48 protein-coding genes and 1 pseudogene (2 of these 49 cut by a window edge) are annotated in these 57671 nt (G+C 48.0%); 46 read left to right on the top strand and 3 right to left on the bottom strand.

What is annotated here, in order from left to right:
* The 3 genes from NSB25_RS16040 to NSB25_RS16030 all read left to right on the top strand — a co-directional run.
* On the top strand, positions 1–595 hold the final stretch of the coding sequence (locus NSB25_RS16040) for a DUF4340 domain-containing protein (RefSeq protein ID WP_103237683.1). 824 nt of this gene lie to the left of the window's left edge; the window shows 595 of its 1419 coding nt (coding positions 825–1419); its start codon lies off the left edge, out of view; its stop codon occupies positions 593–595.
* On the top strand, positions 588–845 hold the full coding sequence (locus tag NSB25_RS16035) for a hypothetical protein (protein WP_103237682.1): 258 nt from the start codon (positions 588–590) through the stop codon (positions 843–845). The genes NSB25_RS16040 and NSB25_RS16035 overlap by 8 nt, the downstream gene beginning before the upstream one ends.
* 103 nt (positions 846–948) lie before the next feature.
* The gene (locus tag NSB25_RS16030) at positions 949–2355 is read left to right on the top strand and encodes a nuclease-related domain-containing protein (RefSeq protein WP_172454914.1); all 1407 of its coding nucleotides are present in this window, start codon (positions 949–951) and stop codon (positions 2353–2355) included.
* Here NSB25_RS16030 and NSB25_RS29715 read toward each other — a convergent pair.
* On the bottom strand, positions 2339–2572 hold the full coding sequence (locus NSB25_RS29715) for a helix-turn-helix domain-containing protein (RefSeq protein ID WP_103237680.1): 234 nt from the start codon (positions 2570–2572) through the stop codon (positions 2339–2341). The two genes, NSB25_RS16030 and NSB25_RS29715, sit on opposite strands and share 17 nt — an antisense overlap.
* 292 nt (positions 2573–2864) lie before the next feature.
* Between NSB25_RS29715 and NSB25_RS16020 the strand changes: the two genes are divergently transcribed.
* From NSB25_RS16020 to NSB25_RS29710, 3 genes and pseudogenes are all read left to right on the top strand, one after another.
* Positions 2865–4355, top strand: coding sequence for an RNA polymerase sigma factor (locus tag NSB25_RS16020; protein ID WP_103237679.1), 1491 nt, complete (start codon positions 2865–2867; stop codon positions 4353–4355).
* A 261-nt stretch (positions 4356–4616) separates the two neighbouring features.
* Positions 4617–5252: a class I SAM-dependent methyltransferase gene (locus NSB25_RS16015; RefSeq protein WP_242982245.1), complete on the top strand. Its 636-nt coding sequence runs from the start codon at positions 4617–4619 to the stop codon at positions 5250–5252.
* A gap of 201 nt (positions 5253–5453) precedes the next feature.
* Positions 5454–5713, top strand: a pseudogene (locus NSB25_RS29710) (hypothetical protein).
* A gap of 57 nt (positions 5714–5770) precedes the next feature.
* Here the strand turns inward: NSB25_RS29710 and NSB25_RS16005 are convergent.
* Positions 5771–7981, bottom strand: a complete 2211-nt coding sequence (locus tag NSB25_RS16005) for a helix-turn-helix domain-containing protein (RefSeq protein WP_103237677.1) — start codon at positions 7979–7981, stop codon at positions 5771–5773.
* Between the two features lie 114 nt (positions 7982–8095).
* Positions 8096–8818, bottom strand: a complete 723-nt coding sequence (locus NSB25_RS16000) for a 6-phosphogluconolactonase (RefSeq protein ID WP_103237676.1) — start codon at positions 8816–8818, stop codon at positions 8096–8098.
* A gap of 339 nt (positions 8819–9157) precedes the next feature.
* On the opposite strand from NSB25_RS16000, the gene NSB25_RS15995 reads away from it, so the two are divergent.
* The 40 genes from NSB25_RS15995 to NSB25_RS15800 all read left to right on the top strand — a co-directional run.
* Positions 9158–10864 (top strand): extracellular solute-binding protein, encoded by a 1707-nt coding sequence (locus tag NSB25_RS15995; RefSeq protein ID WP_103237675.1) that lies wholly within the window; start codon positions 9158–9160, stop codon positions 10862–10864.
* 132 nt (positions 10865–10996) lie between these two features.
* Complete coding sequence (locus tag NSB25_RS15990; RefSeq protein ID WP_242982244.1) at positions 10997–11962, top strand: ABC transporter permease; 966 nt, start codon at positions 10997–10999, stop codon at positions 11960–11962.
* Positions 11956–12873: a carbohydrate ABC transporter permease gene (locus NSB25_RS15985; protein WP_207656123.1), complete on the top strand. Its 918-nt coding sequence runs from the start codon at positions 11956–11958 to the stop codon at positions 12871–12873. Before NSB25_RS15990 ends, NSB25_RS15985 begins: the two co-directional genes overlap by 7 nt.
* A 285-nt stretch (positions 12874–13158) precedes the next feature.
* Positions 13159–14214, top strand: a complete 1056-nt coding sequence (locus tag NSB25_RS15980; protein ID WP_103237673.1) for an alpha/beta hydrolase — start codon at positions 13159–13161, stop codon at positions 14212–14214.
* A gap of 185 nt (positions 14215–14399) precedes the next feature.
* Positions 14400–15650, top strand: coding sequence for a Gfo/Idh/MocA family protein (locus tag NSB25_RS15975; protein WP_172454913.1), 1251 nt, complete (start codon positions 14400–14402; stop codon positions 15648–15650).
* A complete protein-coding gene (locus tag NSB25_RS15970; RefSeq protein ID WP_103237733.1) occupies positions 15641–16921 on the top strand; it encodes a Gfo/Idh/MocA family oxidoreductase in 1281 nt (426 codons plus the stop codon). Before NSB25_RS15975 ends, NSB25_RS15970 begins: the two co-directional genes overlap by 10 nt.
* 81 nt (positions 16922–17002) lie before the next feature.
* The gene (locus NSB25_RS15965) at positions 17003–18286 is read left to right on the top strand and encodes an MFS transporter (RefSeq protein WP_103237671.1); all 1284 of its coding nucleotides are present in this window, start codon (positions 17003–17005) and stop codon (positions 18284–18286) included.
* Between the two features lie 106 nt (positions 18287–18392).
* Positions 18393–19577 carry an N-acetylglucosamine-6-phosphate deacetylase gene (gene nagA, locus NSB25_RS15960; protein ID WP_146039944.1) on the top strand — a complete coding sequence of 395 codons (1185 nt, stop codon included), beginning with the start codon at positions 18393–18395 and terminating at the stop codon, positions 19575–19577.
* Positions 19578–19631: 54 nt separating this feature from the next.
* Positions 19632–20138 (top strand): GNAT family N-acetyltransferase, encoded by a 507-nt coding sequence (locus NSB25_RS15955; protein WP_103237732.1) that lies wholly within the window; start codon positions 19632–19634, stop codon positions 20136–20138.
* A gap of 152 nt (positions 20139–20290) precedes the next feature.
* On the top strand, positions 20291–21553 hold the full coding sequence (locus tag NSB25_RS15950) for an AAA family ATPase (protein WP_103237731.1): 1263 nt from the start codon (positions 20291–20293) through the stop codon (positions 21551–21553).
* 11 nt (positions 21554–21564) lie between these two features.
* On the top strand, positions 21565–22263 hold the full coding sequence (locus NSB25_RS15945) for a HEPN domain-containing protein (RefSeq protein WP_103237669.1): 699 nt from the start codon (positions 21565–21567) through the stop codon (positions 22261–22263).
* 37 nt (positions 22264–22300) lie between these two features.
* Positions 22301–22954, top strand: a complete 654-nt coding sequence (locus NSB25_RS15940; protein ID WP_103237730.1) for a thiamine diphosphokinase — start codon at positions 22301–22303, stop codon at positions 22952–22954.
* A 118-nt stretch (positions 22955–23072) separates the two neighbouring features.
* The gene (locus NSB25_RS15935) at positions 23073–24119 is read left to right on the top strand and encodes a hypothetical protein (RefSeq protein WP_103237668.1); all 1047 of its coding nucleotides are present in this window, start codon (positions 23073–23075) and stop codon (positions 24117–24119) included.
* A gap of 64 nt (positions 24120–24183) precedes the next feature.
* Positions 24184–24885, top strand: coding sequence for an FAD-dependent thymidylate synthase (locus tag NSB25_RS15930; RefSeq protein WP_103237667.1), 702 nt, complete (start codon positions 24184–24186; stop codon positions 24883–24885).
* A gap of 94 nt (positions 24886–24979) precedes the next feature.
* Positions 24980–25255, top strand: a complete 276-nt coding sequence (gene flgM / locus NSB25_RS15925; RefSeq protein WP_103237666.1) for a flagellar biosynthesis anti-sigma factor FlgM — start codon at positions 24980–24982, stop codon at positions 25253–25255.
* An 8-nt stretch (positions 25256–25263) separates the two neighbouring features.
* Positions 25264–25782: a flagellar protein FlgN gene (locus NSB25_RS15920; protein WP_242982243.1), complete on the top strand. Its 519-nt coding sequence runs from the start codon at positions 25264–25266 to the stop codon at positions 25780–25782.
* A 42-nt stretch (positions 25783–25824) separates the two neighbouring features.
* The gene (flgK, locus tag NSB25_RS15915) at positions 25825–27612 is read left to right on the top strand and encodes a flagellar hook-associated protein FlgK (protein WP_103237664.1); all 1788 of its coding nucleotides are present in this window, start codon (positions 25825–25827) and stop codon (positions 27610–27612) included.
* A 12-nt stretch (positions 27613–27624) separates the two neighbouring features.
* Complete coding sequence (gene flgK / locus NSB25_RS15910; protein ID WP_103237663.1) at positions 27625–29745, top strand: flagellar hook-associated protein FlgK; 2121 nt, start codon at positions 27625–27627, stop codon at positions 29743–29745.
* A gap of 91 nt (positions 29746–29836) precedes the next feature.
* Complete coding sequence (locus NSB25_RS15905) at positions 29837–31849, top strand: flagellin N-terminal helical domain-containing protein (RefSeq protein ID WP_103237662.1); 2013 nt, start codon at positions 29837–29839, stop codon at positions 31847–31849.
* An 83-nt stretch (positions 31850–31932) separates the two neighbouring features.
* Positions 31933–32391, top strand: a complete 459-nt coding sequence (fliW, locus tag NSB25_RS15900; protein WP_103237661.1) for a flagellar assembly protein FliW — start codon at positions 31933–31935, stop codon at positions 32389–32391.
* A gap of 1 nt (position 32392) precedes the next feature.
* A complete protein-coding gene (gene csrA / locus NSB25_RS15895; protein WP_103237660.1) occupies positions 32393–32611 on the top strand; it encodes a carbon storage regulator CsrA in 219 nt (72 codons plus the stop codon).
* Between the two features lie 125 nt (positions 32612–32736).
* Entirely contained in the window at positions 32737–33168 is a 432-nt protein-coding gene (locus NSB25_RS15890) for a flagellar protein FlaG (protein ID WP_242982242.1), read from the top strand.
* A gap of 115 nt (positions 33169–33283) precedes the next feature.
* Positions 33284–35179, top strand: a complete 1896-nt coding sequence (gene fliD / locus NSB25_RS15885; protein WP_103237659.1) for a flagellar filament capping protein FliD — start codon at positions 33284–33286, stop codon at positions 35177–35179.
* 59 nt (positions 35180–35238) lie between these two features.
* Positions 35239–35622 carry a flagellar export chaperone FliS gene (fliS, locus tag NSB25_RS15880; protein ID WP_103237658.1) on the top strand — a complete coding sequence of 128 codons (384 nt, stop codon included), beginning with the start codon at positions 35239–35241 and terminating at the stop codon, positions 35620–35622.
* A complete protein-coding gene (locus tag NSB25_RS15875) occupies positions 35619–36095 on the top strand; it encodes a flagellin biosynthesis protein FlgN (RefSeq protein WP_103237657.1) in 477 nt (158 codons plus the stop codon). Before fliS ends, NSB25_RS15875 begins: the two co-directional genes overlap by 4 nt.
* 146 nt (positions 36096–36241) lie before the next feature.
* Positions 36242–36502 carry a hypothetical protein gene (locus NSB25_RS15870; protein ID WP_103237656.1) on the top strand — a complete coding sequence of 87 codons (261 nt, stop codon included), beginning with the start codon at positions 36242–36244 and terminating at the stop codon, positions 36500–36502.
* A gap of 113 nt (positions 36503–36615) precedes the next feature.
* The gene (locus NSB25_RS15865; protein WP_103237728.1) at positions 36616–37926 is read left to right on the top strand and encodes a flagellin N-terminal helical domain-containing protein; all 1311 of its coding nucleotides are present in this window, start codon (positions 36616–36618) and stop codon (positions 37924–37926) included.
* A 557-nt stretch (positions 37927–38483) separates the two neighbouring features.
* Positions 38484–39791: a flagellin N-terminal helical domain-containing protein gene (locus tag NSB25_RS15860; RefSeq protein WP_103237727.1), complete on the top strand. Its 1308-nt coding sequence runs from the start codon at positions 38484–38486 to the stop codon at positions 39789–39791.
* A gap of 344 nt (positions 39792–40135) precedes the next feature.
* Entirely contained in the window at positions 40136–41425 is a 1290-nt protein-coding gene (locus NSB25_RS15855) for a flagellin N-terminal helical domain-containing protein (protein ID WP_103237655.1), read from the top strand.
* A gap of 352 nt (positions 41426–41777) precedes the next feature.
* On the top strand, positions 41778–43097 hold the full coding sequence (locus NSB25_RS15850; RefSeq protein WP_103237726.1) for a flagellin N-terminal helical domain-containing protein: 1320 nt from the start codon (positions 41778–41780) through the stop codon (positions 43095–43097).
* Between the two features lie 356 nt (positions 43098–43453).
* Positions 43454–43978 (top strand): Uma2 family endonuclease, encoded by a 525-nt coding sequence (locus NSB25_RS15845; RefSeq protein ID WP_242982241.1) that lies wholly within the window; start codon positions 43454–43456, stop codon positions 43976–43978.
* A 122-nt stretch (positions 43979–44100) separates the two neighbouring features.
* Positions 44101–46377, top strand: a complete 2277-nt coding sequence (locus NSB25_RS15840) for a glycosyltransferase (RefSeq protein WP_103237654.1) — start codon at positions 44101–44103, stop codon at positions 46375–46377.
* A 100-nt stretch (positions 46378–46477) separates the two neighbouring features.
* Positions 46478–47353: an alpha-1,2-fucosyltransferase gene (locus tag NSB25_RS15835; RefSeq protein ID WP_103237653.1), complete on the top strand. Its 876-nt coding sequence runs from the start codon at positions 46478–46480 to the stop codon at positions 47351–47353.
* Positions 47354–47453: 100 nt separating this feature from the next.
* On the top strand, positions 47454–50057 hold the full coding sequence (locus NSB25_RS15830; RefSeq protein ID WP_103237652.1) for a hypothetical protein: 2604 nt from the start codon (positions 47454–47456) through the stop codon (positions 50055–50057).
* A gap of 206 nt (positions 50058–50263) precedes the next feature.
* On the top strand, positions 50264–51595 hold the full coding sequence (locus tag NSB25_RS15825; protein WP_103237724.1) for a Gfo/Idh/MocA family oxidoreductase: 1332 nt from the start codon (positions 50264–50266) through the stop codon (positions 51593–51595).
* A 411-nt stretch (positions 51596–52006) separates the two neighbouring features.
* The gene (locus NSB25_RS15820; RefSeq protein ID WP_103237723.1) at positions 52007–52735 is read left to right on the top strand and encodes a glycerophosphodiester phosphodiesterase family protein; all 729 of its coding nucleotides are present in this window, start codon (positions 52007–52009) and stop codon (positions 52733–52735) included.
* Between the two features lie 59 nt (positions 52736–52794).
* Positions 52795–54564, top strand: coding sequence for an AAA family ATPase (locus tag NSB25_RS15815; RefSeq protein WP_103237651.1), 1770 nt, complete (start codon positions 52795–52797; stop codon positions 54562–54564).
* 103 nt (positions 54565–54667) lie between these two features.
* Positions 54668–55933 carry an ATP-binding protein gene (locus tag NSB25_RS15810; protein WP_103237650.1) on the top strand — a complete coding sequence of 422 codons (1266 nt, stop codon included), beginning with the start codon at positions 54668–54670 and terminating at the stop codon, positions 55931–55933.
* Between the two features lie 595 nt (positions 55934–56528).
* Positions 56529–57377 (top strand): LicD family protein, encoded by an 849-nt coding sequence (locus tag NSB25_RS15805; RefSeq protein ID WP_103237649.1) that lies wholly within the window; start codon positions 56529–56531, stop codon positions 57375–57377.
* Positions 57367–57671 carry the start of an aminotransferase class I/II-fold pyridoxal phosphate-dependent enzyme gene (locus NSB25_RS15800; RefSeq protein ID WP_103237722.1) on the top strand. Its footprint extends 1684 nt past the window's final position, so 305 of the gene's 1989 nt are visible here — the first part of the coding sequence; its start codon is at positions 57367–57369; its stop codon lies beyond the right edge, outside the window. Before NSB25_RS15805 ends, NSB25_RS15800 begins: the two co-directional genes overlap by 11 nt.

The following is a 57671-nucleotide window of genomic DNA, read 5'->3' as shown; positions in this document are numbered from 1 at the left end:
AATTTCAGATACATTTGTCATGAATATCAGTCGCAGCCCGGAAGAGAGAGCAGCTGACAGGGAGACGGAGGAAGAAGAGGGCAATTCGGAGGAGGAAGAAATTACCGCCTATGTAAGAGTGGGTGAGTCGCAGATTGTGTATCGGATTTCCGGAGACAGCTATGAGAACCTGATGGCAGCATCCTATGATTCCCTTCGGCATCAGGAGGTATTCTCCGCAGATACAATGGATATCCGTCAAATTGATATTACTCTGGAAGGTATGGAATATGCGATTACCTCCGAAGAAGATGAGGAGGAAGGCAAACGGATCTACTATTATCAGGGGAAAGAGGTGGACATGGCGAACTTTAAGAGCAGCCTGAAGAAGCTGAATGCTGTCAGCTTTACAAAAGAGCAGCCGGCAGAAAAAGAGGAAATCAGACTGGTAGTATATTTGGACAATGAAAATTTCCCGGCGGTTGAGATCGGGCTGTATCGGTATGACGGGAATGAATGCCTTGCAGTCGTGGACGGGGAACCGGTATCGTTTGTGCAGCGTTCCGAAGTGGTGGATGTAATAGAGGCGGTTCACAGGATTGTGTTGAATGAATGAGGAGATAAATAAGTCAATAGCAGGGAAATGCAGGGTTAGGCTGTTTGATAATGTATATGAGCAATCAGCCTTGGGGCATGGCGGTAAAAGCAGAAGGGTTGAATACATATATAATGTTACTAATAGTAAAAAATTGAATATATTATCCTTGAATTTCATGATTTCACATGATAATATATGTAATATATTGAACATATATTTGAAGCCGATAAGGAACTGCCTTGAAATAATTTGTACAGTTTTATGCTGATTTTTGAAATAGATACTGAGTTAAAAAAATGAAGTTGTACAAGCAATTTCTGAGAGTTCCTGACACAAAAACAATAAATAAAACACACTTTGAGGAGGAGACCATGAGTTTTGCATATGGATTATTACAAATCGTACCCACAATTGCGGAAAACAGGGAGGAAAAGCAGAAGAGGGCTATGCAGGCAGATTTCATGCAGGTCGTTGACCGGGAGATGGGAGCTTTCTGTGAGCGGAAAGCGGCAGAATATGGGATTACGCGGGGAATGAATCTGATAGAATTGCAGGTATCCATAACAAGAGACCAATGCTGTTGTGAAGAACTGCTCATGAAAAATGAAGAGGCGCTTCCTTTTCTGGAAAAAGAGAGAGAGGAACTGATGGCTCGCAGGGATGCTATGTTTGACAGGCTGCAGAGGCTTCCGGTAGAAGGAGAATTTGCTCTGGACAGAAGCGAAGTACGTATAGGCAGAAGAGAATGCAGAACATCAACCGCAGATGGCCGGAATGCCCTGCTGTCAAAGGCTGAAAAGTATCTGGAGAACAGTGTACTGGATTTCCCTACAGAGGAATATCTGCAGAGAGCTTACAATTCGATCTCCAATATAATCGGCGAAATGGATAAGGACATTGCCATTCAGCAGAAAGGCGTTTCCGGCGAAAAAGAGGTCAACGAGCAGCTGCGGCTGTATGAAGGAAAATACAGAATACTACAGAACATTGTTCTGGAATCCGCTGATTCTCAGGGGAACACATCGGAGGTGGATGTCTATATCATTACGGACAGGGGCCTTGTGGTGGTAGAGGTTAAAAATTATGGAAACGAGAACCAGAGGCTGCACATCACAAACGACGGCAGATGGGTGATGGAAGACATCCATAACGGAAATATTTTGAGAAGAATCGATTCTCCAGTGGAACAGAATACAAGACATTGCCTTGCGGTAGAAAGGCTGCTGGCGCAGGAACTGGGAGAGGACTGTCATATCCCCGTGATTCCGGTTATCTTTATTGCCAATAATAAAGTCAGTATCCACAATGAGAGCAGGAGCAGCGTGATTCGTGTATCTGAATTCTACACTTTTATTAACTCCGTACAGGGGACAGATACCTTATCTGGAGAAATGCAGGAGAAAATAGAGAACCTGCTGAAGGAGCACAATATTGGCGCCCGGGACTTCCCGGTGAAAAGCAGACGCCGCATGGTGGGGCTTTTGGAAGAAGTAGAAGCGGTATTTACGAACTATGTACTGTACAATAACGAAGTGGCTGAGGAATATCAGAAAGCAATTATCAGGAATACTCCTGTCTACGAAAAAAAGAAAAGAAAATGGAAAAAACCCAGCACAATGACCATTATCCTTTGTCTGCTTCCGTATTTGCCCATTCTCCTGTTTGACTGGACGCCGGAATTCAGAATGGTACTGCTGGCCGGCTATACCATGATGCTTTTCAATATACCGGTTGGATTGTTTGCGGCAGTGTTGTTGTTTTTTATCTTAATCCTCTGAAAATGTCTATTTCCTCTTTCCGCTGATTTATGGAGGCTGATTCTTCCTCTGTTGCGCTGAACTGCAGGACGTCCTGGACGCTGCAGTTCAGAATCAGGCATAATTCATTCAGGGTGTTGGAGCTGATGGGTTCTCCGTGCCCTATTCGCCTTAAAGTATTGCTGCTGATGCCACAGTGGTAAATAAGCTGATATTTGGTAATGCCGCGTTTCTTCATGGTAGACCATAATGATCATATGAAATCATATCCCAACCCTCCGGATAACAGGAATTTATATTCATTTTAGTAGCAATATAAAATATTGCACATATTTCTGCTGCGTCGTATAAAATTATGAAATATTGGAATGAGAATATGAGATTGTGCAGATCGCATATTCGATGTATAATGTGGAGACCATGGATGAGCAAGAGTTGTGGTTATGTGGGATATACCAGTACAGAAGCCGACAGGAATTCTTTTTCTGAAAAGGAAGAAATAAAATAAATATTTATGAGGGAGCGGATATATGGAACCGACAGCGGAATTAAAACTGGCAGTGAGAAGATACAGAGAAGGTGATACGGAGGCCTTCACCCGGCTCTATGAGGAATCCAGTAAATACATCTATACCTGTATCTATAATGCCATGAGAGGTAATGACAATGTGGAGGATGCGGTCTGTGATATTATGCAGGACACCTATGTGGAAATCAGCAGGAATATTACAAAGCTGGAGAATGAGGACAGCTTCCTTTCCTGGGCGGCGAAAACTGCCGTCAGAAAATGTTATGCATGGCTGAAAAAGAATAAAAAATACGTGCTTCTGCCGGAGGAAGATGACACCCTTGAAAACCTTGCGGAGGATGACAATATCATCCCGGAATCGGTCATGCAGGACAGAGAAAAGCAGCGCCTTGTCAGGGAGATTATTGAGACACGGCTCACGGAAATGCAGAAGCTCTGTATCATCGCATATTATTACAATGAGCAGAAGCAGTCGGAAATTGCACAGGAGCTGGGCATTCCGGAGAACACCGTCAAGACAAATCTGTCAAGGGCGAAAGCCAGGATAAAGACTGATGTGCTGGAACTGGAGGAGAAAGAGGGGACGAGACTCTACAGCGTCGCACCGTTCCTGCTTTTGCTTTTCAACGAGGACGTGCTGGCCTGTACGGTGCCAGCAACTGTCACGGCAGCGGTAAACAATTCTGTCACCGCGGCCATATCCGCCGCGGGCGGAGCCGGGACGAAGACACTGATGGCCAGGATTGCGGCAGCATCTGCGAAGGCGAAGATTACGGCAGGAATTATCGGAATAGGAGCGGCAGGCATTGTGGCGGGAAGCGTGTATATGGCAGCGCAGCCGGAAGAAGAGGCAGCTATCGAAGAAAGCGTGGAGAACATGCAGGAAACTGTTACAATTCCAGACGTGGAAGTGCAGCAGGAACCGGAGACAGTTCAGAGCAGCGAAGAGAATATGGATATTCTGATGCGGCTGAATGGAGATTCCTGGGAAGAATACTATGCTCGTGGGTTGCTGAGCCCCGAAACGAAATATCTGAGATTTGATTTGCATGACTTTGATGAGGATGGAATACCGGAACTGATTACGGAATTGAAGGGCGGTGTATTGTCGATAGAAAGCTTTCGTGACTCAATTTACATTCCGTTCTATATTTCGCCTGATTCGATAGGATATGGTGAGAAAGCTTCTGAGCTGATAAGTATATATTCTGAAACGACAGAAGATGGTATAGACAGGTCATCTGTATATGCGTTTGATAATTTTGAAATGGTAGAGTTGATTACTATACCAAGGATAGAGTTTATGGATGTCCACAATTTTGTTGTAGGTAAGTCAGAGGAAGATTATGAAGAAGTATCCTATGAAGAGGGCCTGCAGAGAATTCAGTTCTGGAAGGAAAAATACAGGAAAGTTGAGTTCAAGCCTCTGGACCAGGATACAGTCATATCGGTGATTGAAGCACACAGCGAGAATTGGAGACTGGATGATTGAGGATAAGAATACGAAAATATAATTTTTTTGACGGGCAGGTATAGTCAGACATATTGCTGTAGATATTGTTTTTTGTTGTAAACGAAAATTGGAAGTAGTATAATTATGCCTGTAAATTAAGAAATGGGGGTATAATCAAAGATGGTAGAGTATAGTGCACAAAATAAAAAGGCGTGGGAATACGATGCGTATGAGTTTTGGGTGAAACAATCAGGTACACCAGGCGACAGAGCAAAAAAAGACCTGGAAGATCCAATAAAAATGTTGAAAAAATATGCTGCTTACTTTGATACCTACAAAGGCATTAAAGTGGCAAACATATGCGGCTCCTGCGGAAAAAAGGCTGTTCCCTTAGCCATTTTGGGGGCAGAAGTTACTGTCTTTGATATTTCTGAAGATAATAAGAAATATGCGCTGGAAGTCGCCGCTGCCGCAAAAGTTGACTTGAATTTTGAGGTATGTGATATCCTGGAAATAGACATGGAAAAGTACGGAAATTATTTTGATGTAGTGTTTATGGAAGGGGGAATCTTACATTACTTTCATGACATTGATGAATTTATGGGCATTATGTATTCACTGTTGAAAGAAAACGGGAAAATGATATGCAGCGATTTTCATCCATTTACAAAAATGTCAGATGTACTGAATTTCGAAGGATCAACCAGGAGTTATTTTTCACAGGAGATTTTTGAAGGAGAAATGGCACATGCCCGCTTTTATGAAAAAAGCATTCGAGAGCAGATGCCTAAGTGCAGTTACAGAAAATATACAATCAGCGAGATTATCAATTCAGTCATAAACAGTGGCTTTACGTTAAGAAAGTTTGATGAACATCCTGCGTGGACAAATGAAAAGGTGCCGGGAGAGTTCACTGTTGTGGCGGATAAACGATAATCTGAGGCGTGGTATTCGATTAACACGGAAATAAATCCATTTAATAACAACCAATAATACCCCGGGAAGAAGGTATTTTTATGAAGGCGAAAGCATTGATTATCGGCGGAAGCGGCAGTCTGAGCGGCTCACTGGCGAAAAAGGCCATGACACAATATGAGATAATTCAGAGATTATGACAGCTGTAAGGAGGAACGGGTAGTGAGTGACATGATGCAGTTTGCCGACAGAGAAGAATTCCGAAAATGGCTTGGGGAGAATTGTATGTCAAATGAAGGTGTCTGGCTTTTGTTTGGCAAGTCCGGCGGGCCGAAGACGATAAAAGCGGGAGAGGCCCTGGAAGAAGCGCTGTAAAGAAGACCTACACGAAGGCGTATCTCGACGCAAAGACAGATGCCGGACGGGAAAAGCGGATTGCCTGGATGGTGGACAGACTGAACAAGAATCTGAAACCAATGTAACTTAATGCGTCCTGGTGTGAACCCGGCACACTTTGTGCATGACAGGAGGGGAGGGCATTATGCCTTCCCCTCCTGTCTGCGGTAATCTCCGGGTGTAATGCCCATGTACTTTTTGAACAATCTGCGGAACGTAATATCATTTTCATACCCTGCGGCTTTCGAAATGTCATTGACAGACATATCCGTCTCCGAGAGAAGGCCACAGGCATATTCTATTCTTTTTCTGTTCACATAATCCAGGAAATTATAATCGGTAATCTGCTTGATTCTGCGGCTTATACTGCTCTCGGAGAGCTGGAAGGCGTCTGAAAGCTTGCTCAGGGAGAGGTCTTCGTCATGCAGGTGAAGCTGCAGATAGTCAATCAAATTCTGCGCGGAATTCTGGAGCTGCTGTTCCCGGGACTCCTGCGTGGCCTGTTCCAGCTTGTCGCAGGCCAGAGCAGCCAGTTCCCTGAGACTTTCCAGAGCGCAGGGCTGTTCCGGCGTCCATGCATTCAGGGGAGCAGGGTTAAAGTGCAGATTCTGCCCTATTTCTGCTCTTGCCATGGCGGCAAGCAGCTGCTCTTTTGCGTAAAGCAGGTGTTCCTTTTTCACCAGTCCGCAGCGGCAGACAGCCTGGAAATACTGACTCAGACTGTTCCGGGCCTCTGTGTACTGACCGGTGCCGAAGGAGACAGGGAGAGAAACGAGGCAGGCGGGAAGCGTCAGGTCCAGGATACCGGACTGCCGGATCTGACTCCAGAAGACTCCTCTGCTGAGAGAATCCAGGGGCAGATATTCCAGCGCACTTCTGGACTGCTGGCAGGTGCTGCCCAGCTGTTCCAGTGAGTCTGCCACATCGCCGATACCCAGAAGGGCATCCGGATTGACTTCCGCCAGCAATTCCAGAAGTCTGCCACAGGCATTTTCACAGACTTCCCGGGAGGGACCATTGATGAGGAAAATGCCGAAATGTTTCCGGAAAGCCACATAGAGACAGCCTGTATTTTCCGTCCGAACCGCCAGGGCCAGATTCATGAGAAAATCCTGTGTAGCGCAGGCTGTGAGGACACAGCAGCATACATGGCTGGAAAAGGGGAACTCAATGCCCAGCTTTTTTAAGCCAGGAAGAACCTCAGCTTTGGGCTGTGTACCCTCCAGCAGCTCCAGAAGCATACTGTTGACCAGCAGGGGCCTGTATATCAGAAGCTGTTCTTCCAGCAGGGATTTGTCCTGAAAAATGGAGGTGATGATGGATTTCAATGCCTCATATTCGATATCCCTGCCGCTGGCATTTTCTTCAGGAGAACTGACAATATGTGCCAGCTCCCGGATAGGCGCATAATTTTTCCGACAGATGGTATGGGTCAGCGGAAGCCCTAACAACAGCAGAAAAAGGCAGATTCCTGCCAGGATGCGGAGGCGGCTGTGAAGACGCTGCTCCAGATATACTTCGGAATAACCGGCGAATCCTTTCCAGCCGGAGTGCTTGCCGGTACTGCTCTGATAATTATCGTTTGCCTCCAGGCGGGGGAGAACAGGAGCTGAAGTTTCGGACTCTGTACTGTTGCTGCTGATAATCAGCTGTCCCTCCCCGTCAAAAAGGTAATATTCCATGTCATCATTGTTCAGCAGCTGCTCTATATCTTCCTGCATCTGCTTCTCGTCCAGAAAGATGAAGAGATTGCCGTAACGGGTGCTGTTGCTGTCAATTACGGAGAGAACCACCAGGGGATGCTGGGGTGTGCGCGTTTCCTCCACAGCTTCCCTGGGAACGAAGAGAAAGCTTCCATAGCCCAGAGGCCGCAGATATTCCGAGAAAACGCCGGGACTCATGTTGAAGATACTCTGATAGAAACTTTCCAGAGTGAGAGTACCATAATCAGATACCACATACTGCTTGTTGTACAGATAGACACCCAGGGTTGCCACAAAACGATTCAGCGCCTTGGCAGACACTAAATCGTGCTGAGCGGCAAAAAGCATGGTGGAATCCAACAGGGAAAAATCAAGGTCTGTGGCAGAATTGGAGTAAAGATTCAGAAGGCGTCCGCTCTGCCCCACACTGGCGGAAAGCTTCTGACAGGCGGACAGCCGATCGTCCGCATAATAGGCCAGATTGGCAGCCGCCTGCAGTGTATTATTCCTGACAGTGTGGGAATCCTGATAAAAAAGGAAAAGGCCCGCCGCCAGAAGTACCAGCAGGGAAGCTGCCGCATATTGCACATAGGTATGTAAAAACATCCGTCTGTAGGTATGGGAATGTCTGAAGAAGCGGAATACTTTCATAATAACCTCCTTGCCGGCTGATATGCAGCAGACTGTTCATACAGGCTTCTTCAGACATATTGAAAGGAACCTGCAGCGTTCGCAGTAAACCTTATACGCCTGGCTGCATTACCTTCATTCTGCAATCATCGAAGCCGACTCCGCATCCAAGAACAGGTCAAAGTTCGGATGCGTTTTTAACAGGGTGGCAGGAATGTCGGGTGTGGTATCATGGCTCAGCGTGTCAGCCACAGCTTTTGCCTTTACCTTATGGGGAACAGCCGAAATGATATGACGGCACTGCATGATCTGCCATGCTGTCATGGAAATGGCCTGGGCCGGTACATCTGCCGTGGTGGCGAACCATCCCTCCCCTACCTGCTGCTGTTTACATCTTTCATTCAGATTGACCACAATATAGCTTTCCCGGGTGTCGAAATCTGCAGGAGGATCATTGAAGGCAATGTGAGCGTTTTCGCCGATACCGATCAGTCCCACATCCACAGGGGCCTTTTTCAATTCTGCGGTCAGAGAAGGAATGGAGTCGGGATTTCCGTCAACCAGGTGATACGCCGCCAACGTCACCTTTGAGAGAAATCTTTCCTTTAAATATTTGCGGAAGCTGGCAGGATGGGTCTCCGGCAGGTTTACATATTCATCCAGATGGAACATGGTAACCCTGCTCCAGTCCACATCTTCCTTCACCAGGGCTTCCAGTGTCTCAAACTGAGAACTGCCGGTGGACAATACCAGGCGTGCGCTGCCGTTATCGCTGATAGCCTGGCGCAACAGAGAGGCAGTCAGAGCGGCCGCTTTCTCTCCCAGCAGAACGGGTGTTTTTTCAATGTGTAAGTTCATGATAACTCCTCCTTCAATTTCGGTATTCTAACCTTGTAAATAAACCTTCGCTTACAAAGTACATTATAGTACGAAAGGAAACAGAGGCGCAACAAACTGTTTTTGCCAGAGATACAATTTTTGTGCTACAGTTTGTCCGGACGCCTGAAAACACGCGGAAAATTAGTGAATCTGACAGATTTATATGCCTGCAAGAATGGTTTGTTGTATAATCTGCAAAAAGCAAATATGATAGAAGTAATTCCGAACTCTGAAACTTTTCAATGGAAGACAATTTTTTCAATTGAAGACAATTGAAGAAAAAGAGGAAATCGGTACAAATCAAAGGAGGTACAATGAATGAAAAGGAACAGTTGGAAAAAGATTGTGGCAGCGGCAAGTGCACTGGCTCTGATCATGGGATGTCTGACCGGATGCGGGGGAGATGAACCTAAGGAAAGTTCCGCGCAGCCAAGTGAACAGACACAAGAGCAGCAACCTTCGGAAAGCGAAGCAGCCGGAAGCGATACCGGTACGCCTTCGGAGGAAGAGCCGGCAAGCGCCGGGATTACATTCCCTCTGGCCGAACAGGTAGAACTTACTATAGCAACGCCGGACGGAAATGTGGCATCGCTGGCAGATAACCTTCCTGTATGGGAAGAAATTCAGAAACGCACCAATATTAAAATCAACTGGGACGTAACCGCATCCAAGCAGTACGTGGAAGTGATGAAGCTGAGAGTGGGCGCAGGCGGCGGAAAGCTTCCTGACATCATGTTCCTGCCCAACGGCCTGAGTCTGGCCGAGCTGGGAGGAGAGGGAACCATACTTCCCCTGGAGGAGTATATTGCGAACAGCGAGAACATTCAGAAGGCATATGAGCAGTTTCCTAATGTAAGGGCGCTGACATCCGCAGACGGACATATTTATTCTGTGAATACCCTGAACGAGAGCGCATATTTTGCACCTTATTCCTTTATTATCCGCAAGGATTGGCTGGACCGCCTGAATCTGGAGGTTCCGGAGACCATTGACGACTGGATGACAGTTCTGCGGGCGTTCCGTGACGAGGATGCAAACGGAAACGGAGATGCCGGCGATGAGGTTCCTTTCTCCGCAGGCGGTCATGCATGGTATACCACATACTGGGCAAATGCATGGGGACTGCACCTGTTCCAGTCCGACGGCTGGTATCCGGACGAGAACGGTCAGATGCAGTATGAGTTTATCAGCGATGAAGCGAAAGAATTCTACACCTGGCTGAATGCTTTCTATGAGGAAAAACTTCTGGACGAAGAATTCCTGACCCTGGGTGATGAGAACAAGCTGTATGAAAAGGTATCCCGCAACGAGGTAGGCGCATTTACAGCATATCCTTCCCGTATTGCAACCCTGGAGGCTGCACTGGAAGCCAATGGCGTGGAAGGCGCGGAGCTGATTCCCGTAGTACCGCCCAAGGGACCTTATGCACAGATGACAGAGGTTGTGGGCGACATGACCGTAAACGGATATGTTGTAACCAGCAGCTGCGAGCATCCTGATGTCGCCGTGGCGCTTATGGACTATATGATGAGCGAGGAAGGCAAGGAACTGATGAACTTCGGTATCGAAGGAGATACTTATGTAAAAGAGAACGACGGAACATACAGCTTTACAGAGAAAGTCACAGCCAATCCCGACGGTCTGTCTGCCAGCGAGGTGCTGAGCTCTTATGGCTGCCAGCTGGGACTTTGCTATCTGAAGTCTGACAAGAGGGAGCAGGCCATGCTGTACAGCTATCCGGAAGAGCTGCAGCAGAAAATCCTTGATGTGACTGAGGCCACAAGACCTTACATGGTAGCGGGTATGACCCTTCCCCCTGCCACGGAAGAGGAGAGTGAGTCTATCAGCGGTCTTTCCGGAGATCTGGCCACTTATATCTGGGAGATGACAGGTAAGTTTACCGTAGGAACTGCGGATATTGAAGCGGAATGGGACAGCTATGTGGAGTATGTGAAGACGCTGGGCGTGGAGAAGATACTGGCCGTCAAGCAGGCGCAGTATGACCGGCTGACATCACAGCAGTAACTTCCACGGGTAGCCTGCAGTATTTAATAAAAGAAAAGGGGCCGGCGGTTGTCTGCCGGCCCTTTTTTAAGGAACAGTCATGAGAGAGAAGGTGCTGCAGGATACTTTTGAAGGGAAAGGAGAAGGGTATCTTTGAGAGGAAATGTGCAGAAAAAGGAAAAGCAGCCCCTGGGAAGAAGGATGGCGGCAGGGGGGAAAAGGTTTCTGAAAAATGTAAAGCGGGATAAGGCGCTGCTTCTCATTATCCTGCCGGTAGTGGTGCATTATCTGGTATTTGTCTATTATCCCATGTACGGAAATATCATCGCTTTTAAGAAATATTCGGCGGTAAAAGGTATCATGGGAAGCGACTGGGTGGGATTTCGGTATTTCATACAATTTTTTAACTCGCCCTATTTTACAAGAGTGCTGAGAAACACACTGTTAATCAGTATTTTCAGTATTCTGTGGGGATTTCCCATTCCGATTCTCTTTGCTTTGATGACCAATGACTTAAAGCACGGAGTATACAAGAGAGTGGTACAGGCGGTCAGCTATATCCCCTATTTTATATCTACCGTAATTATCTGCGGTATGCTGGTGAATTTCCTTTCTCCCAGCTCCGGAATTGTGAATTCCGTGATCAAGGCTCTGGGCGGGGAACCGATTAATTTTCTCATGGAACCGAAGTGGTTCCGGACAGTATTCATTGCCAGCGGTATCTGGCAGGGATTCGGCTGGTCGGCCATTGTCTATCTGGCGGCGCTGACGGGAGTCAGCCAGGAGCTGTATGAGGCGGCCAGAGTGGACGGTGCGAGCAAGATACAGCAGGTGATTCATATATCGATCCCCTGTATTCTGCCGACCGTTATCGTGACTTTTATCATGCAGATCGGCACACTGATGAGCGTGGGATATGAGAAGATTATTCTTCTGTACAACCCTGTGACCCTGGATGTGGCGGATGTGATTTCTTCCTATACATACAGGACAGGACTTGTGGAAGGAAATTACAGCTTTGGTTCGGCGGTGGGATTGTTCAATTCGGCTATTAATCTGCTGCTGGTGATTTTTGCCAATAAGCTCAGCAGAAAGGTATCGGAGGTGTCTCTATGGTGACGGAAAAAAAGAAAACAGGACAGACCCGCAGAAGACGCCGCAGGATGTCTCCGGGGGACAGAATTTTTACAATATGCAATTATGTGTTCTGCTTCCTGGCAGCCTGTATTACTTTGTATCCGCTGATCTATGTGTTCAGCATGTCCATCAGTACGCCGGAAGCGGTTGTCTCCAATCTGGTGACACTGCTGCCCAAAGGATTCTCCCTGAAGGCTTATGAGATGATATTCCGCAACGGGGAAGTCTGGCGTTCTTATTATAATACTATATGGTATACCGTGGTGGGGACGGCTATCAGTACCGCACTTACCATGATGGCGGCGTACCCGTTGTCGAGACGCCAGTTTTTCCTGAGAAGGCAGCTGTCATTTTTCTTTACGCTCTCCATGTTCTTCTCAGGGACGCTGGTACCTATGTATCTGCTGATCAACAGGATCGGACTGTACAATACCCGATGGGCCATTGTATTGCCTACCGGGGCTGCGGCCTATTATATCATTATGGCCAGGACGTTTCTGTCCACCATTCCGGACAGTCTGTATGAATCGGCCAGGATTGACGGAGCCACGGAATGGACCATACTGCGCAAGATTTTTATTCCGCTGTCCATGCCCATTATGTCGGTGCTGATTATCTATTATGCGGTGCATCAGTGGAACGGCTATTTCAACGCCATGATTTATCTGCCGGGACGTAAGGATCTGCAGCCGCTGCAGGTGTTTCTGATGAAGATTCTGATTAACAACGAAAGCGTGGCGGGAGAAGTGGCCGGCTCGGCTACCATGAGTATGATCAGCCTGCAGCTGAAGTATGTGGTCATTGTGGTGGCGCTGGTGCCTATTCTGTGTGTGTATCCGTTCCTGCAGAAGTACTTTATCAAGGGGATGATGATTGGGGCCGTCAAGGAGTGAAGTTTTTCTAAGGCCGGAAAGGACTCGGCCTTAGAAAAACTAAGTCACTCCTGACAGAATCCGCAATGCGGATTCTGTCAGGTTGGTGCAATGGCTGTTTGGGGTGGGGCGGATTCTGTCGGGCTGGCACAAGGACAGATAGCTATCGGGCAAAAGGAAATTTGTCGGGCTGGCAATTGGAATATGCCAGGGTGACCGGAAGGTTTGTTGTAGTTCGCAATGGAAAGTTTCAGCGGATAGGACAGATTCAGAAAAGCAGAGTTAAGACAGAGAAAGGCGGCGGAGATGAGCAGGAGACAGTTTTCCATGCAGGCTTATTGGGACAGAAAGGCGGCGGAGCTTGAGCCGAAGCTTCGGTTCGGGCACTGTGGCATGGATTTTCAGGACTGGCGGAAGGAAACGCTGGAAAAGCTTCTGGAGCTGATGGGAAAGTTCCCGGAGAAGGTTCCGCTGGAGGCGGAAGTGGAGTACTCGGTGGAGGAGAAGGACTTTATCCGGGAGAGGGTGGTTTTTGATACGGAAGAGTATATGTCGGTGCCGTGTCAGGTGCTGATTCCGAAGCATTTTAAGAAAGACCGTTCACAGCCGGCCATTCTCTGCGTCCATGGTCACGGCAGCTTCGGAAAGGACCCGGTGGCAGGACTGGTGTCCACGCCGGAGCATCAGGCGGACATTGATCTGATGAATTATGATTACGGCGCGCAGATGGCGAGAAAGGGATACCTGACGCTGATGCCGGATTTGAGAGGCTTTGGAGAGAGACGGGATGGAGACGATTATCTGGGCAGAGACACCTGCAACGTAAATTTCCTGAAGGGCGGAATTATGGGCCTGTACCCTCTGATGCTGAATATATGGGACATGAAATGCTGCGTGGATTATCTGTGTACCCGGCCGGAGGTGAACCCGGAATGCATCGGTATGATGGGAATGAGCCAGGGCGGCACGATAACGGCTTTTACAGCAGCGGTGGAACCCAGAATCCGGGCGGCAGACGTGATTGCCTATATCAATCCCTTTGCTTCCTTCGGCGTGCACAGAGGGAATTTCTGCGGTTCCCAGATTCTGCCGGAGATTCTGAAATGGATGGATACAGATGACGTGGGCGGTCTCATTGCACCCAGATATCTGATGCTGGAAATGGGGACGGCGGATACCTGCTTTTATTTTCAGGATATGTGGAAGGGATACCTCCATGTAAAAGAGATCTACGAAGCCGCGGGTGTACCGGACAGACTCTGGACGGACATCCATGAGGGAAGCCATGCCTTCGGCGGCGGACGGGCGGAAGCTTTTTTTGCGGAGGCGCTTGGATACAGGGCAGGCAGCGACTTTACCTAATTGCCGCCTGCGGCAATTTGTGCCGTCGCGCAGGAATTTAAATTCAACTGGTAAAGTCACAAAGGCGCACGAGAGGAACTTTCATGAGAGTTCTGTCGAATGAAAGTTTCTCTCCTGAGGTGTGCGCCGCAGCGACTTTACCCTTTAGTGCCGTCGCGCAGCGACTTAAATCAGGAGGAACAGAGATGAAAGAATATGTATTAGTGGGTTCCGGTGGAAGAGGATACTGGATGTATGCCTCTGCCATAGCGGAGAGATATAACGATGTGGCGCACCTGGCCGGAATCATGGATGTGAACCGGAAGCGGGCAGAGTATGTGGAGAGCCTGATTCCCTATGAGGTGCCTGTGTATACGGACTTTGATAAAATGATGGAGGAGGTCAGACCGGACTGTGCCATCGTCACTACAGTGGACCGTTTTCACAGCCAGTATGTGGTGAAGGCGCTGGACCTGGGGGTGGACGTGATCTGTGAGAAACCCATGACCATGGACGCAGACAGCTGCAATGCCATTCTGGACGCGGAAGAGCGCAATGGAAGGCGGATCACTGTGACATTTAACTGCCGCTACATGCCGCTGTTTACCAGGATGAAGGAACTGCTGGCCCAGGGAGTGGTGGGAGAAGTTCTGAACGTACATTTTGAGTGGATGCTGGACACGGTTCACGGAGCCGATTATTTCCGCAGATGGCACAGAAAGCTGGAGAACTGCGGAGGACTGCTGGTACATAAATCCACCCATCATTTTGATATTGTGAACTGGCTGATCGGCCAGGAGCCGGCGGAAGTCTTCGCCAACGGAGCGCTGCGGTTCTATGGCGCCGCAGGGGAAAAGCGGAGTGAGAGATGCTGCACCTGTCCTCATGCGGGAGAGTGCGAGTATGTGTATCAGGACAGTCAGGTACCCTGGGTGAAGGCGATGTATTATGACTGCGAATCGGAGGACGGATATTACAGAGACCGCTGCGTTTTTGCGGAAGAGATTGACATCTATGACACTATGTCTCTGGCTGTAAAATACCGTCAGGGGGCCCTGATGTCTTATTCTCTGGTGGCCCATGCTCCCTATGAGGGATGGAAGATCTCCATAAGCGGCACGAAAGGGAGGATGGAGGCCTGCGAATTTGACACGGGAACCCAGGCCTGTGACGATTGCTTCCATATTAAACTTTTTGACAGAAAGGGAGGCACCATGACCTATGACCTGAAGAAGGAGACGGGAAGTCACGGCGGCGGAGACGAGAGATTACTGCGAATGCTGTTCAGAGGGGACCTTGCAGACCCGCTGGGGCAGTTTGCCGGTTCCAAAGACGGCTCAATGTCCATTCTCATCGGGATTGCCGCCAATAAGAGTATCAGAGAACACAGACCTGTGACCATAGAGGAACTGGTATCCTTTGACAGATGGAAAGAGAGGAAGGAAGCATGGGAGTGACGACTGTGGTAATTGCCGGTGCAGGCGGCCGGGGAAGGCTGACTTATGCGCCCTACTCGAAAAAGTTCCCGGAGCAGATGAAGCTTGTGGCGGCGGCGGACAGAATTCCGGAGCGCCTTCAGGAGATGAAGCAGGAATACGGCCTTTCGGAAGAACACTGCTTTTCCACTGTGGAGGAAATGTTTGCGCAGCCTAAAATGGCAGATATGGCTTTTATCTGTACCCAGGACCAGGAACATGTACTTCATGCCTGCCTTGCGCTGGAGAAAGGCTATGACCTTCTGCTGGAGAAGCCGGTGTCTGCCGACGGGAAAGAATGCAGGCAGCTTCTGGAGAAGGCGGAACGTCTGGGGCGGAGTGTGACTGTCTGTCATGTGCTGCGGTATGCGCCTTTTTATCAGAGGCTGAAAAAGCTGCTGGAAGAGGGAGCCGTGGGACAGATTGTGTCCATACAGGCCAGTGAAAATGTGGGATACTGGCACCAGGCTCACAGCTATGTGCGGGGCAACTGGAGAAAAGGCGGAGAGACAAGTCCCATGATTCTGGCAAAATGCTGTCACGATATGGATATCCTGGTCTGGCTCACGGACAGCAGGTGCAGACGGTTGTCCTCCATGGGAAGTCTGGCGTATTTTCGGGAAGAAAATGCGCCGGAGGGTGCGCCCTTTTATTGCATGGACGGATGTCCTGTAAAGGCGGAATGTCCCTATGATGCGGAGAAAATCTATGTGACAGACCAGGTTACCGGATATGATACCAACGGCGCGGGATGGATGCAGAAGGCGGTTACGGCCTGCCCTGACAGGGAGGGGCTGCTGGAGACGCTGCGTACCAGTCCTTACGGCAGATGCGTGTTCCGCTGTGACAATGATGTGGTAGACAATCAGTCTGTCACTATGGAGATGGAAAACGGGATTACCGTGAGCTTTCATATGTGCGGTCTGAACCGGAACAACCACAGGACCATTCATATCATGGGCACGAAGGGGGACATCAGCGGGAACCTGGAGGAAGAGACCCTGGTGCTCCACAGGTTCGGCGGTGAGGAGGAAACCTTCCGGATGGATGTGCAGGAGACCATTTCCGGTCACGGCGGAGGCGATTACCGTATGCTCCATGATATGTTTGAGGCCAGAAGCCGGGGAACGGGGACGCTGACTTCTCTTCGCCAGTCTCTTGAAAGCCATTATATGGCGCTGGCGGCGGAAGCATCCAGGCTGGCCGGCGGGAAAATGATTGTGCTGGAAGAATTTCTACAGAGCCTGAAGTGAAACCGGATTGCAGGAATGCAGAAGTTATCAGCGAAGGAATAAAGGGAGGAAGGGTTCGCGGAATGCGGATAGAGAACATTTATGAGAAATGACGGTTTGTTTGCCCTGGGCAGGGCGGATGGAAGAGCCAGACTGTACATATTGGGCTCCGAGTGCCTGAAGGCGATTTATACAGCTTTTACCACGGGGGTATTTCTCACAGGCTTTCTGCTGAACGCGGGAATGGATCAGGTGCAGATCGGTCTGGTGACCAGCCTGCCTCTTGCGGCAGGCGTTCTGTACCCGCTTTCTCCCCTTTTGCTGGAAAGATTCCGGAAGCGGAAGGCTGTGTTGGGGACGGCCAGGCTGTTCTATCATGGCCTGGTGATCCTGTGTGTGACGCTGCTGCCGGGGTGGGTGCCGCAAAGCAGTCTTCTGTGGTGGATGGCTGCGGCGCTTCTTCTGGGAAACGGCTGCAACATTCTGGTGGCAAGCGGCTTTCCCGCATGGCATATTGGATTTCTCCCGGAGGAGATCCGGGGGAGATTTTTTGCTATATCCGGGATTGTGAACAGCGTCTTTACGGCGGCGGCTACCTTCGGGGCCAGTATGCTGGCCGACGCGGCCAAAGCTTCCGGCAGACAGATGTACTGGATGGGGGTTATCCGGCTGGCGGCTTTCGGGATGGCATTGGCAGAGCTGGTACTGCTGCTTTTGCCAAAAGAACCGGAGTACCCGAAGAGCAGCGTGAAAGGAATCAGGCTTCTGACCCTGCCTTTCGGCAACCGGAAATTCTGTCTCACCATGATTCCCGTTTTTGCCTGGATGATGGTTTCCACCATGACCCTGTATTCCGCCAATACCTATCTGCTGAAAGAAGTGCAGGCCAGCTATGTGTTTATCAGCATTCTGCAGGCCATGAACATTGTGACGACGGCGATTGTCATGCCTTTCTGGCACCGTCTGCTTCTTCGGACTTCCTGGCTTCAGGCTTTTCAGAAGGTTTTTCTGATGTTTGCGCTGTATCCTTTTTTACATATGCTGATTACAAAAAATACTTATCTGTGGCTGCTTCCGGTGACTATGCTGGTATATCAGGCAATTTTTGCAGGGGGAACTCTGTATTTCAATAATATGGCCTATCTGTTCACGCCGAAGGAGGACAGAACCGCCTATCTGTCCTGGTATCTGATGCTGGTCAGCGCGGGCTCCCTGTGCGGGCAGGGGCTGAGTACGCTTCTGCTGAAGCTGTGGCCGGAGGACTGGGTTTTCCGCAATATACATATTGCACCTGCCCAGCGTATTCTGCTGGTGCAGTGCGTTCTGTCGCTGGGGTTCGGAGTCTGGTTCGGCAGGGTGCTTCTGAGGAAGCTTGAAAAAGCATAGAAGTGTGAGAGAAAACAGTGGACAGAACGGGGCAAAGCACCGATAATAATATGACAGAGAAAGTGTGTTGAACAGTGACAGTACAGAAAAGACAGGAGACAGGAAAATGAAACAAACCTTATTTGTAAACGGAAAAATAATCCTGCAGGACAGAATCCTGGAAGGGGGAACCCTGTTGGTGGCCGGGGACAGAATCCGCGGGATAGGGCCGGAAGCTGTCTGGGAAGCGCCGGATGAAACAGTGGATCTGCAGGGAAGCTATCTGGCTCCCGGCTTTGTCGATATCCATGTGCACGGAGGCGGAGGCGGAGACTTCATGGACGCGGAGAGAGGCAGCTGGCAGCAGGCTCTCTCTACTCATCTGCAGCATGGCACGACTTCTCTGTGTCCCACGACACTGACGGCTTCCGTGGAAGAGATGGAAAATGTATTCTCCCTTTACCGGGAGATGGAAAGTGAGCAGAGGCCTTCCCGGCCCCGGCTTCTGGGACTGCATATGGAGGGACCCTATATTGCGGAGAGCATGAAGGGCGCTCAGAATGCGGATTATATTAAATTGCCGGAGAAAGGGCTGACGGACTGGCTGCTGGAAAAGGGGGCGGGAGCTCTTCGGATTCTGACCATGGCCCCTGAGCTGGAGGGTGCGGGAGATGTGGCCCGGGCAGCCAGGGAGGCAGGTATACTGCTGTCCGTGGGACACAGCGACGCACGGCTGGAGGATGTGGAGCAGGCGGTGCGGGACGGCTATACTATGGCTACCCATCTGTACTCCGGCATGTCTACCATCATACGGGAAAACGGAATGCGCAGACCCGGCGTTCTGGAGGCCGCAATGCTGATGGACGAGCTGGACGTGGAGGTCATAGGGGACGGGATGCACCTGCCGGCTTCCCTGTTGAAGCTGATTGTGAAGACGAAGGGGATGGACCGCATCATCCTTGTGACGGACGCTATGCGGGCGGCAGGACTTCCGGCGGGACACTATAAGCTGGGAAGCCTGAAGGAAGGGCAGACCGTCTGGTCCGACGGTCAGATTGCCAGGATGCCGGACGGTATTTCCTTTGCGGGAAGCGTGGCCACCACAGACCGTCTGATTCGCGTGATGCGCGACGAAGCGGGCGTTCCCCTGTGGCAGGCCGTGAATATGATGACCCGCAATCCGGCCAGAGCCCTGGGAGAGACGGAAATCGGCGTGCTGGAGCCCGGGAAGAAAGCGGATCTGGTGTGCTTTGACGAGCAGATTCATGTGGAACGGGTATATCGGGACGGCACTCTTTACTTTCCTTCCTGAAAAACATATAATTTAGGCGGGAAAGCAGAGAGTGATTTTGTGATGGGAGAAAATATGACATTATGTTCTTCTGACAGGCTGACGGTGCGTCGTATGAAACTGTCTGATCTTGATGAACTGTACAGCCTGATTTCGAACCCGGAGGTTATGCGGTATATTGAACCGCCGTATTCCCATGCCCATACGGAGAAATTTCTGCGGGAGGCCGGACTGTCGGAGCCACCCCTTATTTATGCTGTCGATAAAAAGGAAGGGCTTCAAAATAATGCCTGTACAGTTTCTGCGGAGTCCCGTTTCATAGGCTATGTGATTTATCATTCCTACAATCAGGACGGCATTGAGATTGGATGGCTGCTGAAGCCGGAGGAATGGCACAAGGGTTATGCCGGGGAACTGACGGGGATGCTTCTGGACATGGCGGCCGGCAGCGCCGCATATGCCGTAATCGAATGCTCTCCACAGCAGGAGATCACCAGGAGAATTGCGTTGAAGAGTGGGTTTGTTTATTCGGGAATGACGGATGGATGCGAGGTGTTTGTTAAGCGGTTTGATGGGATATGAATTCTATTTCGGGGAGAGCAAAAATGCATTCAACATATAAAGGGAGAATAAAGAGATTAGATATTGGAAATTGCAGAGAATGTGCAAATTTGTTTGACAGAACGTGAAGGACGGCATAATATAATGATATCTAAATGGAAAGAGGTGGCGGTATGCTGTTAGAGTTCAGATGTTCAAATCACAGATCAATTAAGGAAGAAGTGAGGTTTTCCATGATTGCGGGAAGCGATACCACATCTGAAGGTCTCTTAAAAGAATTTGGAAATTTCAGAGTGTTGCGTTCTGCAGTTATATATGGAGCGAATGGTTCCGGAAAGAGTAACTTTATCAACGCGTTGGCATTTGTGTGCAGTCTGGTCAGCAACAGTATTCATTATCAGCCAGGACAGGATATACCTCAGGCATCACATAAACTATCTTCTGATGAAGAGCCGGGCGAATACTATATTCAATTTGAAAAAAATGATATCCGGTATGCATATGGATTTTCGATAAAAAAGAAAATGATACAGGATGAATATTTATATTACTTTCCCAAAGGACGTCAGGTTAAGATTTTTGAGCGAAGGGGCATGGAGGTGAAGCCAGGGGACCGATATAGGACTGCATTGGATGTAAGCCTCGGCATATTAAAGGAAAACAGATTGTTTTTATCCTGTGCTGCGAATTACAGTAATGTAAAAGAGATTGAAGAAGCATTTATGTTTTTTAGCAGGGATATGGTTGTATATAATCCGGAAATAAATAACTGGACGGAATATTCTGTGGAACTGATGCAGAAAAATCACGGACTCAGAAAAGTATTTGTTGACATACTGCAGGCATTGGGAACAGGAATAAAAGATGTAAAAGTAAAGCTTGAGAAAATGAAACTTGCGGATTTGCCCCAGGAACGGCAGATTCCGGATGTAATAAAAAGTCTACTTGGCGCTCAGGAAGGTGTCGGGATAGAAGCAAAGGTGATATATGATCAATTTGAAGTTGATTTGACAGAAGAATCAGCGGGAATAAAACGGCTGTTTCAGATGGTTTGCCCTATAATTGATATTTTACATCATGGCAGAATCCTGATCTGCGATGAACTGGAATCAAGTCTACATGAGTCGGTAATTTATCAGATTATACAGCTATTCCAAAATTATGAAAAGGATAAATTCGCACAGCTGATTTTCTCGACACATGACACCGGATTACTGGATACGGATTTGTTTCGGAGAGATCAGATCTGGTTTACCCAGTTGAATTCCGAGCGGGCAACAGATTTATATTCGCTTGTTGAAATCAGAAATGTGCGTAAGACAGAAAATCTGGGAAAAGGGTACATGTCTGGAAAATACGGTGCGATACCCATGCTGAATCAGAGCTTTTTTCAGACGCTGGAAGAAAGCGGAGAGGTAGTTGGGGAGCTGGAATAGGAGGCCGTTGTATGAATAAAAGAAATCTTGATTTAATGTCGAGAGTGGAAGGGACAAGAGATAAATTTCATACAAAAGTTGTTCGGTTTGAACTTGACCAGATTATGCAGCATTTCACAGAAACGATGGAAATAATTAAGAAGCAGTTCGCAGTGGCAGATGAACTGGTTGTGGCAGGACGAACGCCGGAAGGAGAAAATATCTGGAGGGCTCAGATTGTTTTCCTGGCAAGCGCGCTTGACTTTTATATGCATGAATTAACGAAATATGGACTCTGTGAGATATATGATGAAAATTGGGAGAAAACGGAAAAATATAAGAATCTTCAGATCAGTATGGAAATGATAGAAGTGGCTGTGAAGTCAGGAGAGGAGACAGATTGGTTACTCGAATACTTTAATGAATATTATCAAACTATTACAATGGTATCTTATGATTCAGTAAAGGAGCAATTGAAACTGCTGGGTGTTGAATTAAGTACTGTTGCAGACAGGGCATTTTATCAGAAGGGCGAAACTGAAAAAACAAGAAATAGGCTGAAAAGACGTCTGAACGAATTGTTTGCCAGAAGAAATATCATAGCACATCAAACAGACAGGGCTCATACGGATGCACAATTTAAAATGATTACAAAAGAAATTGTACATAATTTTATAGAGGATATTGGGAAAGTAGTTAAAGCAATAGACGCAGAAGTACGGAGTAAATGAGGTGCTGGTATTTTGGAATATGGATAATGGAGCAATTATGAACAAACCAATTTGTTATATAGTTGGGGCCGGAGAGAATTACGGCCTGGATTTCATACCGGATGAGGGGGACTATATCATTGCGGTAGACGGCGGATATCAATATCTGACGCAGGAGAACATTCCCGCAGATCTGGTCATCGGTGACTTTGACACCCTGCAATATGTTCCGGATCACGATAATGTGATTAAGCTGCCGCCGGAAAAAGACGATACAGATATGAGAGCGGCCGTGCAGGAGGGTATCGGAAAAGGATACGAAATCTTTCGAATCTACTGCGGAACCGGCGGTCGGATAGACCATACCATTGCCAATCTGCAACTCCTTGCGGAACTGGCCGAAGGCGGCAGACAGGGGTTCCTGTCTGACAGGGAGTGTGAGATTACAGCCATCAAAAACGCGGAAATGCGGTTCCCCAAAAGCGCGGCAGGCTATCTGTCGGTATTTGCCCATTCAGGGAAGGCGGAGGGTGTGTTCCTGAGGGGATTGAAATATGAGCTTACGGATGCCGTTCTGACCGATACCTGGGCTTTGGGGGTCAGCAATGAATTTACAGGGGAGGAAGCTTCTGTGTCTGTGAGAAAAGGAACTTTGCTGGTGGTCTTCCCCAGGACGGCACTGGATGGAATCTCCGTCTGTGGATTCAGCTGAGTGGAATGAGGAAAAAACGCTTGGAAGAATTTTCGGACATATCACCTCTGTGGATGAAAGTTTTCTGTCATGCAGGTGTGCCGGAGGGCCTGCTGCGGAATCAGGATAGGAGATTAAGATGAAATTTTTGGAGATAGACGGAGCAATCATAAGCCGGATTCCCGGGGACGAAGAAATAGATATGGACCTGATCGATCTGATTGTGCATAATACCAGGAATACCTGGCAGGCAGGGCGGCGGGAAGAAGAAAAAAGGCGGGACACCATCCAGGGGAAAAAGGCCGAGCTGGTATTCGAGCGGTATATCGCGGAACATACAGGGCACAGGTATCTGTCCTATGACGATTTCCGGAGTGACGGATTTCAGAAGCATGCCCCTTTTGACGGGCTGCTGATTGGCAGAGATACCAGAAGGGAAGTTGAGAGGGAGAGCATCCATGCCATTAACAGGGAGATTGCCGAAGGCAGCGAGGTGGGGACCATATCGCCCGACCTGAGAAAAAAGCTGGAAGATAAGGGGATTTTTACGCTGGAGATTAAATCTTCCTCTCTGAAAAACCGGGACTATGAGGGCGTGGACAATGCGGTCCGCAGAACCAGAGAGGCCTGCGGGCAGATTGTACATAATCTGGAGAGATGGGACTTTTTCGTATACCCTCATTATCTGCGTACCAGTGCAGAGGTGAAGAATTTCTATGACTATACGGAATATGTCAGAACCTACGAGGAAGGCTTTCCCCAGGGAAATGAGAGATTCTTAAGGCTGCTGATGATTGACGAGTATGAGCATGCCAGCAATCTTTATACCAGATTTTATTTCGACTATGCCAAGGAACACATTTATCTTCCGGGATATATTTTAAAGGAAGACTTTTTCCGAAATCCCAGAATCATGCATATGCCCGGGATAAAGTCCGGCATGGCGCTGTATTATATGTACGGATTGCGAAACCGGACTCCTTTTTCCGACATAGACAGGGACCAACGAATCTGGGCATACGATAGGGAAGCGGCATATGGGAGACTCTTTGCAGGCAGAGAACACAGATGCGGAATTTGCGGAGACAGACTGAGAATCTGCAAAAGTACGGGAAACAGAGGCTTTTTTTACAGATGCTATACCTGTGAACGAAATTTCTCGCTGGAAAGTGTGATGGAAGAATAGTGAGGCATGGGTGTGTCTGAGCACATGACTGCGGAACTATAGGAACTATAATAAGGAGAAACCTATGATTACAATTTTAAGTGAAACTACAAAAAATCCCATCACCCTGATGGGCGAGCGTGCCGGTGTATGCTGGGGGGCCGACATCCGGAACGCGGAGAGGAATTATAAGAGAGGACTTGACTGCATCAAATCCGGCCATCATCGGGTCATGGAGTATGTCAATGTGGAAATGATTCTGGAGGGTTATTCAGCCCGGGTCATTCGGGAGTGGTATACCCATATCGGAGGCGCGCCCACGAGACTGCAGGCCAGCACCCGTTATATCAATTACAAAGACTTTTCGTATATCACACCGCCTTCCGTGGCAGGGAACCCGGAGGCAGAGCGGATTTACAGAGAGACTATGGAGACGATTGCCGCAGCCTGTGAGAGACTGGAGAGCAGCTGCGGAATTCCCAGAGAGGACGCCGCCATGCTTCTGCCGCTGGGCATGTCGACTAAAATTGTGGACAAAAGGAATGTGCGGAATTTAATCGAAATGTCTCATCAGAGACTGTGTACCAGGGCATACTGGGAATACCGGGGGCTGATGCAGGATATCTGCCGGGCACTCAGCGAATATTCGGAAGAATGGAAATATCTGACAGAGCATTATTTTGTGCCGAAATGTGATGTGGCCGGATACTGCACGGAAAAAAAGAGTTGCGGAAGGACTAAAGTATTTGAACCCGGTGCCGATAACATTAATAGATTGAGAGAATGATGAAATAAATGCTTATTATTCACAGACCGGTATCGTGAATGTAAAAGTGCGGTTCGGCGTGATTCCATAAGGATTGGGAAGGGAGGAATCCGATATGCGTATTGAGGCATATAATCAGGTTCATCAGATATATCAGGCCGGCAAGGTGAATAAGACCAGGCAGACCGGCAGTGTATCCCATACGGACCAGCTGCAGTTCAGCAGTCTGGGGAAGGAAATCGGGACGGCGCAGGCAGCGCTTGCCGCAGCTCCTGATATCAGAGAAGAGCTGACAGCGCCTATCAAGGCACAGATTCAGAACGGCACATACAGTGTGGACAATGCTTCTTTTGCAGCGAAGCTTCTGCAGAAGTATGAGGAAATGAGGTAAGAAGTCCTGTGGCTAGTTTAATGGAGAACCTGATTCAGGTACTTGGTCAGGAATGCATGGAATATGAGGGACTTCTGACCTTGTCCAGGCAGAAGACACAGATTATCGCCAGTGCGAATCTGGAAGAATTACAGAAAATCACGGATGATGAACAGGAAGTGGTTGACAGGCTCAACCGGCTGGAGAAAAAGCGGGTTGAAGTGACTGTGGATATCGCCAACGTATTAAACAGGGATGTTGAAAGTTTGAAGCTCTCCAATCTGGTGGAAATGATGTCAGCGAGACCCGAAGAACAGGCGAAGCTGGCGGAAGCACATCAGAAGCTTAAGACTGCGGTTGGAGAATTGCGCCGGATTAACGAACAGAACAAAGAACTGCTGGAAAGTGCAGTGGAAATGGTGGAATTTGAGATGAATCTCCTGCAGGCGGCCAAGGCGGCGCCGGAGACGGCTAATTACACCAGGAATGCTTACAATTCCGGCACACAGATGGGCGTGACCAACGGGAGTTTTGATGCAAAGCAGTAGCCGAAAGGCACTGTATCCTTGTAGAATATTGAGGTGATTGTTATGTCATTAATGGGTGGTTTATATATTGGATCTTCAGGATTACAGACCGGTCAGAATGCGCTGAATACCACAGCGCATAATCTTTCTAATATGGACAATGTCGGCTATGTCAGACAGCAGGTACAGCAGTCCTCCAGAAGTTATCTGAAACTTTCCGTAGACGTGAAATCCGTCAGCAACAAGCAGACGGGACTGGGCGTCAATTATTCCAGAGTAAAACATATAAGGGATTATTTTCTTGATAAGACATACCGCCGGGAATCCGGGCGCAGTATGTTTTATCAGGTGTCCATGCAGGTTACGGACGAGGTGGAAAGTCAGCTGGGCGAACTGAACGGCGAGGCATTCCAGAACACACTGGAAGATCTGTGGACAGCTGTTCAGGAAGTGGCGAGAGATCCGGCCAGTTCTGTTACACAGGGGCTGCTGGTACAGAGAGCCGCGGAATTTGTGCAGAGAGCGGGCGCTGTATATGAAGGTTTCTGTGCCTATCAGGATAATCTGAATCTGCAGGTTAAGAAGCAGGTAGATAAAATCAATGAATACGGAAAGCAGATACTCGCATTGAATGAGTCGATTCGTTCCATTGAGGCAGGCGGAATTGAAAGCGCCAACGACCTGAGGGACGCCCGGGATAATATTCTGGATGAACTGGCTCAGATGGCGAATATCAATTATGACGAAGATCCCCAGGGCAATGTGTGGGTGCAGATTGAGGGAATGGATTTCGTGAAGGGGCCCATGTGCTATGAAATGGGGCTGGATGTGGATGAACGGACCGGATTCTATACACCGTACTGGCCGCAGAATTCTTCCTTTGATGAGAACGGCAATTTTAAACTTGACTCCAAGGGGAATCCGCTCAGGGACGATGTGTTTGACCTGAGTCTCATGATTTCCACGGATTTGAATACGGATATAGGCGGATTGAAGGCCATACTCCACGCCAGAGGAGATCACAGGGCCAATTATACGGATCTTGCAGAAGGCAAATATGATGATGTGTCACAGTCCATTATCATGAACATACAGGCTGAATTTGACCAGCTGATTCACAATGTGGCCACGAAGGTCAATGAGATCCTGGCCGGGGCGGCGGGAGTGAAGACAGCAGAGAAGGATATTCTGGCTGCGGACGGCAGTATTCTGGTAAAGGCGGGAGATAAATACTGCGAGAGCAATGTGGGCGGGTATATGCGCAAGGATGACGGCAGCCCCCTTCAGATGTTTGCCAAAGTCTCCACCGAGGGATACCGCAAGGTGACGGGAACTGTGAATGTATTGGATGATCAGGGGAATCCCACAGGACAGACAGAGGAGATAGAGTACTGGATTTACAATGAGGAGGATGCCGGGGATCCCAGCTCTCTCTACAGCATAGAGAATCTTCAGGTGGATCCGGAATTGAAGCAGAAGCCTTCCATGCTGGGTTTCCGGCTGCCGGACGGCTCTGAGGATAAAGCGACGGCGAATGCTTTGAAAGATGCGTTTATGGCCGAAGAATATACGCTGAATCCCAATGTAAGCACGCCTACAAATTTTGTGAATTATTATAAAGACCTGGTGTCTCAGGTGGCCAACTCCGGTTATGCGTTTGAAAGCATTTACTTTAATCAGGAAAATTCAATGGAGTCCATCCAGAGCGCCAGGGAGCAGGTGTCGGGAGTTTCTTCCGACGAAGAATTATCGAATATGATTAAATTCCAGAATGCGTACAACGCGTCCAGCCGTTATATCAATGTAATTGACGAGATGTTGGAGCATCTTCTCAGTACGCTGGGTGTATAAAGGAGAATAAAAATGCCATCACAGTTTTTCGGATTGAATATAGCTTATACAGGGGTGCTTGCCAGCAATGCTTCCCTGAATACTACTTCCAACAATATTGCCAATGTGCAGACACAGGGTTACAGCAGACAGGAGGTTACCCAGCAGGCGGCTAACGCGCTGAGGGTGTTCCAGACCTATGGCTGTGCCGGAGCCGGTGTGGAGACGCTGGCCATTGAGCGGATTCGGGATGAGTTCTATGATTTCAGATATTGGAACAATAATCAGAAGGTGGGCGAATACGGTCAGAAGCAGTACTATATGAAGCAGATAGAGGCTTATTTTGACGATAACGGCAAAAACGCAGGCTTTAAAACCGTTTTTGATCAGCTGATGATCACAGGTCTGCAGGAGCTGATGAAGAATCCCAATGATTTGAATTTCAAGCAGCAGTTTGTGGGATATGCGGAGTCTCTGACAGAATATTTTAACGGCTTGGCGGGGAATCTGGAAAAGCTGCAGAAGGATGTAAACGAGGAGATCAAGGTGACAGTGGATGACATCAATTCCATTGCCAGTGAGATTGCCACGTTGAATAAACAGATCAATACCATCGAAATGACAGGCAGCATGAAGGCCAATGAGCTGAGAGACAGGAGAACGCTTCTCCTGGACCGGCTGTCCGAGTATGTGGATGTGGAAGTAAAAGAGACGGCCATCCAGGATACCAACAATCCCGGCCGGGAGACCGGCGGAAGTCGTTTTATTGTGAAGATTGCCGGCGGGCAGGTTCTGGTGGATGGAAGCGATTATAATGGGCTGGAGTGTGTGGCCAGAACCAAGGATGAAAAGGTAAACCAGACGGATATTGACGGTCTGTATGATGTCTACTGGGTGAACGGCTCGAAATTCAATCTCCATAACGGCGGTATGGGCGGCTCGCTGAAAGGTCTTGTGGACCTGCGCGACGGCAATAACGGAGAGAGTTTCAGCGGAACGATTACAGGTACAGGCACTACTGTCGTGGACAAAAAGAATCCGGATGGAACGACCACAAAGGTCACCCATGATACCGTTACGGTAGAGGTGGGAAAGCATTATCTGACTGATTTGAACAAATGCAACCTTTCCGACAGCGGAGGGGTGATCAGTCTGGGCAATAAGGAATTTTACTACGATTCCTGGACTTATAACGTCAGCCTGGATGCCAATGGGGAACCGGTATACTCCTACACCTTTACCCTGTCTGACGGCGAACTGAACAAATCAGGTCTCAGCTCGGACAGAATAGGCAAGACAGCCACGGTGGGTACCAGCATCAGCTATCAGGGGATTCCCTATTATATGGCGCAGATGAATGAGTGGGTCAGGACCTTTTCCCAGAAATTCAATGACATTCTGGGAAGCGGCTACAGCGGAGATATTCCCGGCATCGACCTTTTTGCGGCAGACATCATGTCTCAGGAAGGACAGTATGTATTTGGCAAGGAATACCGGTATGACCAGTTTGAAAAGCAGTTGGAAGAGGCCATAGAAAAGCAGTTTCAGGATGACAGGGCCCAGGCGAAGCAGGATTGGCTGAATGATCCGGCGAATGCCGGCGCGTCAGATGAAGATGCCGAGGCAGAAATGCTGAAACAGGAGCCGGCATTGAGAGCCGCAGCGGAAGCGAAAGTGAAAGCTAACTTCTCCATAAGCGTCGAAGTGGGGAAAAATGTTGAGGGTAACGAGAATTATTACCTGATGACGGCAAAGAACTTTAACATTTCTTCCACTATAGAAGACGACCCCAACCGTCTGGCCACGAAAAAGAAACCGGGGGACGGTGTGGAGCAGAACGACCTGATCCAGGATTTGAAGGATATGGCCACAAATAAGGGAACCCTGAGCTTCAGAGGAAGCTCCGCGTCGGAATTCCTGCAGTGTATCCTGGGGGATATCGCTCTGAATACAGACAGGGCAGAGACTTTTTACAGCAGTTATAAGGATGTCGCATACAGCATTGACATGCAGAGAATCTCCATTTCCGGTGTGGACGAGGACGAAGAGGCAGTGAATCTGGTGAGATTCCAGAACGGATATAATCTGGCCTCCAAGATGATTCAGACGCTGACGGAGATTTATGACAGACTGATTCTGCAGACCGGAGTATAAGCGGAACTGTAAGAACCGGGGCATTGGCCCGGGGACTGGCCTGGCTTATAGTCCTGCAGCATTGAGATATGTGAAAGAAGAGGAGTTTCCCATGAGAATAACAAACAGAATCATGCAGCGCAATAATCTGTCCAATATCAATACCAACAAGATTTATCAGGACAAATTGAGTACCCAGATGTCTACCCAGAAGAAGATTAACCGCCCTTCCGATGACCCGGTTGTGGCTATCAGGGCTCTGCGGCTGCGCAGCAATGTGACAGAGATTACTCAATATTACAGCAAGAATATCCCGGATGCCCAGAGCTGGCTGAAGGTTACGGAAGACGCCATATCCAATCTGGCCCAGATTGTCACTACCATGATTGCCAGATGTGACAAGGGTGCAAACAGTTATCTGGAGACCAAGGATCGGAAGATTATCCTGGAGGAACTGCAGGGGCTGGGGGAGGCGGTTTATTCCACAGGGGATGCCGACTATGCGGGCAGATATGTATTTACCGGCTACCGCACGGACACGCCGCTGAGCTTTCTGGCGCCGAAGAATCAGAATTATACCATTACCGAACAGCTGGATAAAAATGCGATTGATTCCGTATCGAAAGTGGATGTGGGGAATCTGCTGGATATCAATTCCACCAATTATATGGGTGTGAACGTGGATGAAGATAAAATCTCTTCCGTGGATGTTCACCGTATCAGGCTGGCATATAATGACTGTTCGGATTATGGGACTTTTGATGATCTGAAAAAGGCGCAGAACGCGATGATTGAGAAAAATGCGTCGGCGATTAACCAGAATGCAGGATTGAACTATCAGGTGGGAAATGTAGACCTGAATAATCTGAGCGCTGCTGAAAAGACAGCGATAGATACTGCAGTTAATGCGGTGATTGCCAATTTACCGGCGGGCACAGATCAGGAAGTGATAGATCGACTGACAAACTGGCAGGATAATCCGTCAGAAAATCTGAAGGATCATTTCAAAGAGATTAATGACGAACTGCGAACTGCCAATGAAACTTTACCTGATGGCAGTGTGATGCAGGTAGGAATCACGCCTCCCTCTGCCGAGATTAACAATGATATCGCTGCAATTGGGGCTCAGGTAACGCCGACGGCTGACTGGAAGGCCAATCAGGATGCATTTGCGGCACTGGGGTCCCCGGTTATCGAATTTACCTCTCCGGGAAGTACCACTTTCATGGATCAGAAGTGGGGCGGCCTTGTGGAGAACGGCGGGGATATTACGATGATGCACTCCTATGAGACCAATCCCAATCCTTACGCCTATGCAGCGGCCAATCCGGATGCTGTCGTCTATGTTCCTGAGACAGGAGAACTGCTGCTGGGAGAGAACAAATATGCGGAGCTGATGGCTACCAAGGACAGTGAGTCTACCGCTTCCCTGAACGAAGGAGAGATTCGGGTGACTTATGAGAAGGATACCTGGAAGAAGGGAGATCTGCGGCCTGAGCATTATTTCTACTGCGAGGCTGAGAAGGAGGACGGCTCAGGAGATTCCATCATTTACAATGATACTTATCTGACTCCGGATGCGGAGCGTCAGGTAATCGAGTATGATGTGGGATATAACCAGACGGTGAGGATCAATTCCACTGCGGACGAGTGCTTTAAGCATGGTGTGGGCCGGGAAGTGGATGACATTGTGAATGCAATGCAGGATGTGCTGGATCTGGAAGGGATCAAGGCAGACCTGGAGAATATCAAACAGAACACCCAGGAGAGTGATAAGGCGGCGCTGGATCAGATTCAAAAACAGCTGGATGCCGTGGAGAAGGCTCTGACTTATGCAAAAGAAAAGGAACAGAAGCTGTTTGAAGGAGGACTTACCGCTTTTCAGAAATATCTGGATGACGCCAATATCTGCGTGACCAACTGCGGCTCCAGAAGCAGTAAAGTGGAACTGGTCAAGAACCGGACCCAGAATCAGAAGACCACTTATGAGACTCTGAAGAGTGAGAACGAAGATGTAGACATTACCGAGGTGGCCATTGAACTCAGTGCTGCTGATCTGACCTATGATTCAGCCCTGATGGCGGCAGGAAAAGTAATGCAGACTACACTGCTGAATTTTATCTGACCCGGATGTAACAGAGTAACAGTTCAGACAGAGTGCTGAACTGTTACGAATATTTTACAGGGAAGAAAGCTGAGAGGAGCGCTATGAAAATTAATACAAAGCTTTTCGGAGAAATTGAGATTTCGGAAGACAAAATACTGATTTTTCAGGACGGTATCATCGGCTTTCCGGAGCTGAAGCGTTTTGCGCTGCTTCATGACGAGGAGAGAGGGAACGAAGCCGGAATCCGGTTCCTGCAGTCGCTGGATGAGCCCGGATTTGCGATGCCGGTGATGAATCCGCTGGTGGTAAAGCCGGATTATGACCCGGAAGTGGATGATGAACTTCTGGCCGGTGCGGGAAAGATTACACCGGATAATCTGCTGGTACTGGTGACTGTGTCCATTCCCGGAGACCTGACACAGATGAGCGTAAACCTGCAGGGGCCTTTTGTCATCAACATAGAGGAACACAAAGCCTGTCAGATTATAGTGGATAACGGGAATTATCCTGTTAAGTTCCCTGTTTATGACATTTTGCAGGCAGGAAAGGCAGGTGTGTAGGATGCTGGCACTGTCAAGAAAAAAGAACGAGGCAATTATTATCAGCAACAATGTGGAAGTTACCATACTGGAAGTAAAGGGGGATCAGGTGAAAATCGGGATTACCGCGCCGAAGGATGTGCCCATATACCGCAAGGAAGTCTATCTCCAGATTCAGGAGGCCAATAAGGACGCCGTGAATGCAGACGGAATGGAAGCACTGAGGAATCTGCTGAGATGACACCAACGGGGGTTGTAATGTAACCAGATTTTCGGGCTTTCCTGTTAATTTTTTCGGGAAAGCTTCCGATAAAAAAATTAGACGCAAAGGAATTGCGCAGTAAAAGATACAAGGAGGTGGAAACAGTGGCAATTGAACCGATTTCAAGTGTAATGACTTTTCAGGCACAGGGAAATGTAGTGCAGAAGCCACAGGCTCCCGCGCAGGCGGAGAAGCCGGAGAACAGTACAGGCAGCGCCCAGGCTGTAGAGTATGTAGACAAGACAACGAGTGTAGTGGAGAACTCTCAGGAAAAAGGTCAGACTGACAATGGTGACCAGGGTAAGGACCAGCAGGCGTATCATGAGAAGGTTCGCAAGGCGGTTGAGACGCTGAATAAAAGGATGGCCAATTCCGAGGCAGTGTTCGGGATTCATGAGGACACCAATCGTGTCACAATCAAGATTGTGGATAAGAACACCAAGGAAGTAATTAAGGAGCTGCCGCCGGAGAAGACGCTGGATATGATTGCAAGGGTCTGGGAGATGGCAGGCATCCTGATTGATGAGAGAAGATGACGATTGTCAAAGCGGAAAGTTTCTCCGGGCGCGTAAGGGGGCACAGGCAAGAACACCTGTATGCCTGTTTTGCAGGCGCCGCCATGTATAAAAGCGCAGAAAGGATGGATGAATTATGCCCATGAGATTAAGCGGCTTGATGTCCGGCATGGATACGGAAAGTATCATATCCCAGCTGGTCGAAGCCAAGAAGACAAAAGTAACAAAAGCAGTAAAGGCCCAGAAAACACTGAAGTATAAGCAGGATGCGTGGAAGCCTTTGAATACGCAGATTAAGAACTTCTATTTGAAAACATTGAGTAATATGCGCTATGAGGGATCCTTTGTTAAGAAGACCACCAAGGTATCCAACAGCAGCATCGTATCGGTCATCACCGGTGAAAGCGCCATGAACGGCGTGCAGAGCCTGAAAGTAAATCAGCTGGCCAGGTCCGGATATCTGACCGGCGGCAAGATGGAGCTGATCCCCGGAGCGGAGAAGCGCGATGAGAACGGGGAAATTATAAGCGATAAGGTTACGGCAGATACGAAGCTCAGTGAGCTGGGATTTGATCTGAGCGGCAGCACAGGCACGATAAATGTCCAGTCGGCTGACGGACTTACGCCGATCAAGGTAGACGGCAGCACTACGGTGGGCAGCTTTGTGAGTGCCTTAAAGAGTGCAGGGCTGAACGCCAATTTTGACGCGGCGAACGAAAGAATTTACGTGACCTCCAAAGGCAGCGGCGCTGCGAATGAATTCGAGATCACAGCAGGTGATTCCAGCGGACGGGCAGCCCTGGAGAAGCTGGGGCTGAGCTATGGTACTGGAGCGGAGAACAGTATTGCTTCGAAGAAAGAGAAGCTGTTCAAGTCGTTAAAAGAGCTTGCTGATTCAGACTCTGGTTTAGAAGCTGACCTGAAAAATAAGAAGTTGGAAGTGAAAGATAGTTCGGGAAATTCACATGAGGTGTCAGTATATGATTTCTTAGCGGATCAGGCTTCAATTTCACCCCAATGGACGGTTGATGATATTGATGACAGTGATATTCTTACAATCGTCAGAGATGTTCAAATTTACGCGAACGATAACAAGGCGAGTATTTCTGGTGATTTGAATACAAAACTGGATGCATGGGTGGAGGATGCTGTTGATGTGGTGAAGGATATGCGGCGTTTTGCTGAGACAAAGAAGACAGCCGCCGCGGATGCCGAGATAGAACTGAACGGAGCAACGTATACCTCTACTTCCAACAGCTTCAACATCAACGGCCTGACACTGACCGTTAATTCCACGACGGCACCGGGAGAGGAAGTCACCATTACCACCCAGGACGACACCGACGGCATCTATGATATGATCAAGAATTTCTTCAAGGAATACAATACTATGATCAATCAGATGGATAAGCTGTACAATGCCGATTCTGCCAAGGGCTATGAGCCTCTGACAGACGAGGAGAAGGAGGCCATGTCCGACAGTGCTATTGAAGAATGGGAGAACAAAATCAAGGAATCCATTCTTCGGAAGGACAGCAGCCTGGGGACGATTTCAAGCACTCTGAAGACGCTTATGATGGAGCCCGTGGAGGTAGACGGCAAGAAAATGTACCTGTCAAGTTTCGGCATCGGCACGCTGAATTATTTTACTGCTCCGGAGAATGAGAAGAATGCATATCATATCGACGGTGACAGTGATGATGCGGAAACGTCTGGAAATGCGGATAAGCTGAAAACCATGATTGCCAACGACCCTGATACGGTCGTGAAGTTCTTCACAGGACTGGCCAACAAAGTTTTTGACGAAGTGGGCAAGGTCATGGAAGGCGATGAATACAGTTCTATGTATAGCGTATATGACGACAAGAAGATGCAGGAAGAGTATGACGACTATACGGTAAAAATCAAAGAATTGGAAAAGAAACTTGCAGATTACGAAGATAAGTGGTATGCTAAATTTGCAGCCATGGAAACGGCACTGGCAAAAATGCAGAGCAATGCCAGCGCAGTGACGTCATTGCTGGGCGGTTGATGGATATTGCAGTGCAGACGCCCGGCTTGGTCAGAGGCTGAGGAAAGGCAGGGTGTATTATGGCATTCCCCAGAGCATATGGGCAATATAACAATAGTAAAATTATGACGGCGTCTCCTGCAGAGCTCACGTTGATGCTGTACGAAGGCGCTATCAAATTCTGCAATATCGCCATAGTTGCAATAGAAAAAAAGGATGTGGAAAAGGCGCATCTCAATATTCAGAAGACGGAGCATATTATTGATTATCTTCGGCAGACGCTGGATATGAAGTATCCCGTGGCAGAAGACTTTGAGAGAGTCTACTCTTATCTGAGCCAGAGACTGATCGAGGCGAACATTAAGAAGGAAAAGGAAATTCTGGAAGAGGTAAACGGACATATGCGTACCATGCGGGATACCTGGAAGGAAGTCATGAGGATAAGTAAGGAGCAGGGTACATGACGGGAAATTATCTGACTCTTTTGGAGGAAAGCCTTCGGCGAAAGCTGCAGGTGATGGACGAAATCCAGAAATACAATCTGCGCCAGCAGGAGATTTTCCAGGCTGATAATGTAGATTTGGAACGGTTTGACGAATATGTGGAAGAAAAAGGCAGGCTGATTGAGCAGCTGACTGCGTTGGATAATGGCTTTGAGAAGCTTTATGCCAATGTGGCGGAAGAACTGAAGGGCAACCGTGAACAGTACGCGAAGCAAATCAAGACGCTGCAGGGACTTGTCACAGAAGTGACTGATACCAGCGTGGCCATACAGGCTCAGGAAGCCCGGAATAAAAAGCAGGTGGAAGCCTTTTTCGTGAAGGAAAGGAAAAAGCTGCACATGAATCGGAAAACTTCCAAAGCTGCTATCAATTACTATAAGACCATGAACAAATCTTCTGTAATAATGCCGCAGTTTATGGACGATAAGAAATAGTACAGGAAAAATAAGCAGTATTCAGACGCCGTATTAATGATTGTAAAATTGTTAATGCGGCGTCTTTCTTTTGCTCAGCAGATTTCAGTGGATTTCAGAAAAGAAGTGTGGTATTCTGAAGTGGGGAAGGGCAATGGAGGTATCGTATGAATGAAGAAATGAGAAAAATGTTCAATGCCATTCTGGAAGAAATCGGGCGAGTGGAAGAAAAAATGGATGGGTATTTGGAAAGGCTGGAAATGGAAGTGGAAGTGCTTCATCATGAGGTAAATGCCTGTAAGCTGGAGAGTGATGCAGTAGGTCTGTTGATCAGGCGTATGGACCAACTGGAACAGCAGGTGGGGCGGCATGAAGACAGGTTAACCCGGCTGGAACAAAAACAAAATAAAATTTTGAGTATGGTCTAAACTATTTTGGAAGAGTATCCGATATAAGTACTAAGTGATTTGACCGAATTTAAAAAGCAAGATGCGGAAGCCGTCTGGACGGCATATATTCAAGGAGGAATAGAGAAATGGGAATGATAGTAAAGCATAATCTTACGGCAATGAATTCAAACAGAATGCTGGGGATAACGACATCCTCTCAGGCGAAAGCTACTGAGAAGCTGTCTTCTGGTTATAAGATTAATCGCGCGGCAGACGATGCGGCAGGGCTTGCCATCAGTGAGAAGATGAGAAAGCAGATCAGAGGTCTGACGCAGGCTTCCCTGAATGCTCAGGATGGCATCAGTGCGGTGCAGACAGCTGACGGTGCTCTGAACGAAGTGCATGACATGATTCAGAGACTGACAGAACTGACCGTAAAGGCGGCGAACGGAACCTTGTCTGTATCTGACAGAGCTGCTGTTCAGAATGAAGTAGATCAGCTGGTAATGGAAATTGACAGAGTTTCCACCACAACGAAATTCAATGAGACTTATTTGCTCAGAGGCAGCAATGGCGGCACCATGGGTAAGTTGAGTTATGATCTGGCAGAAGCAGCGTTAAAGGATGACTTTGCGACAGCGAATGGGATTGCCGAGATTAATAAAGCGACTGGTACGATTGGGGTAGCTGTAGCCAGCAATTATACAGGATTCCCGAGTCCGGGTAATACAGGAATGAGCAGTGAGGCGCAGAAGACCACAGAATACTCTTCCAAAACTGTAGGACCCATCGGCAATACTACTTATGTTCTGGTAGAGAATACAAAGCTGGTGGCAAATCCGACCCCTGCTTCTGCCACAAAGATGAGTGTCAGTTCTGTAGTAAAAGATATCAATGAGACAAGTAATCCAAATATAAAGGCGTTTGGCAGCATGAATGAGCTGATGAATGCGCTGAAGTCACAGTATGGTGAAGATATCAGAGCTATTACCACTTATGTGGCTGATGATAATTCATTAAGACTTAGGATTGAAACTTTTGCGGATGTGAACGATCCGATTGACCTGAGTCTGCATGTAGGAACAGATTCTTCACTTGACAATAAAATTTATATGAATCTGTCCATGCTCAGTTCAAGAGGCTTGTCATTGAACGGTCTGGATGTAAGCGGTGACACGGGAGATGCTGCTACAGCTGCCATTGATACGGTTGCCGAAGCGCTTCAGAGAGTTTCCGCACAGCGTTCGGCGCTGGGTGCTATTCAGAACAGACTTGAGCATACCATTGCAAACCTGGATAATGTAGTAGAAAATACCACAGCAGCCGAAGCATCCATTCGTGATACAGACATGGCGACGCAGATGGTGGAGTACTCCAACAATCAGATTCTGGCGCAGGCAGGTCAGGCAATGCTGGCACAGTCTAACCAGGCAACTTCCGGTGTATTGTCATTGCTTCAGTAAGGCGAGCTGAAGGTGCAGCTGTAAGCCAGTAAGAGAATATCAATAACGGTTCAAATATTTGTTTGAGATATTATATACCTCAAAAAGGAAGAGACTGCCGCATTTACGTTTTACAATCGTGGGTGCGGCATTTTCTGATATAAATAAGCCGGATTTTCAATGATGTTTCGTTTTAGAAGCAGAAAGCATAATCAAATGTAAAAAGAAATAATAATAATCGGGCGGATAGAACTGAAAAATTTTTTTAAAGTATTAATATAACCAAAAGTTCAGCCGATATAAAGAATGAATGTGAGTCGGGTAATTTCCGGCTCACTGCAGAGACTTCAGAGCAATGCGCACGATTGTATAAAAGTCTCATTACGGCCAGGCTGAGGGACGGACGTGCGAACCGGACAGAGGCAGGCCAAAGTCAATACATCTCCGCAGGCAGGAGGTATTGACTCTCGCAGCATATATTAATGCCTGTATGTGTTTCAGGCATGAAAAGTAACATGCTGCACACAAAAAACCGCCGCAGGGAAGCGGCAATCCATTATTTCAAGGAGGAATTATCAATGGTAGTACAGCACAATTTAACAGCAATGAACTCTAACAGAATGTTAGGAATTACCACAGGCGCTCAGGCGAAGGCAACTGAGAAGCTGTCATCCGGATACAAGATCAACCGTGCGGCAGATGATGCAGCAGGACTGGCAATTTCCGAGAAGATGAGAAAGCAGATCAGAGGTCTGACTCAGGCATCTGCCAACGCTCAGGACGGCATCAGCGCAGTGCAGACTGCAGAAGGAGCCTTGACTGAAGTGCATGACATGCTTCAGAGAATGAATGAGCTGGCAGTAAAGGCAGCCAACGGAACCATGTCCGAGAGCGACCGCGCTGCAATCCAGAGTGAAGTTGATCAGCTGGTAACCGAAATTGACCGTGTATCCAACACCACGAAGTTCAATGAGACCTATCTGCTGAAGGGAAGCAACGGCGGAACTGCCGGAAAGCTCACCTATAAGCTGGCTACGGCTGCTATGAACTCGGCAGGAGTTGCTTCCGATATCAATTTTGATGCTAAGACTGGTACAGCAAGCAAGGCTATGACAAGTATGGCGCCTGTTGCTTTGGGAGCAGGGGCTCAATTGGGAGACCAGACTATTAGTTCTGCAATCAGTACAGTGACCAATGTTGCCGGGAAGACAATTACAATAGGCCAGACAACGTATGTATTTGTCTCCAATACCACTAAGGTAGATGGCGCGCCGGCTTCTCTCAGTAAGTTAAGCGTGAATGCAGCTGTGAAGGAGATCAATGATGCCGGAAACGACAACCTGAAAGCCTTCTCCAGTATGGATGCCATGATGGCTGAAATCAAGCACAAATACGGTGAGGATATCAAGACAGTTACCTCCTATACAGAAGGTTCTTCTGTGAAGCTGAAATTCGAAGCCTTTGCCGATGTAAATGATGCCATTGACCTGAGTCTGCATGTAGGAGCCGACTCTTCCGATGACAACAAGATCGCCATGAACATTGCACAGATGAGTGCGAGAGGACTGGGTGTGAACGGTCTGGATCTGAGCGGTGACAACGACAAGAAGGCAACTGCAGCTATCGACGTAATCGCAGATGCATTGCAGAAGGTATCTGATCAGAGAGCAACCCTTGGTGCCATCCAGAACAGACTGGAGCACACCATCGCCAACCTGGATAACGTTGTGGAGAATACCACTGCAGCAGAGAGCCAGATCCGCGATACAGATATGGCAACCCAGATGGTTACGTATTCCAACAACCAGATTCTGGCACAGGCTGGTCAGGCGATGCTGGCACAGTCCAACCAGAGCAATCAGGGCGTGCTGTCTCTGTTAGGCTAATTGTGACATTGCTGGTTAAAAGTACAGACCAGATGTCCCGAATGGGACTGAAGATACGGTGCAGGATTTATCCTGCACCGTATTTTAGTCTGAACAGGGGATAATATCAGCTGTAAAAAATGTATCAAACACCTAAAGTATTAAAAAAAGCGTCCGATATAGATATTAAGTGAAGTAGTGAACAGAAATTCTGTTCAGCTTACCGGGGATTTCGAAGCAATGCGCACGATTGTGTTCGAATCCCGTTATGATCTGACCCGCAGACGGACGTGCGAACCGGACGGGGGCAGATCCCAAACCGCCGCAGGGAAGCGGCAATCCATTATTTCAAGGAGGAATTATCAATGGTAGTACAGCACAATTTAACAGCAATGAACTCTAACAGAATGTTAGGAATTACCACAGGCGCTCAGGCGAAGGCAACTGAGAAGCTGTCATCCGGATACAAGATCAACCGTGCGGCAGATGATGCAGCAGGACTGGCAATTTCCGAGAAGATGAGAAAGCAGATCAGAGGTCTGACTCAGGCATCTGCCAACGCTCAGGATGGCATCAGCGCAGTGCAGACTGCAGAAGGTGCCTTGACTGAAGTACATGACATGCTTCAGAGAATGAACGAGCTGGCAGTAAAGGCAGCCAACGGAACCATGTCCGAGAGCGACCGCGCTGCAATCCAGAGCGAAGTTGATCAGCTGGTAACCGAAATTGACCGTGTATCCAACACCACGAAGTTCAACGAGACCTATCTGCTGAAGGGAAGCAACGGCGGAACTGCCGGAAAGCTCACCTATAAGCTGGCTACAGCTGCTATGACAGCTGCAAATTCAGGTATTACTTTTGATGCCAAGACAGGCACGGCAAGCAAAGCTATGGCTACGATATCCAATACAACCAAAGTAAGTACTTTGGCAACCAGTGCGACAGGTGCAGCCACAATTACCAAGATTGCCGGAAAGAGTGTTCAGATAGGAACAATTACCTATTATTTTGTTTCGAACACGACCAAAGATACAACAGCAGCTGCATCTGCTACAAAATTGAGTGTAAATGCTGCTGTTAAAGCTATCAATGAGAGCGGCAATAATACTATTAGAGCCTTCTCCAGCATGGATGCCATGATGGCAGAAATCAAGCACAAATACGGTGAGGATATCAAGACAGTTACCTCCTATACAGAAGGTTCCACTGTAAAGCTGAAATTCGAAGCCTTTGCCGATGTAAACGATGCTATCGACCTGAGCCTGCATGTGGGCGCTGATTCTTCCGATGACAACAAGATCGCCATGAACATTGCACAGATGAGTGCAAGGGGACTGGGTGTGAACGGTCTGGATCTGAGCGGTGACAATGACAAGAAGGCAACTGCAGCTATCGACGTAATCGCAGATGCGCTGCAGAAGGTATCTGATCAGAGAGCAACCCTTGGTGCCATCCAGAACAGACTGGAGCACACCATTGCCAACCTGGATAACGTTGTGGAGAATACTACCGCAGCAGAGAGCCAGATCCGCGATACAGATATGGCAACCCAGATGGTTACGTATTCCAACAACCAGATTCTGGCACAGGCTGGTCAGGCAATGCTGGCACAGTCCAACCAGAGCAATCAGGGCGTGCTGTCTCTGTTAGGCTAATTGTGACATTGCTGGTTAAAAGTATAAACCAGGATGCTCTGTATGGAGCGAAAGGATACGGTACAGGATTTTCCTGTACCGTATTTTCGTATTTTAGTCTGAACAGGAGATAATATCAGCTGTAAAAAATGTATCCAACACCTAAAGTATTAAAAAAAGCATCCGATATAGTTATTAAGTGAAGTGGTGAACAGAAATTCTGTTCAGCTTACCGGGGATTTTGAAGCAATGCGCACGATTGTGTTCGAATCCCGCTATGATCTGTTCTGCAGACGGACGTGCGAACCGGATGAGGGCAGAGCCCAAACCGCCGCAGGGAAGCGGCAATCCATTATTTCAAGGAGGAATTATCATGGTAGTACAGCATAATTTAACAGCAATGAACTCTAACAGAATGTTAGGAATCACTACAGGAGCCCAGGCGAAGGCAACTGAGAAGCTGTCATCCGGATACAAGATCAATCGTGCAGCAGATGATGCGGCAGGACTGGCAATTTCCGAGAAGATGAGAAAGCAGATCAGAGGTCTGACCCAGGCATCTGCCAATGCTCAGGATGGCATCAGCGCAGTGCAGACTGCAGAAGGTGCCTTGACTGAAGTACATGACATGCTTCAGAGAATGAACGAGCTGGCAGTAAAGGCAGCCAACGGAACCATGTCCGAGAGCGACCGCGCTGCAATCCAGAGCGAAGTTGATCAGCTGGTAACCGAAATTGACCGTGTATCCAACACCACGAAGTTCAACGAGACCTATCTGCTGAAGGGAAGCAACGGCGGAACTGCCGGAAAGCTCACCTATAAGCTGGCTACGGCTGCTATGAACTCGGCAGGAGTTACTTCAGATATCAACTTTAATGCCAAGACCGGTACAGCAAGCAAAGCAATGACTTCTGTGTCAAATCTGGCATTAAACGGTACTACTGTTCCCGGTGGCGGAACTTCCCAGATTGCATCACAGGTTAGTACAACTACAAGTATTTCCGGTAAAGCAATTAAGATCGGCCAGACAACATATCTCTTTGTTTCTAATACAACAAAGACAAATGCTGCAAGTACAGCCAGCAAGCTGAGTGTAAATGCTGCAGTTGAGAAGCTTAACGAAGCTGCCAACGTAACCGGCGGCGATTTGAAGGCCTTCTCCAGCATGGATGCCATGATGGCAGCCATTAAGCATGAGTATGGCGAGGATATTAAGACTGTTACCTCCTATACAGAAGGAACCCAGGTAAAACTGAAATTCGAAGCCTTTGCCGATGTAAACGATGCCATTGACCTGAGCCTGCATGTAGGAGCCGACTCTTCCGATGACAACAAGATCGCCATGAACATTGCACAGATGAGTGCGAGAGGGCTGGGCGTGAATGGTCTGGATGTAAGCGGTGACAATGACAAGAAGGCAACTGCAGCTATCGACGTAATTGCAGATGCGCTGCAGAAGGTATCTGATCAGAGAGCAACTCTCGGTGCCATCCAGAACAGACTGGAGCACACCATTGCCAACCTGGATAACGTTGTGGAGAATACCACCGCAGCAGAGAGCCAGATCCGCGATACAGATATGGCAACCCAGATGGTTACGTATTCCAACAACCAGATTCTGGCACAGGCTGGTCAGGCAATGCTGGCACAGTCCAACCAGAGCAATCAGGGCGTGCTGTCTCTGTTAGGTTAATTGTGAGTGTCCCGGATGGGACTGGAGATGCGGTGCAGGATTTATCCTGCACCGTATTTTTTCTTGACAAGTTGTAGGATATGCATTAAACTATTTACAGTTGGACGATAAATTCCGGTTAAAAAGTTCAAATTATCATTTCTAAGATTTAGATAGCGTTTCTGCTGAATTTCAGAGGAAGAGTTTTAAGTGAAAAGAAACAAAGAAAAGGGTTTCCTGAAAAGAGAAATTCTTTGCATTTGCATATTTACGTGAAATACGGTATGATAGAATGGCACAGCGCAGAGGGAAATCGCAGGGAAAGGCGACTGGCAAGACGAAGAAAGGAGTTCAGGATGGAGTTGCTGAGGCAAGGTATGTACACATCAGATGACTATTGGAATCTGCCGGAAGGCGAGAGGGCGGAATTGATAGACGGAGAATTTTTTAACATGGCTCCGCCTGATTATATTCATCAGAAGCTGACATTTCAGCTGTCGAGAACAATAGGAAATTATATTAAAAAAAATCAGGGAGAATGTGAGATTATTCCGGCTCCGTTTGCCGTGAATCTGAATGCGGATGACAGAAGATGGGTGGAGCCGGATATCAGTGTAATCTGCGATAAAAGTAAATTGACAGACCGCTGCTGCAATGGCGCACCGGATTTTGTCATAGAGGTGGTATCTCCGGGAAGCCGCAAAATGGATTATGGAACGAAAATGGTATTGTATATGGAGGCCGGAGTGAAGGAGTACTGGATTGTAGACCCGGTTAAAAAGTGTACTACGGTTTATCGGTTTGAGGAAGATGCGGCTCCGGTTATATTTCCTTTTGAACGGGATATTCTGGTTGGAATTTACGGTGATTTGAGTATTAATATAGCAGAGCTTACAAAATAGACTGGTTCAGATAGTCGTTCAAATAGTATGGGAAGAGACTTGCAGAATGCAGTGAAATGGCGATATAATAGATAAGAGCGTGGGAAGCGATAATCAGGCAGATACGGAGGAAAGCGACAACAATGAGCAAGAAAATTTTACTGACCATATCACTTTTGATTTCCAATCGTCCGGCTACTGTGCGGAAGTGTCTGGATTCCATAAAGCCTATACTGGAGCAGGTGCCGTCGGAACTGATTCTGACAGACACAGGCTGCGGTGAGCAGGTGCGGAGTATCATTGAGGAATATACAGATCATATCATTGACTTTGAGTGGTGCAATGACTTTTCCAAGGCGAGAAATGCAGGGCTGCGGCAGGCGAAGGGAAAGTGGTTCATGTTCCTGGACGATGACGAGTGGTTTGAGGACGTGACGGAGTTCATTGAATTTTTCAACTCCGGAGAATATAAGAAATACGGTCTGGGGGCTTATATTCAGAGGAACTATCTGGCGGATGGCAGCAATGTGTTCGCTGATTTGCCGGTGGGCAGAATGGTACGTCTTGAGCCGGATATTAAGTTTGTCTATTCTATTCATGAGAATTTTAACAGAGTGCCGGGAGAGGTGAAGAAATTTACGGCATACGTTCATCATTATGGGTATGCGTTTAAGTCAAGGGAGGACGCAAGAGCGCATTCCATGCGGAATGTGAGCCTGCTTTTGAAAGAGCACGAGAAATCGCCGCGAAATATGAAGCATACTTTGCAGCTGGCACAGGAGTATAATGCCATAGAACAGCCGGAGAAGTCTCTTGAAATGTCTCTGGACGGGATTTCCTGGTTCAAAAAGGGAAAGGTGGAGGAGGATTTTTGTCTGAATTCTCTTTTTTCCAATGAAATTGACTGCTATATTCAGCTGAAACGATATGATGATGCCATAGAGAGAGGCGAAAAGCATCTGGCGGAGGAAAAGCTGGATCCCCTGGTGCGCGCAGTGATATCCGGGGATTTAGCCATCGCATACATAGAAAAAAACGAATATGAGAAATGCATGGAACATGTCAGAATGTACTGGGATGTATGGCAGAAGTATCAGAAGAACCCGGACACTTATATTGAATATGTTACCATTATGACCAGCGAATGCTTTGAGCCCCGGAATCGCAGTGTGGTGCTGGGGAATGGCGTGCGGGCTGCTTCCCGCCTGGGGGAGGCTGTGACTGCCTGGGAATGGTTTCAGGCGTTGGAGTGGCAGGGGAATGCCATATTTATCAGTAATGAGATGATCCGGGCCATTGTGGGGCGGATTCCGGACGCCGGTGCGGAGGAGAGAACGTACTATATTAAGATGTGCAGTATAATTATGCGCCGCAAAGAACTGGAGCAGTACATGGTGGATACCATAAGGGAAGTCTGCGGGTGGTATGGAAATAATGTGAAGACAATAGCCAGTTTCGCAGGTGTGGAATCCGATCACTGGTTTTTTAAGCTGGCGGGAATTGTGAATGCCGCAGCCGAGACGGAGGAAAAAGAGTCAGAAGGGCAGGAGGAAGACAGCGCGGAGAGCGCTTTTGAAAAAGAGTACAGATACACTCCGGAGGAAGTGGAAAAGCTTGCCGGGGAAGTGTGGGAAAAAATGAATCAGAGTATGCCGCTGATGAAGGCCTGCGATATGCTGACAGCGGCAGAGAAGCTGGGAGTGGCCAGAAGCCGGATCCTGGAGCAGATTCCTTTTTATATATGGAATAACGAGGTCCTGAACTTCTATGGTGCAAGTGGAAGTGCGGATATCGAGTGGTGGAATGACCAGATTAGCGGGGCAATGGCGCCGGATTCTTTGAGAATGCTGGTGTGGAGGGCTTATTACAGTGCACACAGCACAAAGAAGACAGCTGATATAGGCATAGAGACAGGGGCAGGTTCCGTGAGCGGTGACGAGAATGCCATCATTGAGGACATAGAGAAGGGGCTTCGGGAATATGCGAATTGTCTGACCACATTGTGTGATCAGGTATACCGTCCGGAAACTATCGAAAAAATGCCGGATGTCCTTTCGGTGGAATGTCAGGCGGCATACCATATGAAAGATATGCTGGATGAGATAGACGCAGGCAGATATGATAAGGCGGTGGAGGCCATAAAAGCAATCAGAAAGCTGATGCCGGGACTGGACAGTGTGATGAAGCGTTATCTCACATGGCTGAACAGAGAGATGGAGAGACAGAAGCAGGAAGCCCAGCAGGCCGCGGGAGAGTTTCAGATACTGGCCAGGCAGATCAAAACGAAGATACGTGTATTGATTGACGCAGGACAGCGGGAGGCGGCTCTGGGGGTAGTGAATCAGCTTGAGCACATGCTGCCTGACGACGCAGAGATTCGGAGATGGAAGGAGCAGCTGACAGCGAAGCCGGTGCTATGAGATTCCGGGCCTGTGAAGTTATATTGGGAAAGTGAGTAACGGCTCAGTAACCTGTCTGAGCTGTTACAAGGATGAAAATAAGCAAGAGGTCGAATGGCAGATGAGAATACAGTTCCTCAACGGCGGCCTGGCCAATCAGGCATTTCAGTATATTTTTACCAGAGACTATGAGCTGTCACATCCGGGAGAAGTAATCTATATGGATGACTCCTACTTTGCGTTAAATACCGTACATAACGGTTATGAGCTGGAAAAAGTATTCGGAATCAGGCCGCATATGCTGAGCGAATGCTTTGACGCAGAGGTGTGGGAATTTATTCTGGAGGAGCGCCGAAGGGGCAAGAGTGTGCCCCAGATTCTGAATGAGAATGGCATTGAAATGTATATGATATCTGAGGTGGGGGATGGATACAGAACCTTCAATCCTTTTGACGGCAGAGTGGTCCAGACCCCTACGAATCAGTACTGTCCGGAGATTCAGGATATGCCGGATGATGTGTACTATCATGGATATTGGGTGAACGGAAAGTGGTTTGAGCGATACCGGGAAGTGCTTCTGAAGGATTTCACATTTCCGGAGATAAAAGATCAGGGCAACCGGGAGTATCTCCACCGGATTCAGAGTGTGAACTCGGTGTCGCTGCACATTCGCAGGGGGGATTATGTGACAGTGGGATGGGCTATGGATCCCAAATGGTATCGCTATTGTATTGATAAATTTAAGCTCACCATCCCGGGACAGTGGGAGCTGTTCGTTTTTTCCGATGATATCCCCTGGTGTAAGGAGCATGGAAATGACCTGGGATTCGGAAAGTTTAAAAATGTTACCTATGTGGAAGGAAATACACATGGAAGAAATTATATGGACATGCAGCTGATGAGCAAATGTAAGGCGATGATTATGTCCAACAGTGCATTTTGCTACCTGGCCTGGCTGCTGAATGTGGATAGAAAGTATTATATTGACATCAGGTAAGGGAGCGGCTGCCGGAAGTATGAAACAGCGGAATCTGGTTTTGGCTTGTTTGGAGAACAGCAGAATTCGGTAAAAATATAACAGGGAAAGCGAACGAAATATGAGAAGAGCACAGAAAAAGCAGGCGCAGGATTTCGCAAAGCTGCTTGCCCAGGCACATGATGAGATCAGGAAAGAAATCGGGAAGAAGAACAGGGCGGCGGCCATGGATTTGCTTGCCCAGTGCCAGGAGGGCGCCGTACAGCTGGGAAATCTGATTGAGAAGACAGAAGGAGAAGAGGCGGCGACGATTCCGCTTCTGGAGTCATACTGTGAGCTGGCTTATCGGATTTATGAAGAGATAAATGGCAGTGTGGATGAGGCCATAAACGAAAACAGGATTTATAAAAAGCTCCGCAAAGCGCTGCTGCAGATTGAGAACAGTATCAGAAATGATATAAAAGTAAGACTGGAAGTGGTATTTTTCCCTTATAAGGCCTCCATGTGGGACTCGCTGGAGAGCGTCTGGATGGCAGCCAATGGGGACCCGGACTGCGACGCCTATGTGGTGCCGATTCCCTATTATGATCGGAACAGGGATGGCTCGCTGGGAGTCTATCATTACGAAGGGGGAAGTCTGCCGGAATATGTGCCGATTGTCTATTATGAGAATTATCGTCTGGAGGAGCGCAGGCCGGATATCGCCTATATTCATAATCCCTATGACCAGGGAAATTATGTGACCAGCGTGGAGCCCGGGTTTTATTCCAGTGAGATAAAAAAATACGTTGATAAATTAGTATATATACCTTATTATACAACGACAGGCGGAATGTCCGAAGGCCAGGAGCAATGTATGGCTTATTACTATGCGGATTACATTGTCATCCAGTCGGCAAAGTATCGGAAATTTTTCGATTCGGATTTGCCTGACAGTAAATTTCTGGCATTGGGTTCCCCAAAGTTCGACAGAATTATCCGAATGTGTGCCAGTCCGGGCACACCGCCGGAGGACTGGAAGAAGAAAATGGACGGCAGGAAGGTCTGTTTTTACAATACCAGCATCAATGGCATGCTGGGAGATACTCCCAGGTTTCTGAAGAAAATGGCTTATATTTTCCGCTGCTTTCAGGGCAGGGAGGATGTCTGTCTGATGTGGCGGCCGCATCCGCTGCTGGAATCCACTTTTGATTCCCTGAGGCCGGAGTACAGGCCCCTTTACGATAAGCTGAAAAAGCTTTTCCTGGAACAGGACCTGGGCATTTATGATGAGACTCCTGACATTACCGAAACCATTTCTTATTGTGATGCCTATATCGGAGACAGTGCCACATCGGTGACCTCTCTGTTCGGCATGGCGGGGAAGCCGTTGTTTATCGTGAATAACAGCCTGGACAAGGCACCGGGGGCGGAAGACTGGAGGGGAGAAATTATCCGGGGATTTCGAACAGACGGGAAGGACCAGTGGATTATCACACAGGGGAACAAGCTGTATCATGCTCCGGGAAATGATTATCATTACAGATATTACTGTGATTTGTCCGCGTATGCCTCCGGAGGCTATTATTCCAGCACATGGGAAATCGGCGGAAAGGTGTATGTGTGTCCGGCCAATGCCCAGGAGATTCTGGTGGTCGCAGGAGGCAGGATAGAACGGAGAGTGCCGCTGGTGCGCTGCGTGGAGCAGGGCGGCGCTTTTGCGGGAGCATGGGGAATCGGACAGTACCTGTTCCTGATTCCCCTGCGCTATCCGGCCATTGTCAGATATGATACGGAAAAGGACAGGGTGGACTATATCAGAGGATACAATGATGTCTTCATACAAATTGTGGAGGAAAAACGGCGTGTGGGAGGGAGCTGTGTCTGGAATGGTTTCCTGATGCTTGCCTCACCGGCGGACAACCGCATTCTGGCCATAGAAGCCAGTACGGGAAAAGCGGGGCTGCTGACTGCCAATGTGCAGAATTATGAGGGGTGTGGGGGTATGATACCCGAGACTGGAGGAAGAGACTCAGAAAAAGACGCGGGAAGGATGAGGGGAAAGGATGCCGCTGTGGCGCAGTATATCTGGCTTCTGCCCTTTTCCGGGACTACAATTGTACGTTGGAATCCGGAGACCGGGGAGGCCCGGGAATACGGTGATATGCCGGCCGGTTTTCAGTGCAGGGAGCTGCCGAAGAGACTGGAGACCAGAGAGCGGCCGTTCTGTCAGGCTATGTTCAGAGAGAAAGAGGTGATTTTTTCACCTTACTGGGGGAATATGTTCCTCTGTCTGGATCGTGAGACCGGGGAGCTGCGGGAGTGGAAGCCGTTTTTCCCGGTGCTGGAAAAGGAAAAAAATGAATATTTCATTTTCAGCTGTCCGGGGTATTTTCTGCCGGGAGCTGCAGGCAGCTGGCCTGAACGCTGGTTTTCGGGATTCGACCGGAAATTGTACGATATTAATCCGGACACAGGAGAGTACCGGGAAGTGGAGATTGTGTTCGATGAGGAGGAATTAATGGCGCATGCGGATGGATTCTGTGAGGGGTCTGACTGGATGCAGTATGCGTGTGAGGAGAATGCCTTTCAGACCCTGGAGGATTTCCTGGACGGGAATCTGAAAGGAGCTTCCTTTGACAGGGAAAGACAGCTGAGGGCTTATGAGAAAATTGCCGCTAATAACGACGGGACCTGTGGGGAGAAGCTGCACAGATTTGTGTGTGAGAAAATCAGAGAACGATGACAGCGGAGGCAGGCATATAGCCGGAACCAGGAAGAGACAGGATGGCGGATATGACAGGTGAACAGATACAGACGAAGACAGATTGACAGACCGAGAAGGAGATCCGGACCGGGTCAGCCGGACGGACGTTCAGACAGGTGAACAGCCGACCGGGGACAGGCAGGGAAGAGGCAGATAAGCAGGAAGACAGGCAGGTGGAGATTAAGATGACAAAGGTGATAACATACGGGACATTTGATCTCTTTCATGAGGGACATTACAGGCTGCTGCAAAGAGCGAAGGCGCTGGGTGATTATCTGATTGTGGGAGTGACCACAGAGGCATACGACAAGGCCAGAGGAAAGCTGAATGTAATGGATTCGCTGGTAACCCGTATTGAAAATGTGAAAAAGACCGGGTTCGCAGATGAGATTATCATTGAGGAGACCCCGGGACAGAAATTCAATGATATCAAACGGATGAATATCGATATCTTTACTGTAGGTTCGGACTGGGTAGGATGCTTTGAGTATCTGAAGGATTATTGTCAGGTAGTTTATCTGGAACGGACAAAAAATATTTCCAGCACCATGCTGCGGGAGCAGAGCAGCCACATTCAGAGAATCGGAATCATCGGAACCGGAAGGATTGCAAATCGTTTTGTACCGGAGGCGAAGCATGTCAGCGGCGTCAATATCCAGGGCGTGTATAACCCCCGCAGAGAGAGTGCGGAACGATTTGCCGAAAAATGGGAGATAGATGCCTATGGGGAGCCGGAAAGCTTCTATGCGGCTGTGGATGTGGTGTATATTGCCTCCCCCCACGAGACACATTATGGTTATATAAAGGCGGCGCTGGAAGCAGGCAGGCATGTAATCTGCGAAAAGCCCATGGTCCTGCGGCGGGAGCAGGCGGAGGAGCTTTTTGCGCTGGCCAGGGAACGGAAATTGATTTTGATGGAGGCAATCAAGACGGCGTATTGTCCCGGATTTCAGAAATTATTGGGCGTTGCCTGCAGCGGGACCATCGGCAGTATCCGAAATGTGGAAGCCTGCTTTACAAAGCTGGAAAATCCGGAAAGCAGAGAGCTGACTGACAGAAAGTACGGGGGCAGCTTCACGGAGCTGGGAAGTTATTGTATGCTGCCGATTTTAAAGCTTTTGGGAAAAGAGTATAAGGATATTCGATTTGATTCTGTCAGAGGAGAAAACGGGCTGGACTTATTTACAAAAGTGTCTCTCACATATCCGACGGGCCTGGCGACCGCTACCTGCGGACTGGGAGTAAAGTCGGAAGGCCGGCTTTTGATTGCCGGGACGAAGGGATATATCGTGGCGGAAGCGCCCTGGTGGAAGACTTCTTATTTTGAAGTGCACTATGAGGATGCGGGAAAGGTGGAAAAGCATTCGGAGATATTTCTGGGAGACGGCCTGCGGTATGAAATAAGCGACTTTCTCTCCATACTGAAGGGAACGGACCAGAACAATTTCAAGCTGACCCGGGGGGAATCTGTCGCACTGGCGGGTATGATGGAGCGGTTTTTGGAGGAGAAATCCTGAAGGCAATTCTGAATGCTGCAGGCGTCAATCTGACAGATATCGACAAGCTGAAAGAATGAAGAGGGGAATTTCCGGGAATTATTTTATTGAAGTATCAGCCGGAATATGTTAATCTGAATACAGGTTGAGAGCACTGAAAGGCAACCGCTTCCATGGGAAGTAAGGTTGCTTTTTTGGTACGGCACCAATAGATAAGGCAAACCGCTTTACCGGCAGCACATTTCTGATCCAGGCAGCATTGTATTGTATGGCAGACAGCATTTTTCAGATTTGAATAATCTGTATGACAGACAGCAACTCCCGGGAAGACATAAGGATATCTCTCTGCAACCTTGCAAATGTGTTGTTTCGGCATACAGAAAGATGGAGCAGGAAAGTGGGGGAAGGCGGAACCCGGAAGAGGAGAAAATTATGAGAATTTGGGCACACAGAGGATGCAGTCAGGCATTTCCGGAGAACACATTGTTGGCTTTTGAAAAGGCGGCGGCACTGAAAAGCCTGGCGGGAATCGAGCTGGATATCCAGCTGACCAGAGATGGCGAAATTGTAGTATGTCACGACGAGAAAGTGGATCGGACCACAGACAGAATCGGCGAGATCAGGAGCTTTACACTGGCAGAGCTGAAAAAACTGAGGATAGATGCGGGGAACGGACAGACAGAGCAGATTCCCACCATGGAGGAAGTCCTGGACCTGCTGGAGCCCAGAATGCGGGAAGGACTGATGATTAACATAGAGCTGAAGAACAGTAATTTTGCTTATGAAGGAATGGAAGAGCAGATTATTGAGATGGTGCACAGAAGAGAGCTTCAGGACAGAATTGTATACTCGTCTTTTAGTGCGCTGTCCCTGGAGCATATCCGGGAAATAGACCCGAAAGCACGAATCGGCATACTGGACAGGAAGATTTCGGACTGTCTGTACAAGCTGAAAGGTGGATGCGGCGCCGACGATCTGCATCCGTACTGGCAGGGAATGGATCTTCCGGCCGGGCGATTCGAAGGCTACACGGTGAGGGCCTGGATGTCCGGCCATCTGTTCCCTGAGAAAGCAACGGGGAATAAGCTGGATATGGAGCCGCTGGAGCGCCAGGGAATCACGGATTTGATTTTAAATGAGCCGGAAGCATATATTCAGTGAAGTCCGCGGTGATGTGCAGACTGCAGTGATGCTCGATAAAGGGGAAGGGGAATTTCGATATGGGAGAAACGGTAAAACTGCCCATTGGAATTGAAAGCTTTGAGGAAATTCGGACGCGGGGGTTTTATTATGTAGATAAGACCGGACTAATCGGGGAACTTCTGGACAATTGGGGGAAGGTAAATCTCTTTACCCGTCCCAGGCGCTTTGGCAAGTCCCTGAATATGAACATGCTGAAATATTTCTTTGAATATGGCTGTGACAGTGCGCTGTTTGCAGGGCTGGAAATCAGCAGGGAGAAAAGGAAATGTGAGCAGTATATGGGAAAATTTCCCGTCATTTCGGTGACCTTGAAGGGTGTGAGTGCCGGAACGTATGGCACGGCCCGGAATATGCTGTGTTCTGTTATCGGAAACGAAGCCCTGCGGTTCCGGTTTCTGGCAGAGAGTGACAGGCTGGATGAAGAGGAAAAGGAGCGGTACAGGCAGCTTGTCACAATCGGCACAGGCGGAGAAGCGCAGTTTATCATGTCAGATGATGTGCTGATGGACAGTCTGCTGACGTTGTGCAGACTTTTACACCGGCATTACAGTCAGAAAGTGATTCTTCTGATTGACGAATATGATGTGCCGCTGGATAAGGCTCAACAGTACGGATACTATGATGAGATGGTGAGCCTGATTCGAAATCTGTTCAGCCAGTCACTGAAAAGCAACGCCAGTCTGGAATTTGCAGTGCTGACGGGCTGTCTGAGGATTGCCATGTCTTCCGCGGGAAGACATATGGAAAGTATTTTTTCAGGTTTGAACAATCTGAATGCGTTGTCGATTGTGAATATCAGGTTTGACGAATATTTTGGATTTACTGACAGGGAAGTCAGAGAAATGCTGAAATACTATGGACTGGAAGCGTATCATGAGACGGTCAGGACCTGGTATGACGGATATCAGTTCGGCAACGCGCAGGTGTATTGTCCCTGGGATGTGGTCAATTACTGCGCGGAATTGCGTTCTGACGGGCAAGCTTTTCCCAGGGCATTCTGGATGAACAGCAGTGAAAATGACATACTGCGGAAATTTCTGCAGGAGGCAAGGCCGGGGACGAGGCGGGAACTGGAAGATCTGGTGAACGGAGAGGGTGTCGTCAAAAGAATCAATCAGGAGCTGACCTATCGGGATTTATATGAGAATACCGATAACCTGTGGAGTGTACTCTTTTCCGCAGGGTATCTGACCCAAAGGGAACGGCTGGATACAGATACCTACCGCCTGGTGATCCCCAATCAGGAAATAAGACAGATTTTCATTGAAAAGATTCTGGAGTGGTTCCGGGAGGAGGCCGGGAAAGATATCCTGAAACTGAATGCCTTTTGTATGGCCCTTGCAAAAGGAGACGCGGAGACGGCAGAGAAGTACTTTTGCTCTTATCTGATGAAGACTATCAGCATTCGGGACACTGGTGTGTGGAAGAACAGGAAGGAAAACTTCTATTATGAGATTTTCCTGGGACTGCTGGGCCATCAGGAGGAATGGTACGTGAAGTCTAATGTGCAATCCGGCCCCAGAGGCATCCTTGCGGATACCTGGTACAGTGATATCCTGGTGGAAAGCGAGGAGGAGAGCCTGGGGATTGTAATTGTGGTGAGATATTCCGAGGAGGGTGATCCGGAGAACATGGAGAAACGCTGCGGGGAAGCTCTGGAGCAGATTGAGAGGATGGATTACGAAGACAGGCTGAGGGAGAACGGGATAGAGAAGATTCTGAAATACGGATTTGCCTGTCATCGGAAGAAGTGCCGGGTGAAGTGTGCAAAGAAGTTATTGACTTGATGAACAGTCAGAGGCTGTTGTGCTTTCCGACGGGGAGATTCGGCAGGACAAGCTTTTTTCTAAGAAATGAAGAAATGGCAGAAAGATAAAGAGGGGCAGGAAAATGAGGCGGTATTTCAACACAGAGGGGTGCTGCAGACCGGGGATTCATTATATGGTGCGGCTGGATGAAAGACTGGATGAGATAAAGCGGCTGTATGTGGACAGAGGAAAATATTTTGTCATCAACCGGGGAAGGCAGTATGGGAAAACCACAACACTCAGAGAGCTGGCCGAATATTTGAAGAATGACTATGCGGTTCTGTCTATGGACTTTCAGGCATTGGGGACGGATAATTTTGCCGACGGGCCGACCTTTGTGACTTCCTTTATTGAATATCTGGAAGAAATATATGCCAGGAAAGAGGGATTACGGAATGACATGTGTACGGAAGCTTATCAGGAACTGCTTTCTCTGAAAAGCAGGGAAAAAGCAGGGCTGGATAAATTGTTCCGTGGTTTGAGCAGGATGTGTGAAACTGCGAAAAAGCCTGTTGTCTTGATTATAGACGAAGTGGACGGTGCATCAAATAACCAAATTTTTATTGACTTTCTGGCACAGTTGAGACGGTATTATCTGGACAGAGATAGCAGTCCCACCTTCCATTCGGTGATATTGGCAGGTGTGTATGACATCAAAAATCTGAAACTGAAAATACGTCGGGATGATGAGCATCAGTATAACAGCCCCTGGAATATTGCTGCAAGATTTAATATGGAGATGAGTTTTTCTGCAGATCAGATTGCTCGGATGCTGCAGGAATACGAGGACGATCAGAGCACAGGGATGGATGTAAAAGCCATGGCCAGTTGTATTTATGAATATACTTCTGGTTATCCGTATCTGGTTTCGGCGCTCTGTAAGTTTCTGGATGAGGATATTCCTGAGAGAGACGGATTTGCAGACTGCGGGGACATATGGACGGAAGAGGGTGTGAGGGAGGCGGTGAAAATACTGCTGAATGAAAATATACCGCTATTCGGCAGCATGGTACGACAGCTGGATTTGTACCCGGAGCTGAAGGATGTGCTGAAGCAAATTCTGTATGAAGGGCAGAGGATAGCCTTCAGTCCGGATACAAAATCAATCAACATTGGCCTTATGTTTGGTTTTCTGAAAGAAAATGAAGGACAGATTGTTATCGCTAACCGTATTTTTGAAATGCGGCTGATGAATTTGTTTATATCAGAGGAATCTGTTCAAAGCGACGTGTTCAAACAGGGACAGAGTGACACGAACCAGTTCATCCGAAACGGCTGGCTTGACATGGACAGGGTCCTGGAAAAGTTCGTGGAATTATTCAAGGACAGTTTGCAAGAGAATTCCTGAAGGAAGAACGGATACTAATAGGAATGTATGAGGATGCAGATTGTAAAGGGAAAACAGAATACACATTTCATAATACAGGGGCCTTTTTGAAGGTTCCTTGTTTTTATATTCTGTAGAATTGTGAAAAATTCCATTATCATAATGGTTAAGGATTAGAGACAAGGGGCCGATATAATTGTCAGAATCCCTGGAGATTGGGATAAAAGTAATGGGAATGAAAGTAAATAGGGCAGCACGGAAGCGAAAAGATTGCATGGAAGCAGGAAAGTGACGGAATCTGTTGTTGTGGGTGCAATAATGGATTTTTTTATGGGTTGATTTTAAAGTATATATATCTTATTATATAATGGAGATTTGGCGATAGAAACCTGTCTTAGATTTTAGTAGATAATTTTCGTGATTTTGCTGTGCCGACGGGTAAGGCATAACAGGAGTAGGAAACAGCCTGAAATATGGGAGAATATATGGATATCAGCGTAAACAGAAGAGGCTATCAGCCTACGCAGGAGGAATTGAGGAAAATACAATTGATATTATGAGTGTTTTGTATGTTATGAAAGGCCCGGAAAAAGTTAGGGAACAAAGGATATGATATATGGAAGAATTTGAATATACGCCTCAAAATATACGCAGATTGCAGATGGTTGAATTGGATATGCTGAAAGAGGCAGATCGCATCTGCAGGAAAAATAATATTCACTATGAGCTGGATGGCGGTACTCTTTTGGGAGCTGTTAGACATAAAGGCTTTATTCCTTGGGATGATGATATCGATATTCGAATGTTGCGCAAAGATTATGATAAGTTCTGCGTGGTATGTGAACAAGAGCTTGATCCCGAAAAATATTTTTTACAGACTTATAAAACTGATCCTGGATATCGCTGGGGATATGCCAGAATTTTGCGAAAAGGTACAATGTTCAGGCGTAAAAACCAGGACATGCTTACGATGAAGAGGGGGATTTTTATAGATATATTTCCCTGTGATGGAATGCCGGAAAGACAACCCTGGAAAGCGATATTTAATTTCAGATGTTATGCTGTCAGAAAAATCTTATATTCTCCGGTTGGAGCAGTAAATGATAACAATTTAGGAAAACGGACAGTTTATAAGATTTTGCGTATGCTTCCTGCAAAGATTGCCTTTCGTGAAATGGAGAGGCTTTCTGATAAATATGCAGACAGGGACACCAGACTTATTCGAACCATTGGATGGGGGGCTCCGGAAGAGAATAAGGGATTTCTGCGTGATTGGATGGAAAAATCATGTGAGATAGAATTTGAAAATTTGCAGGTAAAAGTACCGGTTGACGCGGATGGGTATCTGCGTTTTATGTTCGGGGATGATTATATGACTCCGCCGCCGGAGGAACAGAGGAAGCCAAAGCATACCGCTACTGATATAGACTTTGAACAAGGATGGTGCAATCAGGATGAGAATTGAAGAGTTTAATATTTTATATGCGATACATAAACTGGGTATTTCCTTTTCAAAAGAGTTGATTGCAGAGAAAACCGGTTACGGATTGTCAGAAATTGATGGGGTTATTGAAGTACTGAAAAACAAAAATTGGTTGGACGAAGATATTACTGATTCAGGATATGCTGCCTTGGATGAGTATAAGGTCGACAATGCGATTATAATGGCAGCAGGATTTGGGCTGCGAAGTCTTCCGCTGTCACGCTATGTACCAAAGGGACTTTATGTGGTAAAGGGTGAAGTGTTAATTGAACGGCA

The sequence above is a fragment of the Acetatifactor muris genome (assembly GCF_024623325.1).
Classification (GTDB): Bacteria; Bacillota; Clostridia; order Lachnospirales; family Lachnospiraceae; genus Acetatifactor; species Acetatifactor muris.
Note: the sequence above shows the minus strand (reverse complement) of the source record. Positions and strands in the feature narration are given on the sequence as shown.

Bases quoted from the DNA above. Each gene is read 5' to 3' on its own strand.
- NSB25_RS16035 (WP_103237682.1), top strand. From the start codon at position 588: ATGAATGAGGAGATAAATAAGTCAATAGCAGGGAAATGCAGGGTTAGG.
- NSB25_RS16030 (WP_172454914.1), top strand. From the start codon at position 949: ATGAGTTTTGCATATGGATTATTACAAATCGTACCCACAATTGCGGAA.
- NSB25_RS29715 (WP_103237680.1), bottom strand. From the start codon at position 2,572: ATGAAGAAACGCGGCATTACCAAATATCAGCTTATTTACCACTGTGGC.
- NSB25_RS16020 (WP_103237679.1), top strand. From the start codon at position 2,865: ATGGAACCGACAGCGGAATTAAAACTGGCAGTGAGAAGATACAGAGAA.
- NSB25_RS16015 (WP_242982245.1), top strand. From the start codon at position 4,617: ATGTTGAAAAAATATGCTGCTTACTTTGATACCTACAAAGGCATTAAA.
- NSB25_RS16005 (WP_103237677.1), bottom strand. From the start codon at position 7,981: ATGAAAGTATTCCGCTTCTTCAGACATTCCCATACCTACAGACGGATG.
- NSB25_RS16000 (WP_103237676.1), bottom strand. From the start codon at position 8,818: ATGAACTTACACATTGAAAAAACACCCGTTCTGCTGGGAGAGAAAGCG.
- NSB25_RS15995 (WP_103237675.1), top strand. From the start codon at position 9,158: ATGAAAAGGAACAGTTGGAAAAAGATTGTGGCAGCGGCAAGTGCACTG.
- NSB25_RS15985 (WP_207656123.1), top strand. From the start codon at position 11,956: ATGGTGACGGAAAAAAAGAAAACAGGACAGACCCGCAGAAGACGCCGC.
- NSB25_RS15980 (WP_103237673.1), top strand. From the start codon at position 13,159: ATGAGCAGGAGACAGTTTTCCATGCAGGCTTATTGGGACAGAAAGGCG.
- NSB25_RS15975 (WP_172454913.1), top strand. From the start codon at position 14,400: ATGAAAGAATATGTATTAGTGGGTTCCGGTGGAAGAGGATACTGGATG.
- NSB25_RS15970 (WP_103237733.1), top strand. From the start codon at position 15,641: ATGGGAGTGACGACTGTGGTAATTGCCGGTGCAGGCGGCCGGGGAAGG.
- NSB25_RS15965 (WP_103237671.1), top strand. From the start codon at position 17,003: ATGAGAAATGACGGTTTGTTTGCCCTGGGCAGGGCGGATGGAAGAGCC.
- nagA (WP_146039944.1), top strand. From the start codon at position 18,393: ATGAAACAAACCTTATTTGTAAACGGAAAAATAATCCTGCAGGACAGA.
- NSB25_RS15955 (WP_103237732.1), top strand. From the start codon at position 19,632: ATGACATTATGTTCTTCTGACAGGCTGACGGTGCGTCGTATGAAACTG.
- NSB25_RS15950 (WP_103237731.1), top strand. From the start codon at position 20,291: ATGCTGTTAGAGTTCAGATGTTCAAATCACAGATCAATTAAGGAAGAA.
- NSB25_RS15945 (WP_103237669.1), top strand. From the start codon at position 21,565: ATGAATAAAAGAAATCTTGATTTAATGTCGAGAGTGGAAGGGACAAGA.
- NSB25_RS15940 (WP_103237730.1), top strand. From the start codon at position 22,301: ATGAACAAACCAATTTGTTATATAGTTGGGGCCGGAGAGAATTACGGC.
- NSB25_RS15935 (WP_103237668.1), top strand. From the start codon at position 23,073: ATGAAATTTTTGGAGATAGACGGAGCAATCATAAGCCGGATTCCCGGG.
- NSB25_RS15930 (WP_103237667.1), top strand. From the start codon at position 24,184: ATGATTACAATTTTAAGTGAAACTACAAAAAATCCCATCACCCTGATG.
- flgM (WP_103237666.1), top strand. From the start codon at position 24,980: ATGCGTATTGAGGCATATAATCAGGTTCATCAGATATATCAGGCCGGC.
- flgK (WP_103237664.1), top strand. From the start codon at position 25,825: ATGTCATTAATGGGTGGTTTATATATTGGATCTTCAGGATTACAGACC.
- flgK (WP_103237663.1), top strand. From the start codon at position 27,625: ATGCCATCACAGTTTTTCGGATTGAATATAGCTTATACAGGGGTGCTT.
- NSB25_RS15905 (WP_103237662.1), top strand. From the start codon at position 29,837: ATGAGAATAACAAACAGAATCATGCAGCGCAATAATCTGTCCAATATC.
- fliW (WP_103237661.1), top strand. From the start codon at position 31,933: ATGAAAATTAATACAAAGCTTTTCGGAGAAATTGAGATTTCGGAAGAC.
- csrA (WP_103237660.1), top strand. From the start codon at position 32,393: ATGCTGGCACTGTCAAGAAAAAAGAACGAGGCAATTATTATCAGCAAC.
- fliD (WP_103237659.1), top strand. From the start codon at position 33,284: ATGCCCATGAGATTAAGCGGCTTGATGTCCGGCATGGATACGGAAAGT.
- fliS (WP_103237658.1), top strand. From the start codon at position 35,239: ATGGCATTCCCCAGAGCATATGGGCAATATAACAATAGTAAAATTATG.
- NSB25_RS15875 (WP_103237657.1), top strand. From the start codon at position 35,619: ATGACGGGAAATTATCTGACTCTTTTGGAGGAAAGCCTTCGGCGAAAG.
- NSB25_RS15870 (WP_103237656.1), top strand. From the start codon at position 36,242: ATGAATGAAGAAATGAGAAAAATGTTCAATGCCATTCTGGAAGAAATC.
- NSB25_RS15865 (WP_103237728.1), top strand. From the start codon at position 36,616: ATGATAGTAAAGCATAATCTTACGGCAATGAATTCAAACAGAATGCTG.
- NSB25_RS15860 (WP_103237727.1), top strand. From the start codon at position 38,484: ATGGTAGTACAGCACAATTTAACAGCAATGAACTCTAACAGAATGTTA.
- NSB25_RS15855 (WP_103237655.1), top strand. From the start codon at position 40,136: ATGGTAGTACAGCACAATTTAACAGCAATGAACTCTAACAGAATGTTA.
- NSB25_RS15850 (WP_103237726.1), top strand. From the start codon at position 41,778: ATGGTAGTACAGCATAATTTAACAGCAATGAACTCTAACAGAATGTTA.
- NSB25_RS15845 (WP_242982241.1), top strand. From the start codon at position 43,454: ATGTACACATCAGATGACTATTGGAATCTGCCGGAAGGCGAGAGGGCG.
- NSB25_RS15840 (WP_103237654.1), top strand. From the start codon at position 44,101: ATGAGCAAGAAAATTTTACTGACCATATCACTTTTGATTTCCAATCGT.
- NSB25_RS15835 (WP_103237653.1), top strand. From the start codon at position 46,478: ATGAGAATACAGTTCCTCAACGGCGGCCTGGCCAATCAGGCATTTCAG.
- NSB25_RS15830 (WP_103237652.1), top strand. From the start codon at position 47,454: ATGAGAAGAGCACAGAAAAAGCAGGCGCAGGATTTCGCAAAGCTGCTT.
- NSB25_RS15825 (WP_103237724.1), top strand. From the start codon at position 50,264: ATGACAAAGGTGATAACATACGGGACATTTGATCTCTTTCATGAGGGA.
- NSB25_RS15820 (WP_103237723.1), top strand. From the start codon at position 52,007: ATGAGAATTTGGGCACACAGAGGATGCAGTCAGGCATTTCCGGAGAAC.
- NSB25_RS15815 (WP_103237651.1), top strand. From the start codon at position 52,795: ATGGGAGAAACGGTAAAACTGCCCATTGGAATTGAAAGCTTTGAGGAA.
- NSB25_RS15810 (WP_103237650.1), top strand. From the start codon at position 54,668: ATGAGGCGGTATTTCAACACAGAGGGGTGCTGCAGACCGGGGATTCAT.
- NSB25_RS15805 (WP_103237649.1), top strand. From the start codon at position 56,529: ATGGAAGAATTTGAATATACGCCTCAAAATATACGCAGATTGCAGATG.